The organism is Nocardioides nanhaiensis (assembly GCF_039542785.1).
GTDB classification, from domain to species: domain Bacteria; phylum Actinomycetota; class Actinomycetes; order Propionibacteriales; family Nocardioidaceae; genus Nocardioides; species Nocardioides nanhaiensis.
In genome coordinates, this window is record NZ_BAABIM010000001.1 from 449,387 (window position 1) to 505,214 (window position 55,828).

At 74.1% G+C, this 55,828-nt stretch carries 54 protein-coding genes (1 of these 54 only partly in view); 29 read left to right on the forward strand and 25 right to left on the reverse strand.

The annotated features are described in order from the left end of the window. Positions 1-848, reverse strand: partial view of a protein kinase domain-containing protein gene (locus ABD948_RS02150; RefSeq protein ID WP_345262402.1) — the 5' portion only. The gene continues 1,495 nt to the left of window position 1, outside the view; 848 of the gene's 2,343 nt are visible here — the first part of the coding sequence; its start codon is at positions 846-848; the stop codon falls past the left edge of the window. Between the two features lie 105 nt (positions 849-953). On the opposite strand from ABD948_RS02150, the gene purD reads away from it, so the two are divergent. After that, a complete protein-coding gene (gene purD, locus ABD948_RS02155; protein WP_345262403.1) occupies positions 954-2,231 on the forward strand; it encodes a phosphoribosylamine--glycine ligase in 1,278 nt (425 codons plus the stop codon). Between the two features lie 76 nt (positions 2,232-2,307). After that, positions 2,308-3,726, forward strand: a complete 1,419-nt coding sequence (gene purB, locus ABD948_RS02160) for an adenylosuccinate lyase (RefSeq protein ID WP_345262404.1) — start codon at positions 2,308-2,310, stop codon at positions 3,724-3,726. Positions 3,727-3,772: 46 nt separating this feature from the next. Here the strand turns inward: purB and ABD948_RS02165 are convergent, their stop codons facing one another. The 3 genes from ABD948_RS02165 to ABD948_RS02175 are packed head-to-tail and all read right to left on the reverse strand — an operon-like array spanning position 3,773 to position 5,840. Further along, on the reverse strand, positions 3,773-4,456 hold the full coding sequence (locus ABD948_RS02165) for a hypothetical protein (protein WP_345262405.1): 684 nt from the start codon (positions 4,454-4,456) through the stop codon (positions 3,773-3,775). Further along, the gene (locus ABD948_RS02170; protein ID WP_345262406.1) at positions 4,453-5,124 is read right to left on the reverse strand and encodes a hypothetical protein; all 672 of its coding nucleotides are present in this window, start codon (positions 5,122-5,124) and stop codon (positions 4,453-4,455) included. Before ABD948_RS02170 ends, ABD948_RS02165 begins: the two co-directional genes overlap by 4 nt. Further along, entirely contained in the window at positions 5,121-5,840 is a 720-nt protein-coding gene (locus tag ABD948_RS02175) for a hypothetical protein (RefSeq protein WP_345262407.1), read from the reverse strand. The genes ABD948_RS02170 and ABD948_RS02175 overlap by 4 nt, the downstream gene beginning before the upstream one ends. 83 nt (positions 5,841-5,923) lie before the next feature. Between ABD948_RS02175 and ABD948_RS02180 the strand changes: the two genes are divergently transcribed. Further along, positions 5,924-6,502 (forward strand): antibiotic biosynthesis monooxygenase, encoded by a 579-nt coding sequence (locus ABD948_RS02180; protein ID WP_345262408.1) that lies wholly within the window; start codon positions 5,924-5,926, stop codon positions 6,500-6,502. Here ABD948_RS02180 and ABD948_RS02185 read toward each other — a convergent pair. Both ABD948_RS02185 and ABD948_RS02190 read right to left on the reverse strand, forming a co-directional pair. Continuing rightward, positions 6,453-7,892: an MFS transporter gene (locus tag ABD948_RS02185; protein WP_345262409.1), complete on the reverse strand. Its 1,440-nt coding sequence runs from the start codon at positions 7,890-7,892 to the stop codon at positions 6,453-6,455. The genes ABD948_RS02180 and ABD948_RS02185 overlap by 50 nt on opposite strands. After that, positions 7,873-8,481 (reverse strand): HIT family protein, encoded by a 609-nt coding sequence (locus tag ABD948_RS02190; protein WP_345262410.1) that lies wholly within the window; start codon positions 8,479-8,481, stop codon positions 7,873-7,875. The genes ABD948_RS02185 and ABD948_RS02190 overlap by 20 nt, the downstream gene beginning before the upstream one ends. A 92-nt stretch (positions 8,482-8,573) precedes the next feature. Here ABD948_RS02190 and ABD948_RS02195 point away from each other — a divergent pair, with 92 nt between their 5' ends. Further along, the gene (locus tag ABD948_RS02195) at positions 8,574-9,470 is read left to right on the forward strand and encodes a hypothetical protein (protein ID WP_345262411.1); all 897 of its coding nucleotides are present in this window, start codon (positions 8,574-8,576) and stop codon (positions 9,468-9,470) included. A 20-nt stretch (positions 9,471-9,490) separates the two neighbouring features. On the opposite strand, the gene ABD948_RS02200 is transcribed toward ABD948_RS02195, so the two are convergent. Next, positions 9,491-10,459, reverse strand: a complete 969-nt coding sequence (locus tag ABD948_RS02200; RefSeq protein WP_345262412.1) for a sulfotransferase family protein — start codon at positions 10,457-10,459, stop codon at positions 9,491-9,493. 123 nt (positions 10,460-10,582) lie between these two features. On the opposite strand from ABD948_RS02200, the gene ABD948_RS02205 reads away from it, so the two are divergent. Continuing rightward, positions 10,583-11,437 (forward strand): phosphoribosylaminoimidazolesuccinocarboxamide synthase, encoded by an 855-nt coding sequence (locus ABD948_RS02205; RefSeq protein WP_345264441.1) that lies wholly within the window; start codon positions 10,583-10,585, stop codon positions 11,435-11,437. A gap of 40 nt (positions 11,438-11,477) precedes the next feature. Continuing rightward, the gene (locus ABD948_RS02210) at positions 11,478-11,897 is read left to right on the forward strand and encodes an SRPBCC family protein (RefSeq protein ID WP_345262413.1); all 420 of its coding nucleotides are present in this window, start codon (positions 11,478-11,480) and stop codon (positions 11,895-11,897) included. An 87-nt stretch (positions 11,898-11,984) separates the two neighbouring features. On the opposite strand, the gene ABD948_RS02215 is transcribed toward ABD948_RS02210, so the two are convergent. Next, positions 11,985-12,500 carry a MarR family winged helix-turn-helix transcriptional regulator gene (locus ABD948_RS02215; RefSeq protein WP_345262414.1) on the reverse strand — a complete coding sequence of 172 codons (516 nt, stop codon included), beginning with the start codon at positions 12,498-12,500 and terminating at the stop codon, positions 11,985-11,987. Between the two features lie 23 nt (positions 12,501-12,523). Between ABD948_RS02215 and ABD948_RS02220 the strand changes: the two genes are divergently transcribed. The 4 genes from ABD948_RS02220 to ABD948_RS02235 all read left to right on the forward strand — a co-directional run bounded on the left by ABD948_RS02220 (position 12,524) and on the right by ABD948_RS02235 (position 18,740). Further along, positions 12,524-14,587 carry an MMPL family transporter gene (locus tag ABD948_RS02220; RefSeq protein ID WP_345262415.1) on the forward strand — a complete coding sequence of 688 codons (2,064 nt, stop codon included), beginning with the start codon at positions 12,524-12,526 and terminating at the stop codon, positions 14,585-14,587. 88 nt (positions 14,588-14,675) lie between these two features. After that, the gene (locus ABD948_RS02225) at positions 14,676-16,253 is read left to right on the forward strand and encodes a long-chain-fatty-acid--CoA ligase (protein WP_345262416.1); all 1,578 of its coding nucleotides are present in this window, start codon (positions 14,676-14,678) and stop codon (positions 16,251-16,253) included. Next, entirely contained in the window at positions 16,250-16,444 is a 195-nt protein-coding gene (locus ABD948_RS02230; RefSeq protein ID WP_345262417.1) for a hypothetical protein, read from the forward strand. Before ABD948_RS02225 ends, ABD948_RS02230 begins: the two co-directional genes overlap by 4 nt. A 637-nt stretch (positions 16,445-17,081) precedes the next feature. Continuing rightward, a complete protein-coding gene (locus tag ABD948_RS02235; RefSeq protein ID WP_345262418.1) occupies positions 17,082-18,740 on the forward strand; it encodes a hypothetical protein in 1,659 nt (552 codons plus the stop codon). A 10-nt stretch (positions 18,741-18,750) separates the two neighbouring features. On the opposite strand, the gene ABD948_RS02240 is transcribed toward ABD948_RS02235, so the two are convergent. Both ABD948_RS02240 and ABD948_RS02245 read right to left on the reverse strand, forming a co-directional pair. Further along, positions 18,751-19,254, reverse strand: a complete 504-nt coding sequence (locus ABD948_RS02240; RefSeq protein ID WP_345262419.1) for a YflT domain-containing protein — start codon at positions 19,252-19,254, stop codon at positions 18,751-18,753. A gap of 81 nt (positions 19,255-19,335) precedes the next feature. Next, positions 19,336-20,013: a Crp/Fnr family transcriptional regulator gene (locus ABD948_RS02245; RefSeq protein ID WP_345262420.1), complete on the reverse strand. Its 678-nt coding sequence runs from the start codon at positions 20,011-20,013 to the stop codon at positions 19,336-19,338. A gap of 190 nt (positions 20,014-20,203) precedes the next feature. Here ABD948_RS02245 and nth point away from each other — a divergent pair, with 190 nt between their 5' ends. Genes nth through ABD948_RS02265 form a run of 4 tightly spaced genes read left to right on the forward strand, consistent with a single transcriptional unit; the run spans position 20,204 to position 23,440 of the window. Then, positions 20,204-20,860 (forward strand): endonuclease III, encoded by a 657-nt coding sequence (gene nth, locus ABD948_RS02250; RefSeq protein WP_345264443.1) that lies wholly within the window; start codon positions 20,204-20,206, stop codon positions 20,858-20,860. Then, positions 20,857-21,480 carry a TlpA family protein disulfide reductase gene (locus ABD948_RS02255; protein WP_345262421.1) on the forward strand — a complete coding sequence of 208 codons (624 nt, stop codon included), beginning with the start codon at positions 20,857-20,859 and terminating at the stop codon, positions 21,478-21,480. Before nth ends, ABD948_RS02255 begins: the two co-directional genes overlap by 4 nt. Next, a complete protein-coding gene (locus tag ABD948_RS02260; protein ID WP_345262422.1) occupies positions 21,477-22,268 on the forward strand; it encodes an NUDIX hydrolase in 792 nt (263 codons plus the stop codon). Before ABD948_RS02255 ends, ABD948_RS02260 begins: the two co-directional genes overlap by 4 nt. After that, positions 22,265-23,440, forward strand: coding sequence for a MarP family serine protease (locus ABD948_RS02265; RefSeq protein WP_345262423.1), 1,176 nt, complete (start codon positions 22,265-22,267; stop codon positions 23,438-23,440). Before ABD948_RS02260 ends, ABD948_RS02265 begins: the two co-directional genes overlap by 4 nt. An 18-nt stretch (positions 23,441-23,458) precedes the next feature. Here the strand turns inward: ABD948_RS02265 and ABD948_RS02270 are convergent, their stop codons facing one another. The 6 genes from ABD948_RS02270 to ABD948_RS02295 form a co-directional block, all read right to left on the reverse strand. Beyond that, complete coding sequence (locus ABD948_RS02270) at positions 23,459-23,869, reverse strand: phage holin family protein (RefSeq protein ID WP_345262424.1); 411 nt, start codon at positions 23,867-23,869, stop codon at positions 23,459-23,461. 91 nt (positions 23,870-23,960) lie between these two features. After that, entirely contained in the window at positions 23,961-25,343 is a 1,383-nt protein-coding gene (gene nhaA / locus ABD948_RS02275) for a Na+/H+ antiporter NhaA (protein WP_345262425.1), read from the reverse strand. A 62-nt stretch (positions 25,344-25,405) separates the two neighbouring features. Continuing rightward, positions 25,406-26,110, reverse strand: a complete 705-nt coding sequence (locus ABD948_RS02280; protein WP_345262426.1) for an aspartate/glutamate racemase family protein — start codon at positions 26,108-26,110, stop codon at positions 25,406-25,408. Beyond that, positions 26,091-28,070, reverse strand: a complete 1,980-nt coding sequence (acs, locus tag ABD948_RS02285; protein WP_345262427.1) for an acetate--CoA ligase — start codon at positions 28,068-28,070, stop codon at positions 26,091-26,093. Before acs ends, ABD948_RS02280 begins: the two co-directional genes overlap by 20 nt. 222 nt (positions 28,071-28,292) lie before the next feature. Further along, positions 28,293-29,900: a solute symporter family protein gene (locus ABD948_RS02290; protein WP_345262428.1), complete on the reverse strand. Its 1,608-nt coding sequence runs from the start codon at positions 29,898-29,900 to the stop codon at positions 28,293-28,295. Beyond that, positions 29,897-30,247, reverse strand: a complete 351-nt coding sequence (locus tag ABD948_RS02295) for a DUF485 domain-containing protein (RefSeq protein WP_345262429.1) — start codon at positions 30,245-30,247, stop codon at positions 29,897-29,899. The genes ABD948_RS02290 and ABD948_RS02295 overlap by 4 nt, the downstream gene beginning before the upstream one ends. Positions 30,248-30,458: 211 nt before the next feature. Here ABD948_RS02295 and ABD948_RS02300 point away from each other — a divergent pair, with 211 nt between their 5' ends. The 9 genes from ABD948_RS02300 (at position 30,459) to ABD948_RS02340 (ending at position 41,981) form a co-directional block, all read left to right on the forward strand. After that, entirely contained in the window at positions 30,459-31,298 is an 840-nt protein-coding gene (locus ABD948_RS02300) for a uroporphyrinogen-III synthase (RefSeq protein ID WP_345262430.1), read from the forward strand. Positions 31,299-31,480: 182 nt separating this feature from the next. After that, the gene (locus ABD948_RS02305; protein ID WP_345262431.1) at positions 31,481-33,010 is read left to right on the forward strand and encodes an MFS transporter; all 1,530 of its coding nucleotides are present in this window, start codon (positions 31,481-31,483) and stop codon (positions 33,008-33,010) included. A gap of 7 nt (positions 33,011-33,017) precedes the next feature. After that, positions 33,018-35,063, forward strand: a complete 2,046-nt coding sequence (locus ABD948_RS02310) for a molybdopterin oxidoreductase family protein (protein ID WP_345262432.1) — start codon at positions 33,018-33,020, stop codon at positions 35,061-35,063. Continuing rightward, positions 35,060-36,463: an FAD-dependent oxidoreductase gene (locus ABD948_RS02315; protein ID WP_345262433.1), complete on the forward strand. Its 1,404-nt coding sequence runs from the start codon at positions 35,060-35,062 to the stop codon at positions 36,461-36,463. The genes ABD948_RS02310 and ABD948_RS02315 overlap by 4 nt, the downstream gene beginning before the upstream one ends. A gap of 54 nt (positions 36,464-36,517) precedes the next feature. After that, positions 36,518-39,091 (forward strand): nitrite reductase large subunit NirB, encoded by a 2,574-nt coding sequence (nirB, locus tag ABD948_RS02320; RefSeq protein WP_345262434.1) that lies wholly within the window; start codon positions 36,518-36,520, stop codon positions 39,089-39,091. Continuing rightward, positions 39,088-39,465, forward strand: a complete 378-nt coding sequence (nirD, locus tag ABD948_RS02325; protein WP_345262435.1) for a nitrite reductase small subunit NirD — start codon at positions 39,088-39,090, stop codon at positions 39,463-39,465. Before nirB ends, nirD begins: the two co-directional genes overlap by 4 nt. Positions 39,466-39,469: 4 nt before the next feature. Further along, a complete protein-coding gene (locus ABD948_RS02330; RefSeq protein WP_345262436.1) occupies positions 39,470-40,612 on the forward strand; it encodes a uroporphyrinogen-III synthase in 1,143 nt (380 codons plus the stop codon). A gap of 23 nt (positions 40,613-40,635) precedes the next feature. Next, a complete protein-coding gene (locus ABD948_RS02335) occupies positions 40,636-41,340 on the forward strand; it encodes a sirohydrochlorin chelatase (protein ID WP_345262437.1) in 705 nt (234 codons plus the stop codon). Positions 41,341-41,426: 86 nt separating this feature from the next. After that, on the forward strand, positions 41,427-41,981 hold the full coding sequence (locus tag ABD948_RS02340) for a Uma2 family endonuclease (RefSeq protein WP_345262438.1): 555 nt from the start codon (positions 41,427-41,429) through the stop codon (positions 41,979-41,981). Between the two features lie 31 nt (positions 41,982-42,012). On the opposite strand, the gene ABD948_RS02345 is transcribed toward ABD948_RS02340, so the two are convergent. From ABD948_RS02345 to ABD948_RS02365, 5 genes are read right to left on the reverse strand one after another with little or no spacing between them, the layout of a single operon-like run. Next, entirely contained in the window at positions 42,013-43,527 is a 1,515-nt protein-coding gene (locus ABD948_RS02345) for a sodium/solute symporter (protein ID WP_345262439.1), read from the reverse strand. Further along, positions 43,524-43,910 carry a hypothetical protein gene (locus ABD948_RS02350; protein WP_345262440.1) on the reverse strand — a complete coding sequence of 129 codons (387 nt, stop codon included), beginning with the start codon at positions 43,908-43,910 and terminating at the stop codon, positions 43,524-43,526. The genes ABD948_RS02345 and ABD948_RS02350 overlap by 4 nt, the downstream gene beginning before the upstream one ends. A 1-nt stretch (position 43,911) precedes the next feature. After that, the gene (locus tag ABD948_RS02355) at positions 43,912-44,655 is read right to left on the reverse strand and encodes a LytR/AlgR family response regulator transcription factor (RefSeq protein WP_345262441.1); all 744 of its coding nucleotides are present in this window, start codon (positions 44,653-44,655) and stop codon (positions 43,912-43,914) included. Then, positions 44,652-45,773, reverse strand: coding sequence for a sensor histidine kinase (locus ABD948_RS02360; RefSeq protein WP_345262442.1), 1,122 nt, complete (start codon positions 45,771-45,773; stop codon positions 44,652-44,654). The genes ABD948_RS02355 and ABD948_RS02360 overlap by 4 nt, the downstream gene beginning before the upstream one ends. 12 nt (positions 45,774-45,785) lie before the next feature. Beyond that, positions 45,786-46,745 carry a class I SAM-dependent methyltransferase gene (locus tag ABD948_RS02365; protein ID WP_345262443.1) on the reverse strand — a complete coding sequence of 320 codons (960 nt, stop codon included), beginning with the start codon at positions 46,743-46,745 and terminating at the stop codon, positions 45,786-45,788. A 33-nt stretch (positions 46,746-46,778) separates the two neighbouring features. On the opposite strand from ABD948_RS02365, the gene ABD948_RS02370 reads away from it, so the two are divergent. Next, positions 46,779-47,507: a Fic family protein gene (locus ABD948_RS02370; RefSeq protein ID WP_345262444.1), complete on the forward strand. Its 729-nt coding sequence runs from the start codon at positions 46,779-46,781 to the stop codon at positions 47,505-47,507. Positions 47,508-48,122: 615 nt separating this feature from the next. Here the strand turns inward: ABD948_RS02370 and ABD948_RS02375 are convergent. From ABD948_RS02375 to ABD948_RS02385, 3 genes are read right to left on the reverse strand one after another with little or no spacing between them, the layout of a single operon-like run. Then, positions 48,123-48,509, reverse strand: a complete 387-nt coding sequence (locus ABD948_RS02375) for a hypothetical protein (protein ID WP_345262445.1) — start codon at positions 48,507-48,509, stop codon at positions 48,123-48,125. Between the two features lie 23 nt (positions 48,510-48,532). Next, positions 48,533-49,900, reverse strand: coding sequence for an alpha/beta hydrolase family protein (locus tag ABD948_RS02380; RefSeq protein ID WP_345262446.1), 1,368 nt, complete (start codon positions 49,898-49,900; stop codon positions 48,533-48,535). Beyond that, positions 49,897-50,433 (reverse strand): hypothetical protein, encoded by a 537-nt coding sequence (locus tag ABD948_RS02385; protein WP_345262447.1) that lies wholly within the window; start codon positions 50,431-50,433, stop codon positions 49,897-49,899. Before ABD948_RS02385 ends, ABD948_RS02380 begins: the two co-directional genes overlap by 4 nt. A gap of 124 nt (positions 50,434-50,557) precedes the next feature. Here ABD948_RS02385 and ABD948_RS02390 point away from each other — a divergent pair, with 124 nt between their 5' ends. Then, positions 50,558-50,998, forward strand: a complete 441-nt coding sequence (locus ABD948_RS02390; RefSeq protein WP_345262448.1) for a hypothetical protein — start codon at positions 50,558-50,560, stop codon at positions 50,996-50,998. A gap of 28 nt (positions 50,999-51,026) precedes the next feature. Here ABD948_RS02390 and ABD948_RS02395 read toward each other — a convergent pair whose 3' ends face one another. Beyond that, complete coding sequence (locus ABD948_RS02395) at positions 51,027-51,815, reverse strand: HAD family hydrolase (protein WP_345262449.1); 789 nt, start codon at positions 51,813-51,815, stop codon at positions 51,027-51,029. 163 nt (positions 51,816-51,978) lie between these two features. Between ABD948_RS02395 and ssd the strand changes: the two genes are divergently transcribed. The 4 genes from ssd to ABD948_RS02415 are packed head-to-tail and all read left to right on the forward strand — an operon-like array spanning position 51,979 to position 55,806. Beyond that, positions 51,979-53,061 carry a septum site-determining protein Ssd gene (ssd, locus tag ABD948_RS02400; RefSeq protein WP_345262450.1) on the forward strand — a complete coding sequence of 361 codons (1,083 nt, stop codon included), beginning with the start codon at positions 51,979-51,981 and terminating at the stop codon, positions 53,059-53,061. After that, positions 53,058-54,230 (forward strand): TadA family conjugal transfer-associated ATPase, encoded by a 1,173-nt coding sequence (locus ABD948_RS02405; RefSeq protein WP_345262451.1) that lies wholly within the window; start codon positions 53,058-53,060, stop codon positions 54,228-54,230. Before ssd ends, ABD948_RS02405 begins: the two co-directional genes overlap by 4 nt. Before the next feature lie 2 nt (positions 54,231-54,232). Then, positions 54,233-55,069 (forward strand): type II secretion system F family protein, encoded by an 837-nt coding sequence (locus tag ABD948_RS02410; RefSeq protein WP_345262452.1) that lies wholly within the window; start codon positions 54,233-54,235, stop codon positions 55,067-55,069. Continuing rightward, on the forward strand, positions 55,066-55,806 hold the full coding sequence (locus ABD948_RS02415) for a type II secretion system F family protein (protein ID WP_345262453.1): 741 nt from the start codon (positions 55,066-55,068) through the stop codon (positions 55,804-55,806). The genes ABD948_RS02410 and ABD948_RS02415 overlap by 4 nt, the downstream gene beginning before the upstream one ends. Positions 55,807-55,828: the final 22 nt, after the last annotated feature.

Genomic DNA, 55,828 nt, shown 5'->3' on the forward strand with positions numbered 1-55,828 from the left:
CGCAGCGTGCCGGCGTCGGGGAGGCGCTCGGCGGGGTCCTTGGCGAGCGTGGCCCGGAGCACGGCGTTGACCTGCTCGAGGAAGGGGTCGCCGGTGCCGCCGGCGCCACCGGTCTCCAGCTGGGGCACCGGCGCCCGCTGGTGGGCCACCGCCACCTCCACGTCGGTGCCCCGAAACGGCGGCTGGCCGGTGAGCGTGGCCCACAGCAGGCAGCCCACCGAGTACAGGTCGGAGGAGGGGGTGGCCGGGCGGCCCTGACCGCACTCCGGGGCCAGGTAGGTCCAGGTGCCGGAGACGGCGCCCGCCGCCGTGAGGCCGCCGTCGTCGGCGCTGCGGGCGATGCCGAAGTCGCACAGGTAGGCGTGCAGGTCCGGGTCGTCGGCGTCGCGGAGCAGCACGTTGGTGGGTTTGACGTCGCGGTGCACGACGCCGGCCGCGTGCGCGTCGGCCAGGGCGTCGGCCACCTGCGCGCAGACGGTCGCGGCGAGCACCGGCGGCATCGGCCCGCGGCGCGCGATCAGGGCGCCGAGGTCGCCGCCGCCCACGAGCTGGGTGGCGATGAACGGGCAGCCGTCGTGCTCGCCGGCCTCGAAGATGCCGATCACGTGCGGGCTGTCGAGGCGCGCCAGCAGGGCCGCCTCGCGCTCGAAGCGCTTGAGGAACTCCTCGTGGCCCGCGGTGCCCTCGGTGGCCGCCAGGCCCAGGTGCGCCGACATCACCTTGAGGGCGACGGGGCGGTCGAGCACCGTGTCGGTGGCTGCGTGCACCACACCCATGCCGCCCTCGCCCAGCTGGCGGTCGATGCGGTAGCGGCCGAAGGTCTCTCCGGCGCGGGGCAGCTGGGGCATGCTGGGTGGTGTTCCCCTCTGCGTCGGCGGCCAATCCTGCAGGCGGTGCCCGCGGGGCGATGGTACGGACCGGTGCGACGCCCGCACGCACTACGGTGGCTGCCCGTGACGACCCAGCCTGACCAGCCAGAGCAGCCCGCAGCCCTCTCCGTCCTGGTGCTCGGCCCCGGTGGCCGCGAGCACGCGCTGGCCCGTGCCCTGGCAGCCGACCCCGGCGTGGTCGAGGTGCACGTCGCGCCCGGCAACCCCGGTGCGGCCGGCGTCGCGGCCCTGCACCCCGTGGACGCCCTCGACGGCGCCGCGGTGGCCGAGCTGGCCTCGCGCCTCGGCGTCGGCCTGGTGGTCGTGGGCCCGGAGGCGCCGCTGGTGGCCGGCGTGGCCGACGCCGTGCGCGCCGTCGGCATCCCCGTGTTCGGTCCCTCGGCGCAGGCCGCGGTGCTCGAGGGCTCGAAGGCCTTCGCGAAGGAGGTGATGGCGGCCGCCGGCGTGCCCACCGCCCGCGCGTTCGTCTGCACCACGGCCGAGGAGGCCGAGGCGGCGCTCGACGAGCTCGGTGCGCCCCACGTGGTGAAGGACGACGGCCTGGCCGCGGGCAAGGGCGTCGTGGTGACCGAGGACCGCGCGGAGGCGCTGGCGCACGCCCTCGCGTGCGAGCGCGTCGTCATCGAGGAGTTCCTCGACGGCCCGGAGGTCTCGCTGTTCGCGATCACCGACGGCACGACGGTCCACCCGCTGCAACCGGCGCAGGACTTCAAGCGGATCGGCGACGGCGACGCCGGCCCCAACACCGGCGGCATGGGCGCCTACACGCCGCTGCCGTGGGCGCCCGAGGGCCTCGTGGAGGAGGTGCTCGCCACCGTGCTGCAGCCGACCGTCGACGAGATGGCGCGCCGCGGCACCCCGTTCTCCGGCCTGCTCTACGCCGGCCTGGCGCTGACCTCGCGCGGCGTGCGGGTCGTGGAGTTCAACGCCCGCTTCGGCGACCCCGAGACCCAGCCGCTGCTGGCGCTGCTGGAGTCGCCGCTCTCGCCGCTGCTGCTCGGCGCCGCCACCGGCACGCTCGCCGAGGTGCCCGCGCCCGTGTTCCGCGACGGCGCCGCGGTCGGCGTCGTCCTGGCCAGCGCGGGCTACCCGGAGAGCTCGTCGTCGGGCGACGTCATCACCGGGGTCGAGGCCGCCGAGCAGCAGTCGGGCGTGCACGTGGTGCAGGCCGGCACCGCGCTCGACGACGAGGGTCGGCTCGTCACCGCCGGCGGCCGGGTGCTCGCCGTCGTGGGTGTCGGCGGGTCGGTGGCCGACGCGCGCGAGGCCGCCTACCGCGGCGTCGGGGAGGTCGTGTTCGACGGCGCCCAGCACCGCACCGACATCGCCGCCGACGTCTGAGGGACGGCGGGCGTGGTCGTCACCGGGCGCCGGCGCCGACTTCGGCCCGGACGCCGTCGTGCGGGAGGATGACCCCGTGACCGTGCCCAACGTCCTGGCCACCCGCTACGCCGCCGCCGACCTCGCCGAGATCTGGTCGCCCGAGCACAAGATCCGCCTCGAGCGGCAGCTGTGGATCGCGGTGCTCGAGGCCCAGCGAGACCTCGGCGTCGACGTGCCCGACGGCGCGATCGAGGCCTACCGGGCCGTCGTCGACCGGGTCGACCTCGCCTCCATCGCCGCCCGCGAGCGGGTGACGCGGCACGACGTCAAGGCCCGCATCGAGGAGTTCAGCGCGCTGGCCGGGCACGAGCAGATCCACAAGGGCATGACCAGCCGCGACCTCACCGAGAACGTGGAGCAGCTGCAGGTGCGCCAGAGCCTCGAGCTGCTGCGCGACCGCGCCATGGCCACGCTCGCGCGCCTCGCGCGCCTGGCCGCCGAGCACGAGACCACCGTGATGGCGGGCCGCTCGCACAACGTCGCGGCCCAGGCCACGACGCTCGGCAAGCGGTTCGCGAGCGTCGCCGACGAGCTGCTGATCGGGGTCGAGCGCGTCGAGCAGCTGGTGGCCCGCTACCCGCTGCGCGGGATCAAGGGGCCGATGGGCACCTCCCAGGACATGCTCGACCTGCTCGACGGCGACGCCGGCCGCCTCGAGGAGCTCGAGCAGCGCGTGGCCCACCACCTGGGCTTCGAGCGGGTGCTGACCAGCGTCGGCCAGGTCTACCCGCGCTCGCTCGACTTCGACGTGGTCTCCGCGCTGGTGCAGCTGACCGCCGCGCCCTCCAACCTGGCCACCACCATCCGGCTGATGGCCGGCAACGAGCTGGTCACCGAGGGCTTCCAGGAGGGCCAGGTGGGCTCCTCGGCGATGCCGCACAAGATGAACACCCGCTCCTGCGAGCGGGTCAACGGCCTGGCCGTCGTCACCCGCGGCTACCTCTCGATGGTCGGCGAGCTGGCCGGCGACCAGTGGAACGAGGGCGACGTGTCGTGCTCGGTCGTGCGCCGCGTGGCGCTGCCCGACGCGTTCTTCGCCGTCGACGGGCTCTTCCAGACCTTCCTCACCGTGCTCGACGAGTTCGGCGCCTTCCCGGCTGTCATCCAGCGCGAGCTCGACCGCTACCTGCCGTTCCTGGCCACCACCAAGGTGCTGATGGCCGCGGTGCGCAACGGCGTGGGTCGCGAGAGCGCGCACGAGGCGATCAAGGAGGCCGCGGTGGGCACCGCGCTCGACATGCGCCGCGGCCAGGCGGAGAACGACGTCTTCGCGCGGCTGGCCGCCGACGAGCGGCTCGGGCTCACCCAGGAGCAGCTGGCGACCCTCGTGGCCGACCCGATCACCTTCACCGGCGCCGCCGTCGCCCAGACCCAGGCCGTGTGCCGGGCCGTCGCCGCGCTGGTGGAGCGGCACCCGGCCGCCGCGGCCTACCAGCCCGGCGCGATCCTCTGATCCAGGCCCGGCCTGCCCCGGCCGCTGCTGCCGAGCTGCGCCCGGTTCACCCGGTCCAGGACACCGAGCCTGAGCCCGCCTCGTACTCGGTGCCGCGCGCGCTGTAGGTGACGCCCGTGACCGGCACGCCGCTGAGGGAGAGCGCGCTGAAGCAGCCCTCGAGGACCTGCCCGTCGGCCGCGCCCTCGGGCACCTCGGCCTTCTCGCACGGCCCGACCGCCCCACCGGTGATCAGCAGGCCGGACGGCAGCCCGTCGGGCTGCTGGCCCAGCAGGTCGCTCGAGGGCGACCACCCGGCCAGGTCGGCCGCACCCGAGACGACGGTGGCCTCGTAGAAGACGTAGGCCGGCGCGGCGTCGGGCCCGTAGCTGGCGGCCTCCTCGCCGAGGTCGGCGCGGTCGCCGGGCCGGATCTCGGTGACGGTCAGCTCGACGACGCCCTCGCCGCCGCCGAGCGAGTCCACCACCGGCAGGGTGGCGGTCTCGCCGAGCGCCAGCTCGCTGCCCGGCGGGGTCAGGTCGCCTGTGGGGGCGCTGGGTTCCTCGGTGGGCTCGGGCGTGGCTCCCTCCTCGGGCGTGACCTCCTCGGGCGGGATGGTCGCGCTCTCGGCCTCGGCGGGGGGCTGGTCGTTGCCGCCCACGCGCAGGTCCCCGGAGCCTCCCCCGCAGGCGGCGAGCAGCAGGACGGCGAGCGCGGCGGGGGCCACGCGGCCGGAGCGACGGCGGGTCACGGGACGTCCACCGCCCAGGTGACCCGCTCGGGACCGGGGGCGGCGTCCCCACCGCCGAGGTAGGCCACCGCGACCAGCGGCGTGCGGGGCGGGGACTGGGCGATCGTGCAGCCGGTCAGCGGCTCCTCCTCGGTCCAGCCCGGCGGGATCTCCAGCCGGGGGCACGGTGCGACATAGCCCGGGACCGCGATGGCCCCCAGGTAGGCGCCCTCGGCGGTGACGCCGGCGAGGTCGGATCCGGGCGACCAGCCGACCAGCTGGTCGGCCCCCTCCAGCGCGACGACCTCGAAGTCCACGAACACCGCGTCCCTCCGGGTCTCGGGATCCAGCTCGCCCGGGGCCGGGCGAGCGACGTCGGTGATCGAGTACAGGACCACGCCCTGCCCGCCGCCGGGCCCCTGTGCCGGGACGACCGCAGGGTCCAGCACCCCCAGCTCCGCGTCCGGAGGGGTCAGGAGCTCAACCGTGCTCGACTCGGTGGGCTCGTCGGTGGGTGCCTCGCTCGGCTCGGGAGCGGTGGTGAGGTCCTCGGGACCGCTCGCCGAGGGCTCGGGGGCGGCTGTCTCGACGCCGCCCACCCGCAGGTCGTCCGAGCCGGCGCCGCACGCGGTGAGCAGCAGGCCGGCGAGCCCGACGGCGGCCGCGCTGCCGTTGTGACGCCGGGTCACGGGACGTCGACCGCCCACGTGACGGGGTCCTGCTCGAAGGCGGTGTCGCCCCCGCCGAGGTAGCTCAGTGCGACCATCGGGTTGCGGGGCGGTGACTGCACGATGGTGCACCCGCTCAGGGGGTCACCCTCGGCCCAGCCCGGCGGGACCTCGAGCTGCGGGCACGCGTCCGACCCCCCGACGACGGCGATCGCCCCGAGGAAGCTGCCCTCGGCGGTGACCCCTGCGAGGTCGACGCCGGGCGACCAGCCGCCCAGCTGGTCGCCGGCCTCGAGCGCCAGGACGTCGAAGAACACGTAGACAGCCTTGTCCCGGGTCGCCGCGTCCAGCTCCGGCCCCGGCCGCTCGACCCGGCTGACGGCCAGCGAGACGACTCCGCGACCACCGGTGCTGCTCTGAGCCGGCAGCACGGCGTTCTCGAGCAGCTGCAGCTCGGTGCCGGGCGGCGTCAGCGGCTGGGTGAACCCGGTGGGCAGCCCGGTGGGCTCCTGCGTGGGCTCCTCCGTCGGCAGCTCGGTGGGCTCCTCGGTCGGCATCTCGGGCGGCTCGGAGACCTCGGGGCTGCTGGCCGACGGCTCCTCGGCCGGCGTCTCGACGCCACCCACGCGCAGCTCGCCGGAGCCACCGCTGCAGGCGACGAGCAGCAGCGACGCGGTGAGGGCGGCACCGACCCGCAGGGCTGCCGGGACGCGGGGGGAGGGCGGGGTCGGGGGCATGGCGCAGTGGTGCCCGCCACGGGGACGCACCAAACCCGCCCGACCGGTGCCGACGCCGCGAGCGGCTGCGGCAGCATGGTGGGGTGTCCCAGCCCGTCACCGTCGCCATCACCCGCCAGCTGGCTCCCGGCCACGACGCCGAGATGATGAGCTGGCTCAACGCCGGCATCACCCTCGCCGAGCGGTTCCCCGGGTTCCTGGGAGCGGGGTGGGTGCGACCCGAGCCGGGGTCGGACACCTGGCACATGCTCTACCGCTTCGCCGACGGGGCCTCGCTGGAGCAGTGGGAGCACTCGCCGCAGCGCCAGTGGTGGCGCTCCTCCGCGCAGGGCCTGGGCGTCGTGGAGGGGCGGGTCGAGCGGCGCACGGGCATCGAGGGCTGGTTCGACGTCCCGGCCTCCACCGTGCTGGAGAGCGGCGCTCACGCACCCGCCGCCCCGGCTCCGCCGCGGTGGAAGCAGGCCTGCGTGATCTTCCTGGTGTTCTTCCCGCTCAGCCTGCTGGTCAACGCCCTCGCCGGGTGGCTGGTGCCCGACCTCTGGCTGCCGCTGCGGGTGCTGCTCTCGGTGTTGGTGATGACGCCGACGATGACCTACCTGGCGCTGCCGTGGATCACGCGCCGGATGGCGTGGTGGCTGCACGCGGAGCGGCCCGCCAGCTGACGACGGCGGCCACGAGCGCGAGCCCGATGACGCCGACGGCCACCAGCAGCGCGCTGCGCAGGCCGGCGAGCTGGTAGACGGTCACCAGCAGCGCGGCGCCGAGGGAGGCGCCGATCCGCTGCCCGGTCTGCAGCGCAGCACCTGCCGCCCCGCCCATCCGTGGCGGCACCTCGGCGAGCGTGAGGGTGAAGTTGGGGGAGACGACGGCGCCGCTGCCCAGGCCGGCCAGCAGCAGGCACGGCACCAGCACCCAGACCAGGCCCGGGCCGCTGCGGTCGGCCGCGAGCCACGCCGTCAGGGCGGTGCCGGTCATCATCACGACGAGCGCGATGACGGTGAGCGGTCGGCCCACGGTGGAGACCAGCCGCCCGGCCACCGGCGAGGTGACGGCGGCGCCGAGCGCGAACGGCGTCAGGAGCAGGCCGGTCTCGAGGGCGCTGAGCCCGAGGTCGTCCTGCAGGTGCACCGAGACCACCAGGAAGATGCCGGTGAAGCCACAGAAGTACAACGAGCCGATCGCCATCCCGATGCCGTAGCCGGGCAGGCTGCGCAGGAGGGCGACGTCGAGCAGCGGCGCGTGGCCGCGGGCCAGCACCCGGTGCTCCCATCGCACGAAGGCCCAGCCCAGCACGGGGGCGAGCAGCAGCAGCAGGAGCGGTAGGCGGGCGCCGTTCTCGGCCTGGACGACCGGGAAGAGCACGGCGAGCACGGCCGCGCCGAGCAGCACCGCGCCGACGCCGTCCAGGCGGGTGTCGCCCTGCTGCTCCTCGGCGGGGTGCGCGGGCACCAGTCGGGCGATCGCGACCAGTGCCACCAGGCCGAGCGGCACGTTGACCAGGAAGAGCCAGCGCCAGCCGTTCTCGGGGCCGGCGAGAGCGATGATCACACCGCCGATGACGGGCCCGGCCGCCGAGGCGATGGCGACCGTGAGACCGAACAACCCGAAGGCGCGGCCGCGTTCCGGGCCGCGGAACAGCTGCTGGATAAGGCCGGAGCTCTGGGGTGTGAGCAGGCCTGCCGAGGCCCCCTGGGCCAGTCGCGCCACGACCGCTAGCTCGATGGAGGGCGCGAAGCCGACGAGAGCACTGCTCACGATGAAGCCGGCGAGTCCGACCAGCATCAACCGGCGCCGGCCGTGCGCGTCGCCGAGCCGCCCACCCGAGACCAGCGTCAGGCCGAAGGCGAGTGCGTACCCCGAGACCACCCACTGCACGGAGCCCGTCGAGGCGTCGAGGCCCTCGCGCATGGTGGGCAGCGCGACGTTGACGATCGTGACGTCGAGCAGCGCCATGAAGCCGACGGCCAGGACGACCGCCAGCACCTGCCACCGGCGGGGGTCGGGCGTGAACTCCTCCGCCGCCGGGGCAGGCTCATGCGCGGGCGTCGCCACCCCAGTTGGCGAGCTTGGTGGCCACGGTGTGCAGGTCCTCGCGCCAGACGTCCTCCGGCGTCGGGGGGATCATGTCGTCCCACGTGAGGGCGGTGGAGCCCTTGACGCCGGCCAGTCCGGCGGTGCGAGCGAAGAACCAGACGTGGCAGCGGGCGCCGCCGTCGCCCCAGCGGTTGACGTGCACGCGGGCGACGTGGGGGAGGTTCTCGATGATGCGCACGAGCCGGTTGGTGATGCGACCCAGCTCCGAGGCCATCTCGTCGTCGAGCTCACCGAGGTCCTGCAGCTCGCGGGTGTGGAGCACCAGCACCAACGGCAGGCCGCTCGGCGCGCCGGGGTGGGTGAGCACCCAGCGCTCGTCCTCCCACACGACGTGCGCGGGGTCGTGGTCGCCGAGCTCGGGGCCACCGGGCTCGCCGCGTCGCGGCTGCTCCTCGGTGACGCCCGGCAGCACCTTGGGTGCCAGGGCGTCGTCGACGACCTCCCAGGGGAAGATGTCCCACTGCGCGGAGGCGGGGAGCGGCAGGCGGCCGCCCTCGCCGGCGGCGGCGACGATGCGGGCGTGGACCTGGTCGGCGGACTCCGGCATGGCACCAGCGTGCCCTACGGCGTCCGGGCTCCGACCACGACCCCTGGACCGGAGCCCCAAAGTCGATTCATTCAATCGACTATGCTGTCGCCATGCCTGACGCCACGCTGCCCGTCCCCACCACGGACGACGCGACCGTCGTCGTCCCGGCGCCGGGGCCCGGGCCCGGCAACTGGGCGGGAGCGGCGAGCGCGGTGCTCGTGGACGGCACGTTCTGGCTGACCTACCGGGTGCGCCGGCCGCTGACCGAGGGCCGCGGGGTGGCGGTCGTCGTCGCCCGGTCCGAGGACGGCCTGGCGTTCGAGGAGGTGGTGCAGGTGCAGCGCGAGGCGTTCGGGTGCGAGTCCTTCGAGCGGCCGGTGCTCGTGCCCGTCCCCGGCGTCGGCTGGCGCCTCTACCTCTCGTGCGCGACCTACGACTCCAAGCACTGGTGGGTCGACAGCCTCACCGCCGACTCGCCCGCCGAGCTCGCCTCGGGGCGGCGGCGGGTGGTGCTGCCCGGCGACGACCGGGTCGCCGTCAAGGACCCGGTCGTCACCCACCACCCGGGGGCCGGGGACGAGGCCTGGGTGATGTGGCTGTGCTGCCACCCGCTCACCGAGCCCGGCCACGAGGACCGGATGACCACCCGACGCCTCACCTCACCCGACGGGCTGGCGTGGCACGACCGCGGCGAGGTGCTCGCCGGTCGACCGGGGGAGTGGGACCAGCGCGGTGCGAGGGTCACTGCGGTGCTCGCCGAGGAACCCCTCACGGTGCTCTACGACGGGCGCCCCGACGCGGCGTCGAACTGGCACGAGACCACCGGGGTCGCCCGGTGGGAGGGGGACCGGCTGGTCGCCACCGAGGTCGAGCCGCTGGCCTCCCCACACTCCGACGGCGCGTGGCGGTACGCCGCTGCCGTGCCGCTGCCCGACGGGCGCACCCGCTTCTACGTGGAGGCGGCCCGCCCCGACGGCGCCCACGACCTCGTCACCCTCGTGCGCTGAGCCGGGCCCAGCCGCCGATCTCAGCCGGTGCGCTGCTCGCGCTGGAGGTAGGAGCCCCGGCTGTCGGTGGAGAGCCAGTCGTCGAAGTCCTCGCCCGTCACCTCGGCCAGCAGCTCGATGTCGTCGGCGAAGGCCGGCAGCAGTCGCGCGCGCTGCTCGGGTGTCAGGTGGGGACGGAAGGGCTGACCTCCCCCGGCGAGCAGCCCGGTGAGCGGCCTGCTGGCCCGGCGCCACCACTCGGGCGGGGCGAACTGCGCGAGCGCCGCGCTGGCGCGGACCGTGGGTCCCAGGAGGCGCGATCGCCAGCCCGGGGTGACGAAGGGCCGTGCGTTGTCGCGGGGGATCACCGGCACGAGCCCCGTCTCGAGACCGAGGAACCGGCATGCCCGGTCGACCGTGCCGCCCGGGTCGTCGACGACGTCGCGGTAGCGGATCACCAGCAGGCGAGCCGGGTCGACCAGCGTCCGCAGGTGGGCCAGCTGCTCGCCGTAGAGGCCGAGGTCGCGGTAGCGCCAGAACGGCGCGTAGCCACGCTCGACCCGCTCGTCCTGGAGGGCGAAGGCCTCCTCGAAGTCCGCGACCGGCTCGAGCCCGTCGGACCACAGGTGCATCCAGTTGCTGTAGGCCCGGTCCACCGGGTCGCGCACCAGCGCGATGAGCCGGACGCTCGGCAGCTCGGCGGCGATCCGGCGGTGGGCGCTGCGGCTCCACAGGTAGAACGGCGTGCTCTCGCCTCGCACCTGGCCGGGTGCGGCGTCGCGGAAGAGCGCCGCGTAGTCGGCGCGCCGCCAGATCCACTCCTGCTGGGAGTGGCGGTCGCCGGGACCGCACCAGTGCGGCGGCGGCGCGTCGTCGCAGAGCCAGAACTTCGGCTCCTTCGGCGTCGTGGTGAACACCTGGGGGTGCTGGGCCAGTGCCGCGTGCAGGGCGGTGGTGCCGGCCTTCGGAGCGCCCACGACCAGGAAGTCGGGCTGAGGAGCGCGCGCCATAAAAGTAGAGTAACTCACCTGAGTTAGACATGCCCAGGCCCCTGCAGCGCGCGGACGGCGTGCGGCCCCGTCTCCTACGCTGGCCGCGTGCTGAACATCCCCGACGCTCCCGCGCTGCCGGGCATGCGACACCTGCACTCGGGCAAGGTGCGCGACCTCTACGAGGTGGAGGCAGGCCCGTACGCGGGTCAGCTGCTGATGGTGGCCAGCGACCGGATCTCCGCGTTCGACCACGTGCTCGCCTCCACGATCCCCGACAAGGGCGAGATCCTCACCCGGATGTCGCTGTGGTGGTTCGAGCAGCTCGCCGACCTGGTGCCGGGGCACGTGCTCTCCGCCGAGGTGCCCGACGTCGTCCGCGGCCGCGCCGTGGTGTGCGAGCGGCTGGAGATGTACCCCGTGGAGTGCGTCGCGCGGGGTTACCTGACCGGCTCGGGCCTGCTGGACTACCGCGCCACCGGCGAGGTGTGCGGCGTCGCGCTGCCGGAGGGGCTCGAGGACGGCAGCAAGCTGCCCGAGCCGATCTTCACGCCCGCCACCAAGGCGGCGCTGGGCGACCACGACGAGAACGTCAGCTACGAGGCGGTCGCGGCCCAGGTGGGCGAGGAGGTGGCCGACCGACTGCGGGCCGTCACCATGCGGGTCTACGCCACCGCGGAGCGGATCGCGCGCGAGCGCGGCATCGTGCTGGCCGACACCAAGCTCGAGCTGGGTGCCCGCGCCGACGGCACCATGGTGCTCGCCGACGAGGTGCTCACGCCCGACTCCTCGCGATTCTGGCCCGCCGACCAGTGGCAGCCGGGTCGCGCCCAGCCCTCCTACGACAAGCAGATCGTCCGCAACTGGCTGCTCTCGCCGGAGTCGGGCTGGGACCGCTCCTCGGACGAGCCGCCGCCGCCCCTGCCCGCGGAGGTCGTGGAGCGCACCCGCGCCCGCTACCTGGAGGCGTACGAGCTGTTGACCGGAGAGACGTGGTGAGTGTCGTGGCGAGTGACCTGGCGAGGATGGTGGCAGAACGATGACGAAGCCCGTGCGGTTCGAGGTGCCGGCTCAGGTGGCCTTCGACTACCTGGCCGACCCCGTCAACCGGCCCGAGTGGCAGAGCTCGCTGAAGCGGGTGGAGGGGATCACCGGGCCCGTGGCGGTCGGCCAGCGGTGGATCGACGTCACGGTGCCGGGCCTGAAGCCGGCGATGGAGACCACCGAGCTGGACCGGCCGCACCGCTGGGCGGAGCGCGGCACGTGGCGGTTCATCTCCGCCACGCTCACCCTCACCTTCACCCCGGTCGGCGAGCGGGCCTGCGACGTCGGAGTCTCGTTCGTGCTGCGGGGCAAGGGTCTCGCCGCACCCGTCGGAGCAGTGCTCACGCTCGTCTCGCCGCCCGCCGTGCGCGCCGACCTGGTGCGTGCCGCGAGGCTGCTCGCCGAGCGCGCCTGACCCTCACCGCGACAGTCCGACGGAAAGTGGTCGTCGGCAGGCGCCGGCGACGACCGAGATCCGACGGGCTGCCGCGGTGGTGTGTGCTCAGCCCTCGGCGATGTCGCGGCGCGCCTCGTAGGTGGCAGCAGCGGCGTCCTCGAGGAACGCGGCGATGACGGCGAGCTCCTCCTCGGAGCGGGCCGCGAGCACGGGCCCCATCCGAGCGGCGACGCGGGCGAACATCTGCCCACCCACCTCCATCGCGTGGTCGGTGGCGACCACCTCGACCGAGCGGCGGTCGGTGGGGTGCGGTCGCCGCTCGACGTGGCCCAGGCGCTCGAGACGGTCGAGCATCGCGGAGGTGGCGGGGGCGCTGAGCTGCATCGAGGCGCTGAGACGGCCCGGCGTCACCGGGCCCTCGGGGTCGTGCTCGCCGTCCATCACCTGGGCCAGGCCGGTGAGGTCGGTGCGGTGCATGGCGGCCTCGCGGCCGGCGGCTGCGATGTAGGCCTCGGACTGGTTGGCCATCTCGCGCATGCCGCGCACGACGCGCTCGGCCACGGAGCGGGCGTCGCCGTGCTGCGGCGGGCGCCGCGAGGGGACAGGACTTGATGCAGGCACCCCTCTACCCTACTCTTTCCAGCGTGGAAAAGTTCGATGAGCGAAACAGTCGCCACCGCGCCCTGGTCGGCCCCCGCCTGAGCTGGTTGGTCGTCCTCGTCGCGATCGTGCTCTCCGGCGTCGCCCTGGGGGCCGGCATCCAGGCCGACGAGGACCCCAACGGCGTCGCGAACCTGCCGGCCGACGCGCCCTCGGCGCTGGCCGGCGACCTGGCCGAGCGGATCGGCGGTGACGAGGTGACGCCCGCCTTCGTGGTGCTCGACCGCGGGGGCGAGCAGCTCAGCGCCGAGGACCGCAGCGCCGTCGAGGAGCTGGTGGGGCGCCTGACGCCGTTCGCCGTCGAGGGCCAGCAGGTCTTCCCGGCCTTCTCCGACGACGGCGAGGCGGCCCTGATCGGCGTCCCGCTCTCGGGCACCGCCGACCAGGACCAGGTCGTCGAGACCGTCGAGGACCTGCGCGCCGAGGTCGACGAGGGGCTGTCGGAGGGTCTCGACGCCCAGGTGACCGGCGGGCCGGCCTTCCTGGTCGACCTCGCGGGCGTCTTCGACGGCGCCGACGTGACGCTGCTGGCCGCCACCGCCTCGATCGTGGCGCTGCTGCTGCTCATCACCTACCGCAGCCCGTGGCTGTGGCTGGTCCCGCTCGCCGTGGTCGGCGTCGCCGACCAGGTGGCCATCACCGTCGTGGCCATCGGCACCAAGATCCTGCCCTTCGCCACCGACGGCGCCTCCGTGGGCATCACCTCGGTGCTCGTCTTCGGTGCAGGCACCAACTACGCACTGCTGCTCATCGCCCGCTACCGCGAGGAGCTGCGCCGTCGCGAGGACCGCTTCGACGCCATGCGCCACGCGGTGGGCCGGGCCGCCCCGGCGATCCTGGCCAGCTCGGGCACCGTGGTGCTGGCGCTGCTGATGCTCGGGTTCGCCGACAGCCCCAACAGCCGCAACATCGGCCTCGGCGGCGCGCTGGGCATCGCCACCGCCGTCGTCTACGCCCTGGTGGTGCTGCCGGCCGCCATGACCGTGTGCGGCCGCTGGCTGTTCTGGCCCTTCGTGCCCCGCGTGGGCCAGGCCGAGCCCACGCGCACCGGCTTCTGGTCCAAGGTCGCCGGCGTGGTGACCGGACGCCCGGTCGTCGTCGCGGTGGCGAGCCTGGTGGTGCTCGTGCTGCTGGCGCTGCCGCTCCTGGGTCTGCGCACCGGCCTCTCCCAGACCGAGCAGTTCCGTGCCACGCCGGAGTCGGTGACCGGGCAGGAGGTGCTGGCCGAGCACTTCCCGGCCGGGTCCACGCAGCCCACCACCGTGATCACCCGCGAGGGTGACGCCGCGGCCATGGAGCAGGCCGTGGGGCGGATCGCGGGCGTGCAGCAGGTCATGCCCGGCGCCACCGGGGAGGGGTACGCGGTGCTCTCGCTGACCCTGGACGCCGACCCGGCCAGCGACGAGGCGTTCGCGACCATCGAGCAGGTGCGCGACGCCGCCGCCGAGGTCGACGCCGACGCGCTGGTGGGAGGGCCGGACGCCGAGGCGCTCGACTCCTCCGACGCCGCCGCCCGCGACCGGCTGCTGATCATCCCGCTGGTGCTGCTCGTGGTGCTCGCCGTGCTGCTCGTGCTGCTGCGCTCGGTGGTCGCCGCCGTCGTGCTGGTGATCACCGTGGTGGCCACCTACGTCGCCGCACTCGGCGCGGGCTGGTTGGTCTTCGACCTGCTCTTCGGCTTCCCGGCGCTGGACCTCACGGTGCCGCTGCTGAGCTTCCTGTTCCTGGTGGCGCTCGGCGTGGACTACAACATCTTCCTCTCCACGCGCGCCAAGGAGGAGGCGGAGGAGGGCGCCGACCCCCGCACCGCGATCTCGGTGGCGCTGGCCGTCACCGGCGGCGTCATCACCAGCGCCGGCGTGCTGCTGGCGGCGGTCTTCACGGTGCTGGGGGTGCTGCCGCTGATCACCCTCACCCAGATCGGCGTCATCGTCGGCATCGGCGTGCTGCTCGACACCCTGCTGGTGCGCAGCGTGCTGGTGCCCGCGCTGGTGACCCTCCTGGGCCGGCGGTTCTGGTGGCCCGGGCACCTCTCGCGCACGCCCTGACGAGCGGGTTGCCCGTGCGGCTAGGTTGACCTGGAGTGGACGTGGAGATGCACGTCACGTCGTCGTCGACCCTGGAGGCACCACGCACATGAGCACCACCTACAACCTGGCCAGCCTGCTCGAGGACAGCACCGAGAAGTACGGGGACCGGGAGGCGGTGGTCCTGGGCGACACGCGCCTGACCTACGCCCAGGTCAACGGCGCGGCCAACCAGGTGGCCAACCTGCTGGCCTCGCGCGGCATCGGCCACGGCGACAAGGTGGCGTTCTCGTGCGCCAACCTGCCCTACTTCACGATCGTCTACTTCGGCATCCTCAAGGCCGGCGGCACCGTTGTGCCCCTCAACGTGCTCCTCAAGGGCCGCGAGGTCGCCTACCACCTCGGTGACTCCGACGCGAAGGCCTACTTCTGCTTCGAGGGCACCGCCGAGCTGCCGATCGGCACCGAGGGCCACGCCGGCTTCGAGCAGGCCGAGGGCTGCGAGCACTTCTGGATGATCACCGTCGACCCGTCCGCCGACTCGCCCGTCGAGGGCACCGAGACGCTCGGCCAGGGCATGGCCCAGCAGCCGCCCACCTTCGAGACCGTGGCCACCGACGAGGACGACACCGCGGTGATCCTCTACACCTCCGGCACCACCGGCCAGCCCAAGGGCGCCGAGCTGCGCCACCGCAACATGCGCGACAACGCGTTCTCCGGCGAGCACCTCTTCGGCGCCGACGCCGACAAGCCCGACACCTACCTGTGCGTGCTGCCGCTCTTCCACTCCTTCGGCCAGACCGTGATCCAGAACGGCGCCTTCGCCTTCGGCGGCACCGTGGTGATGCTGCCGCGCTTCGAGGCCGACGCCGCGCTCAAGACGATGGCGGCGAACGAGGTCACCTTCTTCGCGGGCGTGCCCACCATGTACTGGGGCCTGCTCGGTGCCCTCGACGGCTCCGGAGTCGACGTCAAGCAGCTCGCCGCCAACCTGCGGGTGGCCGCGGCCGGCGGCTCCGCGCTGCCGGTGGAGGTGCACAAGGAGTTCGGCAAGCGGTTCGGCGTCACGATCCTCGAGGGCTACGGGCTCTCCGAGACCTCGCCGGTCGCCTCCTTCTCGGCCCTCGGCGAGGAGGTGCGCGTCGGCTCGATCGGCACGCCCATCCCCGGCGTCGAGATGAGGCTGCTCGAGCCCGAGTCGTGGGAGGAGGTCAACGCCGACAACTCCGACGACCAGGCCGTCGGCGAGATCGCCATCAAGGGCCACAACATCATGAAGGGCTACTACAACCGCCCCGAGGCCACCGACGAGGTGATCAAGGACGGCTGGTTCCGCTCCGGCGACCTGGGCCGCCGTGACTCCGACGGCTGGTACTACATCGTCGACCGCTCCAAGGACATGATCATCCGCGGCGGCTACAACGTGTACCCGCGCGAGATCGAGGAGCACCTGCTCACCCACCCGGCCGTCTCGCTGGCCGCCGTCATCGGCGTGCCGCACGAGAGCCACGGCGAGGAGATCAAGGCCGTCGTGATCCTCAAGGACGGCGCCGAGGCCACCGAGGACGAGCTGGTGGCCTGGGGCAAGGAGGAGATGGCCTCCTACAAGTACCCGCGCATCGTCCAGATCGTCGACGAGCTGCCCATGACGGCCACGGGCAAGATCCTCAAGCGCGAGCTCTCGTGACGCTCGGCCGCGCGGCCGGCCTCGGCCTGGCCGGTCTCATGGTGCTCGTGGGCGTCGTGTGGACCGGTCAGGGCCTCGGCTACTTCGAGGGCAGCGTGATGACCGGCGAGGAGCTGTGGGCGGTCCTCGGCCCGATCGTCGCCGGCCTCGGCGTCGCGCTGTTCATCGTGGTGGTCAAGCCGCGGCGGTGAAGTGCGGACGGGTCCCGTCCGGTCGGGGCATGATGTGCAGCCCCTAGCCGGAGGTCCTCGGTGTACCGGAACCTGCTCGTTCCCCTCTGCGCGCTGATCGCCGTGCTGGCGGTTCTGTCCGTCCCGGCGACCGCCGCGCGGTCCGCGCCGGCTGCCGTTGCCGATCCGTGCGCACAGCTGCAGCCCGACGACCTGCGCTACGACGCACCCGACCTCGTGGCGGTCGTCTTGGCGCAGCAGGGATCCTGCTTCGCGCTGCCCGATCCCGCGGGCACGGTCTACCAGCTCGAGCGCATCGGCACCGACGAGGTGGTCTTCCTCGACGCCGAGGGGCTTCCTGCCTGCTTGCCCTCACCCGAGAACACCGGTCGGTGCGAGCTGGACGGACGTGCCCCGTTCCGGATGGACGTGCCGGCGCAGCCATACCGGGGCGCACCGGTGCAGCTGCGGTTCGCCGTGTTCCGGCTGACCGGAGACACCGGTTGCCCGCGCCTGCCAGTGAGCGCGTACGGCCGGGCGCGGGAGGCCTCGTTCACGGGGCTCGACGGTGGCTGGCTGTGCCTGGACCTGCCGGCGTCCCCGACCCGGGTGCCACTCCTCAGCCAGGCTGCTGCGCCCTTCGTGCCCCCCCCTCGGTATGGAGCTGCTCGACGACGAGGGGCTCGCGGCGTGCCCGCAGCGCCTCTGCGCGCTCCCGGACGGAGGCAGCCTGCTCGCCGGGACCACGGCTGCTCGCTACACGGTGAGCCTGGTGGACCTGGCGTCCGACGAGGGCTGCTCCGCGACAAGCCCCGACATGCGGTGGACCGGCCGCCCGCTGCGCGCCTCGCTCGGCTCGGCCACCGAGTTCGACTGCGTGCTCACTGACCTGGAGGCGGGCGACTCGCCGCTCGCGGAGACCATGACGTCCGACGGGACGCTCAGAGGGGTCGGCCTGCAGATCGTCGACGCTGACGGCAACCAGACCTGCGTCCCCGTTGGGCCGTGCCAGGGGAGCGGTCCGTACCGGCTTCTCGTCGGCGGGGTCCGCCCCGCGACGGGTCCCTTCCGCGAGGTGGACTACCGGGCCGTGGTGCGTCTGCTGTCCGAGGAGGCCGGGTGCGCGCGGATCTCACCGCGCCCGTTCGGGACGGCAGCGGACGACAGGGCCCCCGGCAGTGGCTGCCGGGTGTTCACCGCCCTCACCGACCACCGCTACGAGGTCGACGTCGTCGAGGTGGCCACGGGGCAGAAGACCTCCGGCTCGCTCCTGGGTGCCGATGGGCAGGACGGCTGCGTCGGCTCGTTGGCGGTGGGGTGCACCCCCCGCCGGACCGGCGACCTCTTCGTCGTCCACTCGTTGTTCGGCGGGGACGTCGTGACGGGGGTCCACGATCTGTCCGACGAGCTCGGCTGCCGTCCCCAGGACCTCGGCACTCCCGCGGTCCTGGAGGCCCGTCTGGGTCCGGGCCAGCGCGACTGCGTGATCGTCGACGGCACGACTGGCCAGGGGCTGATCTCCCCCCTGGGGGAGGACCACGGCGATATCACGCTCGTGGCGTCCGACGGCATCGAGATCAGCTGCCTCACGTGCGTCGGACCGGAGCGCTTGCCGGTCAAAGCCGTGCTGGGGCGTGGGGACGCGCAGCAGGCGACCGTCCTGGTTCCGGGTGACTGGCGACGACGAGCCTGCGCCGCGCTGGGTGAGGCGCCGTCGGCTCGGGCGGTGCAGCTGACGCGAACCCGGCGCCTGGGCTGCCTGCGGTTGCCGTTCGCGACCGATGAACCCGACGCCCTCCACGTAAGGCGCGTCGCCGGAACAGGGTCGCCTGCCACGACGCTGGTTGCGGCGGACCGGGGCGTCGCGTGCCTGGGCTCGGGTCCGCAGTTCAGCTACCAGGCGCTCGGCTCCTGGACCTGTGACGCCAATGATCCCGGCGGGGCCTTCGACGTGCTGCTGCTCGGAGACGGCGGCGACCAGCGCGTCGTCGTCTCCCGGACCCCTGCCTTCGAGCCCGAGCGCCCGATCGCGGGGCTCACGCAGCCGCGCGCGCAGCGAGCCCCCTGGCTACCGAGCCGAGCCGTGGTAGGCCGGGCGTTGCGCGCGGGAACCGGCCGCTGGACACCGGCACCTCGCACGTACGCGTACCAGTGGCTCGTCGCGGGGCGTCCTGTCGAGGGAGCGACGCGCAGGACCTTCGTCCCACGTCCGCAGCACGTCGGACGCCGAGTACAAGTCCGCGTCACGGCACGGGCCCCCGGGCTCTTCGATGGAGCGGCGCTCTCGCGGTCCGTCGTCGTGAGACGCGGTCGGTGAGAGGATCGGGTCAGGCGAAGGGGTTCGGGGTGGCACCGGGGAGGCGAGCCAGCAGCTCGCGGGCCTGGGCCGCGACCTTGTGCTCCACGAGCACCTCGTACCGGGTGGCCACGACCTGGGTGACGGAGGAGAAGTCGCGGCGGCCCCGCGTCATCGCGTAGCCGACCATCGCCCAGATCAGGCCGAACAGCGCACCGAAGACGACGGTCGAGATGATCGTCTGGAACGTCTCGCCCTCGGTGAACAGGCTGAAGACCAGGCCCACGAAGAGGCCCAGCCACACGCCTGACGCGAGCCCGCCCGCGGCCACCTTGCCGGTGGTGAGGCGACCGGTGATGCGCTCGATCCGCTTGAGGTCGGTGCCGACGATCAGGCACTGCTCCACGGGGAACTTCTCGTCGGCCAGGAAGTCGACGGCCTTCTGGGCCGCCGCGTAGTCGTCGTAGACCGCCAGCGACTGCGGGAACTCGAGCTTCAGGGGAGAGGTGGGGTCGACGCGCGACGTGCTGCTCATGCCTCCAGTGTGCCTGGCGGTAGGCAGGGCACCACGATCTCCGCTAAGGGACGGCGAAGAAGTCGCTGAGAGCGGCCCTGCTCAGCGGGCGCGGCGCGCGAGCCGCTCGACGTCCATGATGACGACCGAGCGGGGCTCCAGGCGCAGCCAGCCGCGCGAGGCGAAGTCGGCCAGCGCCTTGTTGACCGTCTCGCGGGAGGCGCCGACCAGCTGCGCGAGCTCCTCCTGGGTGAGGTCGTGGTGCACGTGGACGCCGTCGTCTGCGGTGCGGCCGAAGCGGTCGGCGAGGTCGAGCAGCGCCTTGGCCACGCGGCCGGGCACGTCGGAGAACACCAGGTCGGCGACGACGTCGTTGGCCTTGCGCAGCCGGCCGGCCAGCTGGGTCAGCAGGCCGCGGGCCACGGTGGGCCGGCCCTCGAGCCAGCGCAGCAGGTCCTCGTGGGAGAGCGAGGCGAAGCTGGAGTCGGTGACGGCGGTGACCGTGGCCGAGCGCGGGCCGGGGTCGAAGAGCGAGAGCTCGCCGAACATCTGGCCGGGGCCCAGGATGGCGAGCAGGTTCTCGCGGCCGTCGGAGGAGGTGCGGCCGAGCTTCACCTTGCCGTCGAGCACGATGTAGAGCTTGTCGCCGGCGTCGCCCTCGTGGAACAGCACGTCGCCGCGGCGCAGGCGGCTCTCGGACATGGAGGCGCGCAGCGCGGTGGCGGCCTCGTCGTCGAGCGCGCTGAACAGCGGGGCCTGACGCAGCACGTCGTTGTCCACTGGGACCTCCTCGGTAAGTGGTGGTGCGATCCTAGCCAGTGGCTCACCTCACAGAGAAACCAAACCCCCACGTCGCGCGGCGTGTCACGCACCGGCAGGGGTGTCGGTGCCGCGCCGTAGGCTCTGGGGCGTGCCACCCGCGACGCCTGCTGCCGAGACGCCCACGGGCCTGGTGCGGCGCGCCCGCAAGATGCACCGGGTGCTGGCCGAGACCTACCCCGAGGCGCACTGCGAGCTCGACTTCGCCAACGCCTTCGAGCTGCTGGTGGTCACCGTGCTCTCCGCCCAGACCACCGACCGGCGGGTCAACGCGGTGCGTCCCACGCTCTTCGCCGCCTACCCGACGCCCGAGGCCATGGCGCAGGCCGACCGCGAGGTGCTCGAGGGGATCCTCGGTCCGCTCGGCTTCTTCCGCGCCAAGACCGAGTCGCTGCTCAAGCTCTCCGCCGCCCTGGTCGAGCGGTACGACGGCGAGGTGCCGCCGCGTCTGGCCGACCTGGTGACCCTTCCCGGCGTCGGCCGCAAGACCGCCAACGTGGTGCTGGGCAACGCCTTCGACGTCCCCGGCATCACCGTCGACACGCACTTCGGCCGGCTGGCGCGCCGGTTCGGCTGGACCGAGGAGACCGACCCGGTCAAGGTCGAGCACGCCGTGGGTGCGCTGTTCGCGAAGAAGGACTGGACGATGCTCAGCCACCGGCTGATCTGGCACGGCCGCCGCCGCTGCCACGCCCGCAACCCCGCGTGCGGCGCCTGCCCGGTGGCCCGCTGGTGCCCTGCGTTCGGCGAGGGTCCCACCGAGCCCGAGGTCGCCGAGAAGCTGGTCAAGACCGAGGCGCGTCGGTGAGGCGAGCGGGTCGGGGGCTGCTCGCTGCCCTGGGGGCGAGCCTGGTGCTCTCGTCGTGCTCGAGTGGCATCGAGGAGCCCGACTTCAACTTCCCCGACCAGCAGGCCGACGTCGAGGTCGACAGCCCGCGGCTGCGCGAGCTCAAGGCAGAGCTCGGCGTCGAGGACTGCCAGCCGGGCGCGGAGCCGGGCGTCAACGACCTGCCCGCCGTCACCGTGCCGTGCTTCGGCGGCGGCCCGGACGTCGACCTCAGCAGCCTGCCCGGCCCCTTCGTGCTGAACCTGTGGGCAGGCTGGTGCGGCCCCTGCCGCGACGAGATGCCGGTGCTCGAGGAGTTCCACCAGGCCTACGGCGAGCAGGTGCCGGTCATCGGGATGAACGTGCGCGACCCGAACAGCATCTCCGCCTTCGAGGTCGTCCGTGAGACCGGCGTGACCTACCCGCTCGTCACCGACCCCGACGACCGCACCCGCGCGCAGGGTCCGTTCCCCGCCACGCCTCCGGTGCCCTCGCTCTACTTCGTCGCGGAGGACGGCACGGTCTCGGTCGAGCTCGGTGGCGTCGACACCGTCGAGGAGCTGGTCGGCCTGGTCGACGAGCAGCTGGGGGTGCAGCTGTGAGCAACCCCGCCGACCAGCCGCCGGCGCCCCAGGTGCCCGACTGGCTGCGGCCGGTCACCGAGGCGATCGCCTCCATCACCGTGCACGACCTGACCCGGTTCCAGCCGCCACCCGACGCCGACCCGCGCCGCGGCGCGGTGCTCATGCTCTTCGGGGAGGGCGAGGCCGGGCCCGACCTGCTGCTCACCGAGCGCGCGCACCACATGCGCTCGCACCCCGGCCAGGTCTCCTTCCCCGGCGGCCGGATCGACCCCGGTGAGACCCCCGAGCAGACGGCGCTGCGCGAGGCGCAGGAGGAGACCGGCCTCGACCCCGACGGCGTCGAGCTGGTGGGCCGGCTGCCCGAGCTGTGGCTGCCGCCCAGCAACTTCGCCGTCACCCCGCTGGTGGGCTGGTGGCGCGACCCCAGCCGGGTGCACGCGGCCTCGCCCGACGAGGTGCACGCCGTCTACCGGGTCCCGCTCGCGGAGCTGGCCGACCCCACGCACCGGATCGCCGTCCAGCACCCCAGCGGCTGGCTGGGTCCGGGCTTCCTGATCGGCGAGCAGCACGACGTCATCCTCTGGGGCTTCACCGCCGGCATCGTCTCGCGGCTCTTCGACTACGTGGGATGGACGACGCCGCTCGACGACCCGCCCGTGCACGACCTGCCCGACTACATGCTCGCCGCCGACCCGCGCCAGCCCGTGCAGGTGCGCCCCAACACCGAGTTCCGTGCCCGCGCCCCCTGGGAGCAGGAGGCCGAGCAGCAGGCCGAGCGCGACTGGCTCGGGAGGGCCGACGTGTGAACCTGCTCGACTGGCTGCTGGTGGTGCTGGTGCTCGCCTACGCCCTCTCCGGCTACTGGCAGGGCTTCATCACCGGCGCCTTCGCCACCGTCGGGCTGCTGGCCGGCGGCCTTCTCGGCGTCTGGGTGGCGCCGATCCTGCTGGGCGACGCCGCCCCCTCGCTCCTGGTCTCGCTGGGTGCGCTGTTCATCGTCATCCTCACCGCCTCGCTGGGTCAGGCGGTGCTGCAGCTGGCCGGCAGCCGGATCCGCTCCCGGATCCGCTGGCAGCCGGTGCGTGCGCTCGACGCCGTCGGCGGAGCAGCGCTCTCGGCGGCCGCCGTGCTGGTGGTGGCGTGGGCGCTGGGCGTCGCCGTCTCCGGCTCGCGGCTGGGGTCGGTCACACCCCTGGTGCGCGGCTCTGCGGTGCTGGCCCAGGTCAACTCGGTGCTGCCCGCCTCCGCGCCGGGCGTGCTGCAGGCGTTCAACGACGTGGTCGGCACCACCTTCTTCCCCCGCTACCTCGAGCCCTTCGCCCCTGAGCGCATCGTCCGGGTCGCCCCGGGCGACCAGCGCCTGCTGACCGATCCCGACGTCGAGCGCGTGCAGCCGGCGGTGCTCAAGATCCGCGGCGTCAACGCCTGCGGCCGCGGCATCGAGGGCACGGGCTTCGTCTACGCGCGCGACCGGCTGATGACCAACGCCCACGTGGTGGCCTCCGTCGACGACCCCCAGGTCGAGATCGACGGCACGACCGAGCAAGCGCAGGTGGTGCACTACGACCCCGACCTCGACGTGGCGGTGCTGGCGCTCGACACCGGCCGGATCGCACCACTGCCCTTCGACGAGGAGGCCGAGCGCGACACCAGCGTGGCGATCGTCGGCTACCCCCAGGACGGCCCCTACGACGTCCAGGTGGGCCGGGTGCGCGACCGCCAGACGCTGCGCTCGCCCGACATCTACGGCGAGGGCACGGTGCTGCGCGAGGTGTTCTCGCTGCGCGGCCTGGTGCGCCCGGGCAACTCGGGCGGTCCGATCGTCGACTCGCAGGGCGAGGTGGCGGGCGTCGTGTTCGCCGCGTCGGTCACCGACGCCGACACCGGCTACGCGCTGACCGCCACCCAGGTGGCCGGCTCGGCCGAGGCGGGTCGCTCGTCGGGCTCGGCCGTCGGCACCGGCGACTGCGCAGGCTGAGCCGGTCTGCTCAGGCGGTCAGGCCTGGCCCTTGAGCGCGCGCGGGATCTCCTTGCCCTGCTCGATGGCGCGCTCGGGCGCCTTGACCTGCTTGATCTTCTTGACGCCGAGGAAGGCGAGCAGGCCCGCGACGAGCAGGTAGAAGGCGAAGACGATCAGGAAGGCCCAGTGCAGGTCCAGGCCGTCGCCGTTCCAGTTGATCAGGTAGGCGATGGCCACCGAGAGCATGATGATCGCGAGCACGGCCACGAAGCCGGCGGCGGCGAACAGGCCGATGCTCAGGCCGCCCGCCCGCACGCTCACCTTGAGCTCGGACTTGGCGAGCTGGATCTCCTTGGAGATCAGCGAGGAGATGTCCTTGCTGGCGTCGTGGACCAACCGGCCGATCGTGGGCTCCTCGCCCTCGGGTCGGGTCATCTGCGTTGCCATGGAGCTCCTCGAGTTTCCTCGGACGGGGTGTACCTGCGGGCCCGACCCTACCGACAGCCGGCCGTGCGCCGGTGATCGCGCCGGACGAGCGCTAGCCGCCGGTACCCAGATCGCCGCGAGCGGCTCCCCGCTCGTGGCGCTGGTAGACGTCGGGCACGCCGTCCTGGTCGTCGTCGCGCTGCTCCTCGTCGTAGAGCCGGCGGTAGACCCGGTTGCGCAGGCGCAGCACCGCGGTGGCCAGCGCGACGGCCAGGAGGGAGCCGACCAGGACCCCCACCTTGACGTGGTCATCGCGCTCGCTGCCCTGGCCGAAGGCGAGCTCGCCGATGAGCAGCGAGACGGTGAAGCCGATCCCGGCCAGCAGCGAGAGGCCGACCACGTCGGTCCAGGAGAGCTCGTCGTCGAGGTCCGCGCGGGTGAACCTGGCCAGCAGGTAGGTGGAGCCGGTGATGCCGACCGCCTTGCCCACCACGAGCCCGCACACGATGCCGAGAGCCACGGGGTCGCGCAGCGAGTCCACGAGGCCGGAGAAGCCGCCGACGGTGACGCCGGCGGCGAAGAACGCGAAGACCGGCACGGCGACCCCGGCTGAGATCGGCCGCACGAGGTGCTCGAGGTGCTCGGCGAGCCCCGGCCCGTCGCCGCCGTCACGGCGCAGCACCGGGACGGTGAATCCGAGCAGGACGCCGGCCACCGTCGCGTGCACGCCGGACTCGTGGACCAGCACCCAGGCCACCACGGCGATGGGGATCAGCAGCCAGCCGCGGTGGATGCGCCGCTGCACCAGCACGGCGAACAGACCGATGGGCAGGGCTGCGAGCAGCAGGTAGGTGGGGCGCAGCTCGGCGGTGTAGAAGATCGCGATGACGGTGATGGCGAGCAGGTCGTCGACCACCGCCAGGGTGAGCAGGAAGGTGCGCAGGCCCGAGGGCAGGTGGGTGCTGATGACCGCGAGGATCGCCACCGCGAAGGCGATGTCGGTGGCGGTGGGGATCGCCCAGCCGCGCAGGCCGCCGTCGGGGCCGAGATTCCACGCCACGAAGATCAGGGCCGGCACCACCATGCCGCCCACGGCCGCCACGATCGGCAGGGCCGCCCGCCGCGGGTCGCGGAGGTCGCCCGCGACGAACTCGCGCTTGAGCTCGAGTCCGACCACGAAGAAGAAGATCGCCAGCAGCCCGTCGGCCGCCCAGGTGCCGAGCGAAAGGTCCAGGTGCAGCGCGGAGGGGCCGACGACGGTGTCGCGCAGCGCCTCGTAGGTGCCGGCCCAGGCGGTGTTGGCCCACACGATCGCGACCAGGGCGCCGACGATGAGCAGGATGCCACCGGTGGTCTCGGCGCGCAGCACCTCGGCGATGCGCGAGGTCTCGCGCCAGGAACCGCGGGAGAACAGCCGGTAGCCGGACGCGTCGGAGGTATCGCTCGAGCGGGTCGCCGGCTCCGGCTGCTGGGGGGCGTCGTGCGGCTCGCTCATGGTGCTCCTCGGGGTCGCGGGCAGAGTTGCCGACCAGACTTCCCGGCGCACCAGTACCGACCCTATCGGGCGGGACCCACTCCCAGTACCCGGGCGAGCTGGCGGACAGCACGGACCGGACTGGACAGCACCGGGCACCCGAGGTCGGTGAGCAGGTCCGCGGCCCCGGCGGCGCTGGCCTGGGCCAGGACGACGACCGCCGGGTCGTGCCGCTCGACCGCCCCTCGGGTGGCCGCAGCCACCGTCGCCAGGTAGCCGCTGCGATCGCCGCTCTCGAACAGCGGCCAGGCGTCGTCCACCAGCTCGTGGACGACCACGAGGGGCGCGGACGAGACCGAGCGCAGGAGGCGCTCGGTGGGGCCCAGCGTGGCCGCCAGCGCCGCGACCACCAGGACCGGTCGGCCCTGGGTCGCGGCGCGTCGCGCGGCCTCCTGCGCCATCGGCCGGTCGACCCGGAGCACCGGCACGCCGGCCTCCTCGGCCAGGGCCTCGGCGAGTCCGCCGAGGGTCGAGCAGGTGACCAGCACGTGGTCGGCGCCGGCTGCGTCCAGGTCGCGCAGCCGACGGAGCAGGCCGTCCCGCACGGCGTCGAGGCCGTCCCGGCGGGCCCGGGCGAGGAGCCCGGGCTCCACGACGTGGAGGTCGGGGAGCCCGGGTGCCACCTCCCGCACCAGCGCGGCGAAGGTGGCGCAGTGCTCCTCGGCGGTGTGCAGCAGGCCGAGCACCGGCCCGCTGCCGCCGGTCAGGTCACTCGTCGCCGCCGCCACCGCTCTGCTTGCTGGAGATCAGGTCCATGACCGAGGAGTCGGCCAGCGTGGTCACGTCGCCCACCTCGCGGTTCTCGGCGACGTCGCGCAGCAGCCGGCGCATGATCTTGCCCGAGCGGGTCTTGGGCAGCTCGGGCACGACCATGATCTGGCGCGGGGTCGCGATGGGGCCGATCTCCTTGCGCACGTGGGTGCGCAGCTCGGCCACGATGTCCTCGCCGCCGTCGCCGGCCTCGTCGCGCAGGATCACGAACGCGCACACCGCCTGACCGGTGTCCTCGTCCTTGGCGCCCACCACGGCCGCCTCGGCCACCTTGGGGTGGGAGACCAGGGCCGACTCGATCTCGGTGGTGGAGAGCCGGTGGCCCGAGACGTTCATGACGTCGTCGACGCGGCCGAGCACCCACAGGTCCCCGTCGTCGTCCTTCTTGGCGCCGTCGCCGGCGAAGTAGAAGCCCTGCTTGGCGTAGCGCGACCAGTAGGTCTCCTTGAACCGGTTGTCGTCACCCCAGATGGTGCGCAGCATCGAGGGCCACGGCTCGGTGAGCACCAGGTAGCCGCCGGAGCCGTTGGGCACGGCCTCGCCCTCCTCGGTGACGACCTCGGCCTCCACACCCGGGATCGGGATCATCGCCGAGCCCGGCTTGCCGTGCGTGACGCCGGGCAGCGGGCTGATCATGATCGAGCCGGTCTCGGTCTGCCACCAGGTGTCGACCACCGGTGCCTTGTCCTTGCCGATGACGTGGCGGTACCAGACGTAGGCCTCGGGGTTGATCGGCTCGCCGACCGACCCGAGCACCCGCAGGCTCGACATGTCGAACTGGTCGGGGATCTCCTGGCCCTGCTTCATGAACGAGCGGATCGCGGTGGGGGCGGTGTAGAAGATCGAGACCTTCAGGTCCTGGATGATCTTCCACCAGCGGCCGCGCTCGGGGCTGTCGGGCGTGCCCTCGTAGAGCACCTGGGTGACGCCGTTGGCCAGCGGCCCGTAGACGATGTAGCTGTGCCCGGTGATCCAGCCGATGTCGGCGGTGCACCAGTACACGTCGGTCTCGGGCTTGAGGTCGAAGACCGCCCAGTGCGTGTACGCCGAGCCGGTCAGGTAGCCGCCGGTGGTGTGCAGGATCCCCTTGGGCTTGCCGGTGGTGCCGGAGGTGTACATGACGAAGAGCGGGTGCTCGGAGTCGAACGCCTCGGGGGTGTGCTCGGTCGAGGCCTGCCCCACCGACTCGTGCCACCACACGTCGACGTCGGCGTCCCACTCGACGTCCTGGCCGGTGCGCTGCACGACGAGCACCTTGGCCACGTCGTGGCCCTGCGAGGAGGCCTTGGCACGGGCCTCGTCGACGGCGGGCTTGAGCGCGGAGGGCGCGCCGCGGCGGTAGCCGCCGTCGGCGGTGATGACCGCCTTGGCCTCGCAGTCCACCAGCCGGGAGGCCAGCGCGTCGGAGGAGAACCCGCCGAAGACGACCGTGTGCGGGGCGCCGATGCGCGCGCAGGCCAGCATCGCGACGACGGCCTCGGGGATCATCGGCATGTAGATGGCGACCCGGTCGCCCGTCTGGACGCCGAGCTCTGTCAGCGTGTTGGCGGCCTGGCTGACCTCGTCCTGCAGCTGCTGGTAGGTGAGGTCGCGGGCGTCGTCGACCGGCTCGCCGACCCAGTGGATGGCGACCTGGTCGCCGCGGCCGGCCTCGACGTGCCGGTCGACGCAGTTGTAGGCGGCGTTGAGGCGCCCGCCCACGAACCACTTGGCGAACGGCGGGTCGTCCCAGTCGAGCACCCGGTCCCAGGGCTGCTCCCACGAGAGCCGCTCGGCCTGCTCGGCCCAGAACGCCTCGCGGTCGCCGCGCGCCCGCTCGTAGGCCTCCTCCTTGAGGTTGGCGTCCGCCGCCAGGTCGGCCGGCGGCTCGAAGCGCCGGTCCTCCTTGAGCAGGTTCGACAGGGTCTGGTCGCTCACGGTGTCTCCTCGTGGTCGGGTCGTCGTCGGGCGCGTCGGCCCAGGTCTGCTGTCCGCAGTCAAACGGATCGGGGTTGTCGTGCGGTTGCTGCTCGGTTGCTGCCCGCTGCGTGCCCACCGGGTACCCCCGGCGGACGAGCAGCAGCGGGCCGGCCTCCCCCCAGGCGACCGGCCCGCTGCTCGTCTTCTCTCGTGCGCCAGCTGTCCAGCGGCGCTGCCGGCTCAGTGCTGGCTGGCCTGCTCGGCACCCGCGCCGGTGAGCGCGCGCACCTCCAGCTCGGTGAAGCGGTCCTCGGCGGCCGGCTCGCGGGCGCTGATCGTGCCGAGGAAGCCGAGCAGGAAGCCCAGCGGGATCGACACGATGCCCGGGTTGTTGAGCGGGAAGATCGCGAAGTCCGAGCCGGGGAACAGCGAGGTCTCCGCGCCCGAGGTGACCGGGGAGAGGAGCACCAGGCCCACGGCGGAGACCAGGCCGCCGTAGATGCTCCACGTGGCACCCCGGGTGTTGAAGCGCCGCCAGAACATGTTGTAGAGGATCGCGGGCAGGTTGGCCGAGGCGGCGACGGCGAAGGCCAGCGCCACCAGGAACGCGATGTTGAGCCGCTGGGCCGGGATGGCCAGCACGATCGCGACCGCGCCGATCACGAAGGCCGCGATGCGGGCGACCCGCACCTCGTCCTTCTCGCTGACGGGCTGGTCCTTCTTGATGACGCCCTTGTAGAGGTCGTGCGCCACCGAGCTGGAGGAGGCCAGCGTGAGGCCGGCGACCACGGCGAGGATCGTCGCGAAGGCCACCGCGGCGATCAGCGCCAGCAGCACCGCACCACCCGTGGATCCCTCGCCGCCGCCCACGACCTCGGCCAGGAGAGGCGAGGCCAGGTTCTGCTGACCGCCCGCGGCCGGGTCGACGGCGTCACGGTCCAGCAGTGCCGCGGCACCGAAGCCGAGCACGAGGGTCATCAGGTAGAACGCGCCGATCAGGCCGATCGCCCAGAGCACCGACTTGCGGGCGTCGCGCGCCGTGGGGACGGTGTAGAAGCGGATCAGGATGTGCGGCAGGCCGGCGGTGCCGAGCACCAGGGCCAGTCCGAGGGAGAGGAAGTCGACCTGCGCGGTGAGCGTGGAGCCGTACTGCAGGCCGGGCTGCAGGAACGACTCGCCCTTGCCGGAGTTCTCGGCCGCTGCACCCAGCAGGGAGGACAGGTTGAAGTTGAACTCGGCCAGCACCAGCACCACGATCAGCGCGGAGCCGATCATCAGCAGGACCGCCTTGACGATCTGCACGTAGGTGGTGCCCTTCATGCCGCCGACGACGACGTAGAAGATCATCAGCAGGCCGACGCCCACGATGGTGATGTTCTGGACCGCCTGGCTGTCGACGCCGAGCAGCAGCGCCACGAGCGTGCCCGCACCCACCATCTGGGCCAGCAGGTAGAAGATCGAGACCACGACGGTCGAGACCGAGGCCGCGGTGCGCACCTGGCGCTGACGCATCCGGAAGGCCAGCTGGTCGGCCATCGTGTAGCGGCCGGCGTTGCGCAGCATCTCGGCCACCAGCAGGAGCGCGACGAGCCACGCCACCAGGAAGCCGATGGAGTAGAGGAAGCCGTCGTAGCCGTACACGGCGATGGCGCCGGAGATGCCCAGGAACGAGGCGGCCGACATGTAGTCGCCGCCGATCGCCAGGCCGTTCTGGAAGCCCGAGAACGAGCGGCCGCCGGAGTAGAAGTCGGCGGCGGTCTTGGTCTGCCGGCTCGCCCACAGGGTGATGCCCACCGTGAGCGCCACGACGAGCAGGAACAGCGTGGTGGTGAGGAACTGGGTGCTCATCCGCGGGCACGCCCCTTCTCGTAGTCCTTCTCGAGCTGGGTGGCCAGCGGGTCGAGCTTGCTGCCCGAGTAGCGGGCGTAGACGAAGGCCAGGCCGAAGGTCGTCACGAACTGGAGCAGGCCGAAGACCAGCGCCACGTTGATGTTGCCCACCACGGTGGTGGCCATGAAGCCGCCCGCCCAGTTGGAGAGCACCACGTAGAGCAGGTACCAGGCCAGGAAGGCCAGGGACGCGGGGAGCACGAAGCTCCGGTAGCGGCGGCGGAGCTCGGTGAACTCCGGGGTCGCGTGCAGCGTGTCGTACACGGGGTCGTGTCGCGCTGCCTGGTCGGGCTGGGCCTCGGTCACCGGGACCACCTTCCTCGGGTGTGTGGGTCGGGGCGTGCGTGCGGGCTCCTGTGAGCGCCGTCACCCGACGCTAGGGAGTGACCGCCGTCACGCGACAGGTGCGACCGTGCCCGGGTCGCTGGGCGGGGAGGGGCCTGCGACGAGCGGTCGGTCGGGCGCGACGAGCGGTCGGGGACCCCTGGTGCGTGGTGGGGTGCGCCAGGATGGGGGTGTGCCTGCGACGACGCCCGACGACGCCCCGCTGGCCGGACGCCGGGTGGGGGTGACGGCCGCCCGCAAGGTCGAGGAGCAGCGCGCACTGCTCGAGCGCCGCGGGGCCGAGGTGGTGTGGGCGCCCGTCCTGGGCCCCGCGCCCTACGAGGTCGACGACGACGCGCTGCAGGCGCGCACCCGCGAGGTGCTCGCCGGGCCCGTCGACGTCGTGGTAGCGACCACCGGCATCGGCGTCCGCACGTGGCTCACCCGGGCCGAGGCGTGGGGGCTGCAGGAGCAGGTGGTGGCGGCGCTGCGCCGCGCCGAGGTGCTGGCCCGCGGCCCCAAGACCGTCGGGGCGCTGCGCAGGTTCGGCGTCGAGGAGGCGTTCGTGGCCCCGCGGGAGGACGTCGCCGGCCTGCGCGAGCGGCTGCTGGCGACCGACCTGCGCGGGCGGCGCGTGGTGGTGCAGGAGCACGCCGTGACGCTGGAGGGGCTGGCCGCCGAGCTGCGCGCGGCGGGCGCCGTCGTCGAGCTGGTGACGGTCTACCGGATCGGCACGCCCGAGGACCCGGGCTCGGTGGCCGCGCTGCTGGACGAGGTGGCCGCGCACCGGCTCGACGCCGTCACGTTCACCTCGGCGCTCTCGGTGGAGGCGTTCGTGGAGGCCGCCGACGAGCACGGGGTGCGGACCCAGGTGCTGACCGCGCTGCGCGACGGCGTGCTGCCGGTGTGCGTGGGGCACGTGACGTCGGCGGCGCTGGCGGCCCACGGGGTCGAGGGTCGGCACCCCGAGCGGGCCCGGCTCACCGCGATGGTGCGGCTGCTCGAGGACGAGCTGCTCGCCCGCCGCCCCTGAGCGCCTGAGCACCGGTGCGTCGGCCGTCGCCGGCCGTGAGGTCGTGAGGCCCGTGAGGTTGTGAGCAGACGGTGACGCCGGTTTCCCCGACGCTCGCCGGTGCCCGAAACCTCCGCGCCGTCTGATGGGACCCGTCCCGCACACCCGGGGCACCCGGACGGCTCAGGCGAGAGGCACCCACCATGACGATGACCGCAGGCAGCGGTACCGAGACCTCAGAGGCATCGGGGGCGGCGGGGGGCGGAACGGGACGGATCCGTCGCACCCGGCGCTGGATCGAGGACTGGCGTCCCGAGGACGAGCGGTTCTGGGCGGAGACCGGTCACCGGGTGGCGCGCCGCAACCTGGCGTGGTCGATCTTCGCCGAGCACCTGGGCTTCTCGGTCTGGCTGATCTGGAGCGTGAGCTCGGCCTTCCTGGTCTCCCTCGGCTTCGACTACAGCCCTCAGCAGCTGTTCCTCCTCGTGGCGCTGCCCAACCTGGTGGGCTCGCTGCTGCGCCTGCCCTACACCTTCGCCGTCCCGGCCTTCGGCGGTCGCAACTGGACCATGGCCAGCGCCGCGCTGCTCCTGGTGCCGACCCTCGGCTTCGCCGTGCTGGTGCAACGCCCGGAGACGCCGTTCTGGGTCTTCTGCCTGGTGGCGGCCACAGCCGGCCTGGGCGGGGGGAACTTCGCCAGCTCGATGGCCAACATCAACTTCTTCTACCCCTCCGCCAAGAAGGGGGCCGCGCTGGGCCTGAACGCCGCCGGTGGCAACCTGGGCGTGGCGCTGATCCAGTTCCTGCTCCCCGTGATCGTGGGTGGAGCCGGCGTCTTCGGCATGGTGAAGGCCAGCGAGGGCGGCATCCACCTGGAGCGCGCGGCCTACGTGTACGCCGGGCTCGCCGTGGTCGCGACCGTGGCCGCCTGGCTGTTCATGGACAACCTCGCCACCGCGACCTCCCGCCCCCGCGAGCAGCTGCGGGTGGTGCGGCACCGCCAGACCTGGGTGATGTCGTTCCTCTACATCGGCACGTTCGGCTCGTTCATCGGCTACTCCGCCGCCATGCCGCTGCTCATCAAGCTCAACTTCTGGGTGCCGGAGCCGGCTCCGCTGGGCACGGGGATCTACTTCGCCTACTTCGCGTTCCTCGGGGCGCTCGTGGGCTCGGCGACCCGCCCGCTGGGCGGATGGCTGGCCGACCGGCTGGGTGGGGCGCGGGTCACGCTCGCGGCCTTCGGCGGGCTCGCCGTGGGCACCGTGGGTGTGCTGTGGACCCTGGGCCGGTTGAGCCCGAACCCCGGCGCGGATCCCGCCGTGGCGAGCGCCAACCAGTCCTGGTTCCCGGTCTTCCTCGCCTTCTTCCTGGTCGTCTTCGCCGCCTCGGGCATCGGCAACGGCTCGACCTACAAGATGATCCCCGCAATCTGGCGGACCGAGGCCGAGCGGGCCACCGAGCCGGGCACCCCCGCCCGGGCGACGGCGCTGCTCGCCGCCACCCGGCAGGCCTCGGCCGCGATCGGCGTGATCGGCGCCGTGGGGGCCGTGGGCGGCTTCCTGATCCCGCTGGCCTTCAGCGCTCCCTGGGTGGAGGACCCCCGGACCGCGGCCCAGGGCGCGTTCGCGGTCTTCACCGCCTTCTACCTCGTGTGCGCCCTCGTCACCTGGGCCGTCTACCTGCGGCGCCCGAGCCGTGCCCGCGCCACCAGCCTCGCCGGCGCGGGCATCTGAGACGCCGGTGACCGACACCCACTGCCCCTACTGCAGCCTGCAGTGCGGCATGCGGCTCGTGCGGCGCGGCCGCGACCTGGAGGTGGAGGCGCGCCCGGACTTCGAGGTCAACGAGGGCGCCCTGTGCCGCAAGGGCTGGACGGCGACGGGCCTGCGCGGGCACCGCGAGCGGCTCACCAGCCCGCTGGTGCGCGACCGGGCCACGGGTGAGCTGCGCACCGCCTCGTGGGAGGAGGCGCTCGACCTGGTGGCCTCGCGGATGACCGCCGTGCAGGAGGAGCACGGCCGGGACGCCGTCGCGGTGTTCGGGGGCGGCGGGCTCACCAACGAGAAGGCCTATGCGCTGGGCAAGTTCGCGCGGGTGGCGCTGGGCACCTCGCAGGTGGACTACAACGGCCGGTGGTGCATGTCCTCGGCGGCCTCGGCGGCAAACCAGGCGCTCGGGCTCGACCGCGGCCTGCCCTTCCCGCTCGCCGACGTCGAGCAGACCGACCTGCTGGTGCTGGTGGGCTCCAACCTGGCCGAGACCATGCCGCCCGCGGCCCGTCACCTCGACCGCCTGCGCGCCCGCGGCGGTCACGTGGTGGTGGTCGACCCGCGCCGCACCGCGACGGCGGAGCGCGCCGACACCGTGCTGCAGCCCGTCCCCGGGACCGACCTCGCGCTGGCGCTGGGACTGCTGCACCTGGTGGTGGCCGCCGGCGCGGTGGACGAGGAGTACCTGGCGGCGCGCACCACCGGCTTCGAGGCCGTCCGGCGCGAGGTCGCGGCGTGGTGGCCCGAGCGGGTCGAGCGCGTCACCGGCGTGGCCGCCGAGGAGCTGCGAGCCCTCGCCGGCCGGTTGGCCACCGCGCCGCGCGTGATGGTGCTGACCGCCCGCGGTGCCGAGCAGCACAGCCAGGGCACCGCCACGGTGCTGGCCTGGATCAACCTCGCCCTCGCGTTGGGCATGCCCGGCACGGCGCACGCGGGCTGGGGCTGCCTCACGGGCCAGGGCAACGGCCAGGGCGGGCGGGAGCACGGGCAGAAGGCGGACCAGCTGCCCGGCTACCGGATGATCGACGACCCGTCGGCCCGCGCCCACGTGGCAGCGGTCTGGGGTGTCGACCCCGACGACCTGCCGGGTCCGGGTCGCTCGGCCTTCGAGCTGCTCGAGCGGCTCGGCACCGACGACGGGTCGAGAGCACTGCTCGTCATGGGCAGCAACATCGTCGTCTCCGCCCCCGACGCCACCCGCATCACCGCGCGCCTGGAGGCGCTCGACCTCCTGGTGGTGGCCGACGTCGTGATGTCCGAGACCGCGGCCCTCGCCGACGTCGTGCTGCCGGTGACGCAGTGGGCGGAGGAGACCGGCACCATGACCAACCTCGAGGGTCGGGTGCTGCTGCGCGAGCAGGCGGTCGCCCCGCCGCCCGGGGTGCGCAGCGACCTCGAGGTCCTCGCCGGGCTCGCCGCGCGGCTCGGGTCGCCGTCGCACTTCGCCACCGACCCCGCGGAGGTGTTCGCCGAGCTGGGCCGTGCCTCCGCGGGAGGCCGCGCCGACTACGCCGGCATCACGCACGAGCGAATCCGCGGCGGGCAGGGGGTGTTCTGGCCGTGCCCCTCGCGCGAGCACCCGGGCACCCCGCGAATGTTCGCCGAGGAGTTCGCGACGCCGGACGGCCGTGCACGCTGCGTCGCCGTCACCCACCGGGGCGCCGCCGAGCAGCCGTGCGCGGACTACCCGCTGCACCTGACGACGGGCCGAGTGCTCGCCCAGTACCAGTCCGGCGCGCAGACGCGCCGCATCCGCGACCTGCCCGACACGGGGCCCTTCGTGGAGCTGCACCCGATGCTCGCCACGCGGCTCGGGGCCCACGACGGCGACCGGGTGGTCGTGGCGACGCGTCGCGGCGAGCTCGAGGCGCCGGCCCGGATCACCGACGCCATCCGACCCGACACCGTCTTCGTGCCCTTCCACTGGGTGGGCGCCAACCGGTTGACGAACGCGGCGCTGGACCCCGACTCGCGGATGCCCGAGTTCAAGGTGTGCGCCGCGGCGGTGCGCACGTGAGCAGCGGTGAGCGTCTGGTGGTGGTGGGCAGCGGCATGGCCACCACCCGCCTCGTCGAGCAGCTGGTGGCGCACGGCGTCGCGCGGCGCTCCCGGGTCACGGTGCTCGGGGACGAGCCGCACGCCCCGTACAACCGGATCCTGCTCTCGGCCGTCCTGGAGGGCACGCACCCCGAGCAGGCGCTCACCCTGCGCGACCCCGGGTGGTACGCGGGGGCAGGCGTCGCGCTGCGCCTGGGCACGCGGGTGCTCAGCCTCGACACCGCGCGCCGCGACGTGATGCTCGTCGACGGCGAGGTGGTGCCCTACGACCGGCTCGTGCTGGCCACGGGAGCCCTGCCGACGCTGCCACCGATCCGCGGTCTCGTGCGACCTGACGGCCGGCTGCACCCGCGGGTGCACGCCTTCCGCGGTCTCGACGACTGCCGGCGGCTCCTGGCAGCCCTGCCCGGCGCGCGCCGCGCGGTGGTCGTGGGCGGGGGGCTGCTGGGCCTGCAGGTCACCCGTGCCCTCGCGGTCCGAGGACTCGAGACCGAGCTGGTCGAGGGTGGCGAGCACCTCCTGCGCAGCCAGGTGGGGGCTCCCGCCGGTGCGGTGCTGGCGCGGGCGCTGCGTCGCCTGGGCACCACCGTCTACACGGGCACCCGCGCCACCCGCCTGACCGACGAGGGGCTGCGGCTCGACACCGGCTACACGCTCGAGACCGACCTGGTGGTGCTGACCGCCGGGGGCCGGCCCTCGACGGCGCTGGCGCGGGCGGCCGGACTGGAGGTGCGGCGCGGCGTCGTCGTCGACGAGCACCTGCGCACCAGCGACCCGCACGTGCACGCCGTCGGCGACTGCGCGCAGCACGGCGAGGTGGCCAGCGGCCTGGTGCCCCCGGCGTGGGAGCAGGCCGAGGCGCTCGCCGCCCACCTGGCCGGCACCGGGGCCACCTACACCGGCAGCCGCAGCGTGGCCCGCCTGCGCGCCACCGGGCTCGACGTCGCCGTGCTGGGCGACCCGGAGCGGGCTGCGGGCGAGGGCGGCGAGGTCGTGGAGGTGACCAACCCGGTGGCGGGCACCCACCGCCGGCTGGTGGTGCGCGACGGGGTCGTCGTGGCGGCGGCGTTCGTGGGCGACCTGACCCGCATCGGGCTGGTGACCCAGTACTTCGACCGGTCCGTGCGGCTGGCCGCGCACGAGCCCGGCGCCCTGCTGGTGGGCGAGCGGACCGCACCGCCGGCCCGGCTCGCGGACACGACCGAGATCTGCGCCTGCGCGGGCGTGAGCGCCGGCGCCGTCCGCGGGTGCTCCTCGCTCGAGGAGGTGCGGGCCACCACCCGGGCCACCACCGGTTGCGGTGGCTGCGCGCCGGCGGTGCGCGAGCTGCTGGCCAGCAGACCCGCCCTGACCCCCTGACCACCCGTAACTGACCTGCAGCACGACGAGCGGAACCGGACGAAGGAGAACGACATGACCGAGCGGGCACCGCACCGGCGCAAGCAGCTGGTGGTCCTCGGCCACGGCATGGTGGGCCACCGGCTCGTGCAGGCCGCCGTCGAGCGCGGGCTGACGGAGACCTACGACGTGGTGGTGGTGGGGGAGGAGCACCGTGCCGCCTACGACCGGGTGGCGCTGACGTCGTTCTTCGAGGTGGGGGCGGAGGCGCTGAGCCTGTTGCCCGCCGGTGCCTACGAGGACCCCCGGGTGCGCCTGCTGCTGGGCCGCACCGCCGAGGGCTTCGACCCCACGACCCGCACCGTGCTGCTCGACGACGGCACGGTGCTCGAGTACGACGAGCTCGTGCTCGCGACCGGTGCCGCACCCTTCGTGCCACCGGTGCCCGGTCACGACCTGCCGGGCTGCTTCGTCTACCGCACCATCGAGGACCTCGAGGCCATCCGCGACGCGGCCGCGACGGCCACCAGCGGCGTCGTCGTCGGAGGTGGGCTGCTGGGGCTCGAGGCCGCCAACGCGCTGGCCGGGCTGGGTCTGCGCACCGCGGTGGTCGAGATGGCGCCCCGGCTGATGGCGGTCCAGGTCGACGACGCCGGGGGCGCGATGCTGACCCGCCACGTCGAGAAGCTGGGGCTCTCGGTGCACACCGGGGCCACCACCACGGGTGTCGTCGAGCGCGAGGGTCGCGTCCGGGGGCTCTCGCTCGCGGACGGGACCGTGCTGGACGCCGACGTGGTGGTCTTCTCGGCCGGCATCCGCCCGCGCGACGGGCTGGCCCGCGCGGCCGCGCTCGACGTCGCCGAGCGTGGCGGCGTGCTGGTCGACGAGCAGTGCCGCACCAGTGACCCGCACGTGTGGGCGGTGGGGGAGTGCGCGGCACCCGGCGGCCGCATGTACGGGCTGGTGGCACCCGGCTACACGATGGCGGAGGTGGTCGTCGACGCCCTGCTGGGTGGCCCCGGCGCCTTCACCGGCGCCGACATGTCCACCAAGCTCAAGCTGCTCGGCGTCGACGTCGCCAGCTTCGGCGACGCGTTCGCCACCACCGAGGGTGCGCTCGAGCTGGTCTACGCCGACGCCGTGGCCGGGCACTACAAGAAGCTCGTCGTCAGCGACGACGGCACCCGGCTGCTCGGCGGCATCCTCGTGGGCGACGCCTCGGCCTACGGCATGCTGCGGCCGATGGTGGCCGTCGACGGCGTGGGGGGCATTCCGCTGCCCGAGAACCCGGAGGACCTGATCCTGCCCGCCAGCCGGGGGGTCGCCGAGGTGGGACTGCCGGACGAGGCCGTGGTGTGCTCGTGCAACACCGTGACCAAGGGGCAGATCGTCCAGGCCGTCGCGCAGGAGGAGGACCCGTGCGCGGACGCCACCTGCGTCACCCGCTGCACCTCGGCGGGCAGCACCTGCGGGTCGTGCAAGCCGACGGTCAAGAAGATCGTGGAGGACTGGTTCGCCGAGCAGGGCCGGGAGGTGGACCGCAGCCTGTGCGAGCACTTCTCGCTGACCCGCGCCGAGCTGTTCGACGTCGTCGCCGTGCACGGGCACACCCGCTTCGACCAGGTGCTCGCCGCCCACGGACGTGGGCACGGCTGCGAGATCTGCAAGCCGGCCGTGGCGTCGATCCTGGCCAGCCAGCTGGGCGAGCACGTGCTCGAGCCGGCGCACCGCACGCTGCAGGACACCAACGACGCCTACCTGGCCAACATCCAGCGCAACGGCACCTACTCGGTGGTTCCCCGGATCCCGGGCGGGGAGGTGACGCCGGAGGGGCTGATCGTGATCGGCGAGGTGGCCCGCGACTTCGGTCTGTACACCAAGATCACCGGTGGTCAGCGCATCGACCTGTTCGGGGCGCGCATGGAGCAGCTGCCGGCCATCTGGGCGCGACTGGTGGACGCCGGGTTCGAGTCGGGCCACGCCTACGGCAAGTCGTTGCGCACGGTGAAGTCCTGCGTGGGCTCGACCTGGTGCCGCTACGGGGTCCAGGACTCGGTGGGGATGGCGATCGCCCTCGAGCTGCGCTACCGCGGTCTGCGCTCACCCCACAAGCTCAAGGGCGGCGTGAGCGGGTGCGCCCGCGAGTGCGCCGAGGCACGCGGTAAGGACTTCGGCATCATCGCCACGGAGAAGGGCTGGAACCTCTACGTGGGTGGCAACGGGGGTGCGACGCCGGTGCACGCACGCCTGCTGGCCGGCGACCTCGACGACCAGACGCTGGTGCGCTACCTCGACCGCTTCCTCATGTACTACGTGCGCACCGCCGACCGGCTGCAGCGCACCGCACCCTGGATCGACCAGCTCGACGGCGGGCTCGACCGCGTGCGCGAGGTGGTGGTGGACGACGTGCTCGGGCTGGGCAGCGAGCTGGAGGCGGCGATGGCCCGGCACGTGGAGGGCTACGAGGACGAGTGGGCGGCCACCCTGCGCGACCCCGAGAAGCTGGAGCGGTTCGTCTCGTTCGTCAACGCCCCCGACGTGCCCGACCCGCACATCGGCTTCACCACCGAGCGGGACCAGTCGGTGCCGGCCGACTCCGCCGGGCCGGTGTCGCTCGGCGCCAGCATCCCGGTGGGGGTGCCGCAGTGACAGCCCAGCCGACGACCCAGCCGACGACCGACGGGACCACCGTGGTGTGCCGCTTGGCGCAGGTGCCGCGCGAGGGCGGTGTCACCGCGCTGGTGCGCGGCGAGGCGGTGGCGGTCTTCCGCACCCGCGACGACGGGCTCTTCGCGCTCGGCAACTACGACCCGATCGGCCGCGCCTCGGTGCTGGCCCGCGGTCTCCTGGGCAGCACGGAGGTCGAGGGCGAGCTCGTGCCCTACGTGGCCAGCCCGCTGCACAAGCAGCGCTACGACCTGCGCACGGGGCGTTGCCTGGACGACCCCGCCGTGCGGGTGCCCACCTGGCGCGTCCACGTGACCGGCGACGGCGAGGTGGTGGTGGGTGAGCGGCGAGAATGAGGCCATGAGCCCGCCCGCCGTCGTCGAGCCCGGGGCGCCCCTCGCCGGCTTCACCATCGGTGTGACCGCGGCCCGCAAGGTGACCGAGCAGGTGGCGCTGCTGGAGCGTCGCGGTGCCCGCGTGGTGTGGGCGCCGGCGCTCTCGCTGCACCCCAACACCGTCGACGACGCCTCGCTGCGCGCCGCCACCGAGGAGGTGCTGGCCCGCCAGGTCGACCTGTTCCTGGCCACCACGGGAGTGGGGATGCGCACCTGGTTCGAGGCCGCCGAGCAGTGGGGCCTGCTGGAGGACCTGCTCACCACGCTGCGCGGCTCCGAGATCCTGGCGCGCGGCCCCAAGAGCGTGGGCGCCCTGCGACGCCGGGGCCTGCAGGAGCTGTGGTCGCCCGAGTCCGAGGCGTTCGAGGACGTGCTGCGCCACCTGCGCGGGCGCGACCTGACCGGGTGCAGGATCGTGGTGCAGGAGCACGGGCAGTCGCTCTCCATGGCGGCGCACGCGCTGCGCCGGCTCGGCGCCGAGGTCACCACCGTCACCGTCTACCGGGTGGCCGGGGCCGAGGATCCCGAGCCGATGTTCCGGATGGTCGAGCAGGTGGCCGACCGGGCCCTGGACGCCGTCACCTTCACCTCGGCGCCGGCGGTGGCCGCCTTCATGGAGGCCGCCGGCTCCACCGGTCGTCGCGACGACCTGGTCGGCGCCTTCCAGGCCGACGTGCTGGCCGCCTGCGTGGGGCCCGTGACGGCCGCCGCCTTCGAGATGTGGGGCGTGCCCTCGATCTACCCCGACCGCTCGCGGCTGGCGGCGATGGTCAAGCAGCTCGAGTCCGAGCTCCCGTCGCGGTCCAGCGGACTCTCCTTCACGGTGGCGGGCGGCACGGTGCTGATCGTCCCGGTCGACTCCCAGGGCACGGTGGTGGTCGACGGCGTCGAGGCGCGCCTCTCGCCGGCTCCGTTCGCGGTGCTGCAGACCCTCATGGTCAACCCCGGGCACGTGGTCTCGCGCCGTCAGCTGCTGGCCGCGCTGCCCTCCGGCACCGCCGTCTCCGAGCACGCGGTCGAGATGGCCGTGGCCCGTCTCCGCTCGGCGCTGGGCACCCGCGTCGTGCAGACCGTCGTCAAGCGCGGCTACCGGCTCGCGGTGTGCTGAGGGCCCTCGGGGAGACTGGGCGCGTGGACGCAGTGGCTTCGACGGCGAGACTGGTGACGGTGGCGCACGGCACCCGACAGGTGGCGGGCAACGAGGTGGCCCGCGAGCTGACGTCGCTCGCCGGCGAGGTGCTGGGCGTGCCGGCCACCGCCAGCTACGTGGAGCTGAGCGAGCCGCTGTTCGCCTCGGTGGTGGCCGGGCTGGCCGAGCCCGCCGTCGCGGTGCCGCTGCTGCTCTCCACCGGCTTCCACATGCGCCAGGACCTCCCCGAGGCCGTCGAGGGCGCCGGGGCGCCGGTACGGCTCGGTCGTCCGCTGGGCCCCGACCCGCTCCTGGCCGCCGCCCAGGCCGACCGGCTGCGCGAGGCCGGCGCCGAGCCTGGCTGCCCCGTCACCATGGTGGCGGCCGGCTCCTCCGACGCCGAGGCACTGCCCCAGCTGGCCGAGGCCGCCGAGCTGCTGGCCGCGGAGTGGGGCGGGCCGGTGCGGGTCTCGACGCTGACCGCGCTGGGGGAGCGACCCGCCCAGGTGGTGCAGCCCGGCGACGCCGTCTCGCCCTACCTCCTGTCCGGGGGCTACTTCGCCGACCGCGCGCGCCGCGAGTCGCTGGAGGCCGGCGCCGCGGTGGTGGCCGGGGTGATCGGACCGCACCCGCGCGTGGTCGAGCTGGTCGTCGCCCGGGCCCGGACCCTGTGGACGACGAGCACGGAGCGCGACGCGTCCGTGTGACGGTTGCACCCTGCCCCGCCCGGGGCGACCATGGAGGGGGAACGGATGTGCCCGGACGTGTGCCCGGAGACGTGTCAGGAGGACTCGTGCCGATCGCGGAGCCCGCGCTGCAACGCCTGCGGATGTCGTGGGAGGAGTACCTCGAGCTCCCCGAGCGGCCGAGGGCGGAGTGGGTCGCCGGCGAGGTGGTCGTGAGCCCGCCGGTCGGCCCCGACCACGGGTTCGCGGCCGTCAGCCTGGCCGCGGAGCTGAGGAGGCACCTTCCCGACGGCGTGGTCTTCACCGAGGTGGGTCTGCGGCTGCCCGGGGACCGGCTCAGAGCTCCCGACGTGATGGTGACCGACCGGTGGCCGGAGGGTGCGTGGGTGGTGGACCCGCCCGTGCTCGTGGCGGAGGTGCTCTCACCGAGCACCCGCAGCGAGGACACCGTGGGCAAGAGCGCGGAGTACGCGGCCGGCGGGGTGGGTCAGTACTGGATCCTCGACCCCGAGCAGCGTTGGCTCGAGGTCCTCCAGGCCGACCGCGGCGGTTGGACCCCGCTGCTGCGGCTCGACGACGAGACCCCCCGCGGTCAGGTCGTCGTCCCCGGCCACGGCGTCGTCCACCTCGACCTCACCACCCTGCTGCGCCCCGCGCCCTGACGCCGACCCGACTCGTCGGTCAGGCTCGGGATCAGCCCCGGTCGAGCTCGAGCACCTCGGGGGTGTGCAGGCGCACCATGAACCGGCGCGCGTGGGCAGGCACGCGGTGCGGGGTGAGCCGTGAGACCAGCACCATGACGGCGAACGCGAGCGGCACCGACCACGCCGCAGGTTGCGAGAGCAGCGCTCCCAACCACCCGGAGGCGCTGCCGTCGGCCAGCACCCAGACCACGGCCGAGCCGGACCCCAGGCCACCCGCCACCACGCCCGCCATCGCGCCGACGTCGGTGAGGCCGCGCCACCAGATCCCCAGCACCAGCAGGGGGCAGAAGGTCGAGGCCGCCACCGCGAAGGCGAGCCCGACGGCGCGGGCCACCCCCACGTTGGGCATCGCGAGGGCCAGCGCCAGCGGCACGGCGACGGCGAGCACCGCGCCCAGCCGGAAGGCGGTGACGCCACCGAGGCGGCGGGCGCCCCAGGCGCGGCCGGTGACGTCCTGGCTGAGCACGCCGGCCACGGCGATGGAGAGTCCCGACGAGGTGGAGAGGAAGGCCGCGAAGGCGCCGGCGGTCACGAGGGCCGAGAGCAGCTCCCCGCCCACGCCGTCGACCATCAACCGGGGGAGCTCCAGCGCCAGCACGTCGGCCTCGCCGGTGGCTGCCAGGTCGGCGGCGTAGACACTGCCCAGGGCACCGTAGACCGGCGGCAGCAGGTAGAAGAGGCCCAGCAGCACGAGCACCACGAGCGTCGTGCGGCGCGCCGCCCGGCCGTCGGGGTTGGTGTAGAAGCGCACCACCACGTGCGGCAGGCCCATGGTCCCGAGGAACGTCGCCACCATCAGCGAGTAGGTGGTGTAGAGCCCCGGCCCGCCGCCGGTGGCCAGTGGCAGCGACCAGTCCGAGCCGGCCTCCGCGAGCCGTGAGCCCGGGCTGCCGTCGCTCATCCAGACGCCGATCAGCACGACCGCCGGCACCAGCAGCGCCGTCAGCTTGAGCCAGTACTGGAAGGCCTGCACGAAGGTGATCGAGCGCATGCCGCCGGAGGACACGTTGGCCACCACGACGGCCCCGACGACGACGGGTCCGACCCAGGTGGGTGCGTCGATCGCCGCCGCCAGCGTGATGCCGGCGCCCTGGAACTGCGGCAGCAGGTAGAGCCAGCCGACGGCCACCACGAGCACCGAGCAGGCGGCACGGGCACGCCGCGAGCCGAGTCGCGCCTCGGCGAAGTCCGGCAGCGTGTAGGCACCCGAGCGACGTAGCGGGGCCGCCACCAGCACCAGCAGCAGCAGGTAGCCCGCCGTCCACCCGATCGGGTACCAGAGCATCTCGACGCCGAAGGTCAGCACCAGCCCGGCGACGCCGAGGAAGCTGGCGGCCGAGAGGTACTCCCCGCCGATGGCCGAGGCGTTGAGCCCCGGGCGCACCGAGCGGGAGGCGACGAAGAAGTCGCTGGTGGTGCGGCTGAACCGGAGACCCCAGGTGCCGATCAGCAGCGTCGCCAGCGTGACCAGGACGACGGCGACGACGCCGGGCGCGCCGCTCACGCCTCGCCCTCGGCGCGCACCTCGGAGAGCAGGTCGGCGAAGTCGCGCTCGTTGCGCTCGGCACGCCGCACGTAGCGCCACCCGAGCAGGACCAGCAGCGGGTAGACCAGCACCCCGAGCAGCAGCCAGGGCAGCGGGAGGCCCACCACCTGCACGCGTGCCAGCCCCGGGAAGAGGTGGAAGAGCAGCGGCAGCGAGCCGAGCGTCAGCGCCAGCAGCCCGATGGCGCGGGCGGCGAGACCCAGCTGTGCGCGCAGCAGCGATCCCAGGTAGACGCCGCCGAGCTCGGTCTCCTCGTCGATCTCGCGGGTGCGCGGCCGGGGGGTGACCCGGCGCGGCGGGCCCGTGACCCGCACCCGCGGCGGCGGGGCGCCGTCGGGCACCTCACGCCCCCGCGGGGGAGGTGCCGCGGCGCACGAGCAGCTCCCGCAGCTCGCGGGTGTGGCGCCGGCTCACCGCGAGCTCGACCTCGCCCACCATCACGGTGCAACGCCCGGCCTCCATGCGCACCTCGGTGACGTGGGCCAGCGCCACCAGCAGCGAGCGGTGGATGCGCACGAAGCCCGCCGGGCCCCACTCCTCCTCGAGGGTGGAGAGCGGGGTGCGCAGCAGGTGGGCGTCGTCGGCGGTGTGCAGCCGCGCGTAGTCGCCGTGCGCCTCCACGTGGGTGATGTCGCCGCGGTCGAGGAAGCGGGTGACGCCGCCGCGCTCCACCGCCACCTGGGTGTCGTGCTGGGGGCTCTGCCGGTCGCCGCCGTCGACCACGCGCCGCACCGCCTCGGCCAGCCGCTCGGCTCGCACCGGCTTGAGCACGTAGTCGACCGCCTGCAGGTCGAAGGCCTCCACCGCGTGGCTCTCGTGCGCCGTCACGAACACGATGGGGGGCGGCTCGCGGAAGCGCCCGAGCACCGCGGCCAGCTCGAGGCCGGTCAGGCCGGGCATCTGCACGTCGAGGAACACGCAGTCCACCTCGGCCTCGCGCAGGATGCGCAACCCCTCGGTGGCCGAGTCGGAGGTGAGCACCTCGCCGATGCGCGGGTCGCGCCCCAGCAGCCAGCTCAGCTCGTCGAGCGCCGGGCGCTCGTCGTCGACGACGAGCACGGTGAGTCCACCCGGCCGGGGCGTCACGCCTGCACCCCCGGGGCGAACTTGGGAGCACGCACCACCACGCGCGTGCCCGCCCCCGGTGCCGTCTCCACGACCAGACCGTAGTCGTCGCCGAAGGCGTTGCGCAGCCGCGCGTCCACGTTGCCCAGGCCGATGGAGTCGAGCGCGGCGTCACCGGCCAGCGCGCGACGCACCCGCTCGGGGTCCTCGCCCGCGCCGTTGTCCTCGACCTCGATCACGCAGTCGCGCCCCTGGTCGTGGGCCCGGATGGTGATCAGGCCGCCGTGCTCGGGGGATCCCTCGATGCCGTGCCGCACCGCGTTCTCGACCAGCGGCTGGATGCACAGGAAGGGCACCGCCACGGGCAGCACCTCGGGGGCGATGCGCAGCGTCACCTGCAAGCGCTCCCCGAAGCGGGCCTGCTCCAGCAGCAGGTAGCGCTCCACCGAGCGCAGCTCCTCGGCCAGCGTCGTGTAGTCGCCGTGGCGGCGGAAGGAGTAGCGGGTGAAGTCGGCGAACTCCAGCAGCAGCTCGCGGGCGCGCTCGGGGTCGGTGCGCACGAAGCTCGCGATGGCGCCGAGGCTGTTGTAGATGAAGTGCGGGCTGATCTGGGCGCGCAGCGCCCGCACCTCCGCCTCCATCAGTCGGGTGCGGCTGGCGTCGAGCTCGGCCAGCTCCAGCTGCCCGGAGACCCACCGTGCCACCTCGTCGCCGGCGCGGGCCAGGCCCGCCGTCGGGACCGGTGCGAAGGCCTGCAGGGTGCCGACCACGCGCTCCTCCACCACCAGCGGGCTGACGACGGCCGAGCGCACCGGGCAGCCCGGCTCCCCGCAGGTCAACGGTCCGCCGCGGTCGACGCTGCGCGCCCGGCCCCGCTCGACGGTGTCGGCGATCAGCGCCTGCGCCTGCTCGCGGTGGTGCTCGCCGTCGCCGTCCCAGGCCAGCACGCCCACGGTGTCGGTGAGGGCCAGCGCCGGCGTGCCCAGCAGGCCCCGCAGGTGGTGGACGGCGCGCTGCGCGGACCGCTCGGTGAGCCCCTCGCGCAGCGCCGGCGAGGCCAGCGAGGCGCGGTGCAGCGTGCGGAAGGTGGTGCGGTCCTCCTCGGTGCCCAGGTGCGTGCGCCGCCAGGCGCGGACCATCGCCGGCTCCCGCTACCGCAGGTGGATGAGCAGCGTGCCGTCGTCCGGCGGCTGCGCGGCCGCGCCGGCGTCGGTGACGGTGCGGGTGTCGGGGCCGCCGGACGGGAACGTCGAGCCGTCGACCCGTGGGCGCTCGGCGGTGGTCTCGGTGTCGCCGGGGGTGTCGCGGGAGGCGTCGACGGCGGGGGCCGGCGGGCGCGGGGGCGCGGGGCTCTTGACGACGCGCGAGCGGTAGCAGTGCACGTCGTAGGGCAGCTGCATGCCGTCCATGCCGCGGCCGTAGGAGTCGTAGAGCTCGAGCACCTCGGCCAGCTTCTGCTCCCGCTCGTGCTCAGGCAGCACCGCCACGTTCGAGCGGGAGGCGACCAGGTCGAGGATCGAGCGGCGGTCGACGCGCTGCCACTGCGAGAAGGTGGTGTGCTCGACGATGATGAACTTCAGCGAGGCGTCGAGCACCTCGCTGGGGTCGGTGCCCTGCTCCTGGGTGCCGATCAGGCGGCCGAGCTTGCGGACCCACGGCACCCGCTCGTCGCGGGTGTTCCACACCATCGAGTAGCGCCCGCGCGGCTTGAGCACGCGGCGCACCTCGTCGACGGCGCGCGTGTGGTCGAACCAGTGCCAGCTCTGCCCGGCCACCACGACGTCGATGCTGCTGTCGGGGGCGGGGATCTCCTCCGCGGTGCCCACGGCCGTCATGACGTCGGGCAGACGACGGCGCAGCACCGCCAGCATCTGCTCGTCGGGGTCGGTGGCGTGCACCTCGTGGCCGGCGGCCACCAGCTGCTCGGTGAGCTTGCCGGTGCCGGCACCGAGCTCCAGCACCGTCAGCTGCTGGTCCGCGGCGGGGTTGCCGAGCAGCCACGCGACGGCCTCGGCCGGGTAGCCGGGGCGGCCGCGGTCGTAGGCCTCGGCGACGCCACCGAAGGAGCGCGCCGGGTCACGCGGGCTGCTGGTCGTGGCGTCCTGGCTCATCAGCGCGAGGGTACCGCCGGATAGCCTGCGCGGGTGGCTGCTGACCCCCTCGCCTGGCTGGTGTCGCTCGAGGGTGTCCCCTCCGCCTACGCGGCGACCCGCGACGGCATCGACGTGATGCTCCGTGACCGGGGGCTGCGGCGCACCACCCCCGAGCACACCGGCGAGTCGCTGCTGCGCGGAGCGCACGCCAGCGCCGTGCTCGACGGCTCGACCTCCACGCTCGCGCAGGTGCGTGCCGGCGAGGGCGACGAGGTGGCCGCCGACGCCGTCCGCGTCTCGGTCGAGCTGCTCGCGCTGGTACCGGTGCTGCAGCGCTCACCGCTCCAGGCCCTGGCCCGCATCCACGCCCTGGCGGGCCGCGGTGCCCTGCCCGACGAGCGGCTCGGCCGCCCCCGCGACGCCGAGTCCGCGGCCCGGCTGCGCGACATCGCCGCCGTCATCACCGCCGAGACCACCGCGCCCGCGCTGCTGGTCGCCGGCGCCGTGCACGGCGAGCTCGCCACCGCCGCCCCCTTCGCCTCCCACAACGGCATCGTGGCCCGCGCCGTCGAGCGGCTGGTGCTCGTGGCCCGCGGCGTCGACGAGAAGTCGCTCGTCGTCCCCGAGGCCGGCCACCTGGCCCTGCGCCCGCAGTACGAGTCCAACCTGCGCGGCTACGCCACCGGCGGGGCCGCCGGCATGCACTCCTGGCTGCTCTACTGCGCCGAGGCCTTCGCCGCCGGTGCGGAGGCGAGCCCGTTGCGCCGCGACGCGGAGTAGTCACCGCCGCTGGTTGAGCCGTGAGGAGCGCCAGCGACGAGCGTGTCGAAACCACCGCAGGCCGCTCGCCCCCCCGTCGCCACTGCTGGTTGAGCCGTGAGGAGCGCCAGCGACGAGCGTGTCGAAACCTCAGACGGCCGAGCGCCCTCCCTGCATCACGCTGAGTCGGCAGGGGCTGGGCTCCGCTCCGCTCCGCACGGGTTCGTTCCTCACCCGTGCCTCGCTCCGCTGGTGCACGGACCGTGAGTCGAGGGGTCTCGATGCGCCCGTCGCGGGTTCGCAGGCTCACCCGCGGGGCTTACTCGACCTTCGCGCCCGACGCCAGTCAGCGACTTCGTCGCTGACTGGCTGGGCGCTCGCAGGTGGCGCCCAGGTCCTCGAAGGTCCTGGGCGCCACCGCTGACACGAGACCACTGGCTACCAAGCGTGCATCATCAATTGCTGCCGCGGGAGTCCCGCCGGATCAGCGCCCTGTTGTGAAGGGTGGATCGCCGCGTGGGTACCCCGGTCACGTGTTGCTCTTCAGTTGGGCCCGGCGGGTGTCTCGCCGGGAGGTTGGACGGCCACCGTGGGGGCTGGCCGTGGGGTTGTTTCTACGCCTCCCCGGGCACGGGTTCAAGGCTTGACATCGGGCCCCTCGGCGTCGCGGCGGGCCAGCCAGCGCACCAGCTCCCGGGCCAGGGGAGGCTGGCTCAGGCCGAGGTCGCCCGGCACCACCGTCTCGCCGTCCGGTAATCGGCCGGCGAGGTAGACGGTGACCCGCTGCGCGTCGTCGCCCAGACACTCCTGCAACCGGCGTGTCGCGGCCACCAGCACCTGCGAGAACGTCCAGGCGTCCGGCACCTCGACGGTGCCGGTGAGCGCACCCTGGCGGTACTGCTGGTGGTTGTAGGCGACGTCGTGCGAGGTCACCCCGGCCACTGCCGAGACCGCCTCGGCGAGCCGGCGCGAGACGTCCTGCTCCTCGGGCCGACGGCGCAGCACACGGTCGAGGATCCCCATGCTCATCCCTCCCCGGGTCGAGGTCACGGCTGGTCGACGCGGCGGCTGACCGGCACGTCGACGGCGGAGGCACTGCCGCCGGGTCCCACGAGGAAGCTGCCCAACGAGGCCTGGTACTCGCTCAGGCTACGACCCTCGGCGCCCCCCGCCGCCATGGCCTCACGCACCGAGGACTGGTACTCCGCGTAGCTGTGGTTCGTGCCGAGCTCCCAGAAGTTGCCGGGACTCTCGAGCGTCACGGTGGGCTGCGCCTGCGGGAACCCGCCGGCGCCCAACCCGCCGAGGTCGAGCCGGGGCACCAGATCCGCGCCGTGCTGCATCTGCAGCACCTGGACCCGCGGGTCCAGGGCCATGTGGTCGATGGGGGCGCCGTAGGTCATCACGTGCGAGACGCCGAAGCGCTCCATGAAGGCGGGGTCGGAGGCCAGCGCGCCGGCGATGATGCCGCCCTGGCTGTGGCCCACCAGCATGACCGGGGCGCCGGGAGGGATGCCGGCGGCCTCCATGGCCCGCTGCACCGACTCCGCGGCCGCCGTCGGGTTGCCGGCCACCAGGTTGACGTTGGCGGAGAGGTCGCGTGGCTGGGCGCCGGCGGACGGCGACCAGTTCTCGGTGCCGGGGATGGCCACCACGTAGCCCGGGGTGCCGCTCCCGTTGTCGACGCGGGTGATGCGGACGTCGCCGGTGCTCCCAGGCTCCGAGCCGACCTGGTAGCCGTCCGCGACCCCTTGCATGAGCGATGCCAGGTCGGTGGGCGGGGTCAGCGCCGGGCGGTACTGGCTGGCCTGGGCGGCGTCGGTGGGCACGGCGTCGGGCGTGCCGGCCACCCCGGCGCCCTCGCCGAACCAGCGGCCGTCCTCGCCGGTCACCAGTCCCGTCCAGGCACCGGCCTCGGCGCCGACGCCGGCGATGGCGCTGGCGGCGATCTCCGCCACCGACCAGTCCTCGCGGCCGGTGAGGACGTCGCCGACCTTGCCCCAGAAGTCCGCCCGGTGGCCCATCGAGCGGGCCAGCCCGGCGGCGAAGGCCCCCACGCGGTCGCCGATCCAGGAGCCGACCCGGCTCAGCCAGCCTCCGGCACCCGCCGCGGGTGCCGCGGCGACGGCGGCGCCGCCGCCCGCACCCGAGTCCGAGGCGCCGTCCTGCGCCTCGGCCTCGGCGCGCAGCAGGGCGGCCAGGCCGGAGAGGTGGCCGGCGGCGGCGTCGAGGTCGGGACGCTCCTGCACCTGCCAGGTCTCGCGCACGCGCTCGGCGTCGCTGCCCGTCCAGTCGAAGGAGTGCAGCAGGGCGTCCAGCCGCCCGGCCAGCTCGCGGATCTCCTGGGCGCCGGTGTCGAGCTGCTGCCCCGCGACCCGACCGGCCGCGGTGTCCATCCCGTGCGTCACGGTCACGAGGTGGCCTCCAGACCGCGCACCAGTGCCTCCATGGCGGCGCTCACGTCCCACACCAGGTGGTCGGCCAGGGCGCCCTCGGGCGCCGAGAGCACCCGGGTGCCCCCCTCCGCCGTCGGAGTGACGGACCAGAGCCCGGTCTCCGTGGCCAGCCAGGAGCGCAGCGCCACCTCCGTGGCGGCCACGGGCTCCGGGCCGGTGGCCACCAGGGTGGCGAGCGAGACGTGCGCGCGGCAGTCGGCCACGAACGTCGGGCCGGGCTCCGCGGCGTCGTGCAGCAACCTTCCGCGCGGAGCGGCACGCAGCGCGTCCAGCGGGGGCAGCTCCTCGCGCAGCACCGGCCAGAGCCGCTCGGTGGAGAACAGGGTCTGCTCCCCGCCCTCCAGCAGCGCCGAGGTCTGACCCTGGACGACGACGTCGAGGCGGCGGGTGCGGTCCTCGTGCGTGGTGACCAGGCGCAGCGCGACGCGGGGACCGGTCGCCGGGTCGGCGAGGCGGGCCGCGGGCGGTGCGGGGACGGAGCCGGGAGTCATGGGCGCGACGCTAGGCGCGCGGCCGCCGCCTGGGCAGGTGGAAACTTCCGGCTTGCCGTCACTGCGTCCGGCTCGACGTCGCCGGTCCAGCCGTCGCTTGTGCAGGGGGTCGTAGCCTCGCCCCATGAGCTACGCGCTGAGCCGCCTGATGAGTGCCGCGACCGCCTCCTACGCCGGGTACTGCTTCTACGACCCGGGCCACCTGGGGCGCGCCCTGGGCGCGGACAGCGACGAGCAGGCCGGGTACGACCTGCTGGCCGAGGTGTTCGGCGTGCGCGACCTGGCCATCAGCACCTTCGGCGTGCTCGGCCGCTCCGACCGCACCGTGCGCACCGCCATGTGGATCCGCATCGCCTGCGACGTGGGCGACGGCCTGGTGCTGGCCTCGCGCACCGACGACGACGCGGTGCGCGGCAAGGTTCTGGCCACCACCATGACGTGGGGCGCGCTCAACTACCTCGCGTTGCGGGCCGACAAGCGTCGCGCCCGCAAGGTCGCCGCTGCCAAGACGGTCGCCGGTACCGCCGCGGGTGCGGTGGGCGCCGTCGTCGACAAGGTGACCTGAGCCCCGACCGGGTCGCCTGCGCTCGTCGTCAGGCCCGACGCCGTCGCGCGCTGCTCCACACCAGACCGCCGGCCGCCACGGCACCGCCGACCGCGAGGGCGGCCAGCGTCGGCCGGGCGGGCGGCAGCGGCACGCGGGGGCGCAGCGCCACCGGCCTGCTGAACACCAGGATCGGCCAGCCGCGCGCGGCCGCGATCCGGCGCAGCTCGCGGTCGGGGTTGACGGCATGCGGGTGGCCGACCGCCTCGAGCATGGGCACGTCGGTGACGGAGTCGGAGTAGGCGTAGCACCGCGCCAGGTCGTAGCCGACCTGCTCGGCCATCGCCCTGATCGCCCGCGCCTTCTCCTCGGCGTAGGCGTAGTACTCGATCCCCCCGGTGTAGCGGCCCTCGGCCACCTCCATCCGGGTGGCGACCACACGGTCGGCGCCCAGCATCTCGCCGATCGGCTCCACGACCTCGCTGCCCGAGGTGGAGACGATCACGATGTCGCGGCCCGCGGTGCTGTGCTCCTCGATCAGGCCGACGGCCTCGTCGTAGACCAGCGGGTCGACGATCGAGTGCAGCGTCTCGGCCACGATCTCGCGGACCGTGGCGACGTCCCAGCCGGCACAGAGCTGGGACATGAAGGCGCGCATCTTCTCCATCTGGTCGTGGTCGGCACCTCCGGTCACGAACACCAGCTGGGCGTAGGCCGAGCGCAGCACGGCGCGGCGCGAGATCAGGCCGCCCGCCTGGAAGGGCTTGCTGAAGGCCATCGCGCTCGACTTGGCGATGATCGTCTTGTCGAGGTCGAAGAAGGCCGCGGTGCGCGCCATGTCCTCAGCGTAGGCGCTCGGTCGTCGTGGATCAGCCACGCGCGATCGCCCGGGGTGGCGATCCGGACCGGTGGGCGTCCACAGGCGGGGGTCGGGACACGCTCCTCCACAGGCGGTCGGTCGGCTGCTGTCGGATGTCGTCGCCGCCGCCGAGGCTCGGCGCATGACCTCATCGATCAGCTCGCCCCTCGTCGTCACCGCCGACCCGACCCTGCGCGACCAGCTGCTGCGGCTGTGTGCCGCCGCCGGCGTCACGCCGGAGCTGGCCGACGACGCCGTCGGGTGCCTGCGCTCCTGGATCGCCGCTCCGCTGGTGCTCCTGGGCGCCGACCTCGCGCCCGCGGTGGCCGACCTGCAGCCGGTGCGGCGCGCCGCGGTGCACGTGGTGGCACCCGGTCGTGCCCCCGACGGGCTCTTCCGCGACGCGGTGCGCATCGGTGCCGCGGGCCTGGTGGAGCTGCCCCGCTCCGAGGCGTGGCTGGTCGAGACGCTCACCGACCTCGACGAGCCGCGCCCCGGGGGCCTGGTGCTGGGCGTCACCGGTGGCTCGGGCGGGGCGGGTGCCACCACGTTCGCCTGCGCGCTGGGGCAGGTGGCCGCCGGCGAGGGGGACGCCGTCGTCATCGACTGCGACCCGCTGGGGCCCGGCGTGGACCGGGTGCTCGGCCTGGAGCACCACGAGGGGTTCCGGTGGGACGCGCTGTGCCAGACCACCGGGCGGCTCAGCGCGCGAGCGTTGCGCGAGGCGCTGCCGCGCGCAGGCGGCCTGGGCGTGCTCTCGTGGTACGCCGGTGGGCGCGCCAGCGCGCTGCAGGCCTTCGCTGCACGGGAGGCGCTCTCCGCCTCCCGTCGCGGGCACGCGACCGTGGTGCTCGACCTGCCGCGCGGCGCCGACCCGCTGGTGGAGGAGCTGGCGGCGCGCTGCGACCTGGTGCTCGTGATGGCGGTGCCGAGCGTGGCCGGGGTGGCGGCCGCGGCGCGCACCTGCGCGCGCTTCACCGAGGTGGCGGGCGCCAACCTCGTGCTGCGCGGCACCGGGGTGCCGCCCGAGGAGGTCGCCCGCGCCACCGGGGTGCCGGTGCTGGCCCAGATGCAGGACCAACGGGCACTCGCCGAGAGCATCGATCTCGGTCTGGGGCCGGTGCGTCACCCGCGCGGGCGCCTGGGGCGGGCCGCGGCCCAGGTCCTCGCCGCGGCCCGTGCCGGCCAGGGCGGGAGCGGCGCCGGCCGGGCGCGCGCCGCGTGAGCGTCGACGGCGCCACGGGCGCGGACCCAGGCCTCGGCCATCTGCTCGAGCTGGTGCGTGAGCGGTTGGCCCGCGAGCCCGGCGAGATCACACCGCACCGCGTCGCGACCGCGCTGCGCGAGGCGGGGCGCCCGGTGGGTGACGCGACGGTCCTGGCCGTGCACGAGGCGTTGCGCCACGAGGTGGTGGGGGCCGGCCCGCTCGAGCCGCTGCTGCGGCTGCCCGGCGTCACCGACGTGCTGGTCAACGGGCCCGAGCAGGTGTTCCTCGACCGCGGTCGAGGCCTCGAACCCGCCGGGGTCACCTTCGCCGACGAGTCCGCCGTGCGCCGGCTCGCGCAGCGGCTCGCCGGGTTCGGAGGGCGCCGGCTCGACGACGCCACCCCCTGGGTCGACCTGCGCCTGGCCGGAGGAGCCCGGTTGCACGCCGTGCTCGCGCCGATCGCCCGGCCGGGCACCTCGATCTCGTTGCGGGTGCCGCGCAGTGGCGGCTTCCCGCTCGAGCAGCTGGTCGGGGGCGAGGTGCTGCGTCTGGTGCGGCGCGTCGTCGCCGCCCGGTTGGCCTTCCTCGTCAGCGGGGGCACGGGCTCGGGCAAGACCACGCTGCTCGCCGCCATGCTCGGCGAGGTCGACCCCGCCGAGCGCCTGGTGCTCGTGGAGGACTCCACCGAGCTGCGGCCGGCGCACCCGCACGTGGTGGGTCTCGAGGCGCGTCCGCCCAACCTGGAGGGTGCGGGCGGCGTCGAGGTGCGCACGCTGGTGCGGCAAGCGCTGCGGATGCGACCGGACCGGCTGGTGGTGGGCGAGGTGCGCGGCGCCGAGGTGGTGGAGCTGCTGGCGGCGCTCAACACCGGCCACGAGGGCGGGTGCGGCACGTTGCACGCCAACTCGGCGCTCGACGTGCCCGCACGCGTGGAGGCCCTGGCACTGGCGGCAGGGCTCGACCGGCATGCAGCCCACAGCCAGCTGGCCTCCGCGGTCGAGGTGGTGCTCCATCTTCACCGCGGGCGCGACGGCGACCGTCGACTGGCCGAAGTGGCGTTGCCGACCCGTGACGACGAGGGCTTGGTGCGGATGGAGCCTGCCGTGGTCGTCGGGGCCGACGGGCAGGTGCACACCGGGCCGGCCGCCGCGCGGCTGGGTGAGCTGCTGGCCCGCCGGGCAGCCTGACCGTGCTGCCGCACGTGATCCCGGCCGTGCTCGCCGGCCTGTCGGCCGCCGGGGTGCTGCTGCTCGTGCTGCCGGCCGCGCCGCGGTTCCCGGACCCGGGCGGCGACGTCGGTGACCGTCGGCCTGGGTGGCTCGGCCTCTCCCTCGCTGCCGCGGCGGTCGGACTGGCCCTGCTGCTGCTCGACGGCTCCTCCCTGGTGCTGGTGCTGCTCGGGGCCGGGGTGCTGCTGGCGGCGCGCCGACTGGTGGCGGCCCGACGCCGCTCCGTGCGCGCGGAGGAGGTGTCCGCCCGGGTGCTCGACCTGTGCGAGCAGCTGGCGGCGGAGCTGACAGCCGGTCAGCCCCCGGCAGCGGCGCTCGACCGGGCGGCCGGCGACTGGCCGCTGGTCGCACCGGTGGCCGAGACCTTCCGCGTGGGCGGCGACGTCCCGGGTGCCCTGCGGGGGCTGGCCGGTGGCCCCGGGGCCGGTCAGCTGCGGGTGGTGGCTGCGGCCTGGCAGGTGGCCCACGGCTCGGGCGGCGGCTTGGCCGAGGCCGTCCAACGCGTCGCGTCCGACCTGCGGGCCGACCGGGCCACCGCGCGGGTCGTCGACGGCGAGCTGGCCTCGGCGCGGGCGACGGCGCGTCTGGTGGCGTGCCTGCCGGTGGTGGCGCTGCTGATGGGGTCGGGCGTCGGGGGTGACCCGTGGGCCTTCCTGCTGGGGCACCCGGTCGGCCTGGCCTGCTTGGCGTCGGGGCTGGCGCTCGGCCTGGCCGGGCTCGCGTGGATCGAGGCGCTGGCCCGGGCGGTCACGGCCACGCCCCCGGGTCTGGTCCCCGCCTCGGGGGAGTCGTCGTGAGCGAGGGGCTGCTGGGTCTGCTCGCCGGCGCGGGTGCCGCGGCCGCCCTGCTGCTGGCGTGGCCGGCGCCGGTGCGGTGGCCGCCCGCGGGCAGCCCCGGCGCCGGTGTCGTCGGGCGGGAGGACCGGCCGCTGGGCTGGACGGCCCCGCGCCGTCGCGTGGTCGCCGTGCTGGCCGGGTGCGCGGTACCGGTGCTCGTGCCCGGGCCGCTCGGCCTGGGTCTCGCGGTACCGGCGGCGGTGGTGGCCGCCACGGTGCTGGCGCGGGTGGAACCGGTGGCGGTGCGTCATCGCCGCGAGGCGCTGCGGCACGACCTGCCCCACGTGGTGTCGCTGCTGGCGGCGGCCCTGCGGGCAGGGGCGGCCACCGAGCAGGCGCTGCGCGTGGTGGCGCGCGCCCTGCCCGGCCCGGCGGCGGAGCGGCTGGCGGGCGTCGCGGCACGTCTCGAGCTGGGCGCCGGCCCGGAGGCCGCCTGGGCCGAGGCCGCCGTGCGTGACCCGGCCCTCGCGCCGCTGGCCCGTGGCCTCGCGCGCGCCCATCGCAGCGGTGCCTCGGTGGCCACGGCGGTGGAGCGGCTGGCCGACGAGCTGGCCGCCGAGGCGCGGGCCCAGGTGGAGGACCGGGCGCGGGCGGTCGGCGTCAAGGCCGCGGTGCCGCTGGGTCTCTGCCTGCTGCCCGCCTTCGTGCTCGTGGGCATCGTGCCGCTGGTGGCGGGTCTGATGGTGACGGTGCTGTGACCGTCCGAGGCCGGTTCCGGCC

What these genes read in the sequence shown, in the direction of transcription:
- ssd (WP_345262450.1), top strand. Translation starts at nt 51,979, where the DNA reads ATGACCTCATCGATCAGCTCGCCCCTCGTCGTCACCGCCGACCCGACC.
- ABD948_RS02235 (WP_345262418.1), top strand. Translation starts at nt 17,082, where the DNA reads ATGGAGCTGCTCGACGACGAGGGGCTCGCGGCGTGCCCGCAGCGCCTC.
- ABD948_RS02365 (WP_345262443.1), bottom strand. Translation starts at nt 46,745, where the DNA reads ATGAGCCAGGACGCCACGACCAGCAGCCCGCGTGACCCGGCGCGCTCC.
- ABD948_RS02190 (WP_345262410.1), bottom strand. Translation starts at nt 8,481, where the DNA reads ATGCCGGAGTCCGCCGACCAGGTCCACGCCCGCATCGTCGCCGCCGCC.
- nth (WP_345264443.1), top strand. Translation starts at nt 20,204, where the DNA reads ATGCACCGGGTGCTGGCCGAGACCTACCCCGAGGCGCACTGCGAGCTC.
- ABD948_RS02225 (WP_345262416.1), top strand. Translation starts at nt 14,676, where the DNA reads ATGAGCACCACCTACAACCTGGCCAGCCTGCTCGAGGACAGCACCGAG.
- ABD948_RS02290 (WP_345262428.1), bottom strand. Translation starts at nt 29,900, where the DNA reads ATGAGCACCCAGTTCCTCACCACCACGCTGTTCCTGCTCGTCGTGGCG.
- ABD948_RS02195 (WP_345262411.1), top strand. Translation starts at nt 8,574, where the DNA reads ATGCCTGACGCCACGCTGCCCGTCCCCACCACGGACGACGCGACCGTC.
- ABD948_RS02205 (WP_345264441.1), top strand. Translation starts at nt 10,583, where the DNA reads ATGCGACACCTGCACTCGGGCAAGGTGCGCGACCTCTACGAGGTGGAG.
- ABD948_RS02375 (WP_345262445.1), bottom strand. Translation starts at nt 48,509, where the DNA reads ATGGGGATCCTCGACCGTGTGCTGCGCCGTCGGCCCGAGGAGCAGGAC.
- ABD948_RS02240 (WP_345262419.1), bottom strand. Translation starts at nt 19,254, where the DNA reads ATGAGCAGCACGTCGCGCGTCGACCCCACCTCTCCCCTGAAGCTCGAG.
- ABD948_RS02200 (WP_345262412.1), bottom strand. Translation starts at nt 10,459, where the DNA reads ATGGCGCGCGCTCCTCAGCCCGACTTCCTGGTCGTGGGCGCTCCGAAG.
- nhaA (WP_345262425.1), bottom strand. Translation starts at nt 25,343, where the DNA reads ATGAGCGAGCCGCACGACGCCCCCCAGCAGCCGGAGCCGGCGACCCGC.
- ABD948_RS02210 (WP_345262413.1), top strand. Translation starts at nt 11,478, where the DNA reads ATGACGAAGCCCGTGCGGTTCGAGGTGCCGGCTCAGGTGGCCTTCGAC.
- ABD948_RS02390 (WP_345262448.1), top strand. Translation starts at nt 50,558, where the DNA reads ATGAGCTACGCGCTGAGCCGCCTGATGAGTGCCGCGACCGCCTCCTAC.
- ABD948_RS02330 (WP_345262436.1), top strand. Translation starts at nt 39,470, where the DNA reads ATGAGCCCGCCCGCCGTCGTCGAGCCCGGGGCGCCCCTCGCCGGCTTC.
- nirB (WP_345262434.1), top strand. Translation starts at nt 36,518, where the DNA reads ATGACCGAGCGGGCACCGCACCGGCGCAAGCAGCTGGTGGTCCTCGGC.
- ABD948_RS02175 (WP_345262407.1), bottom strand. Translation starts at nt 5,840, where the DNA reads ATGCCCCCGACCCCGCCCTCCCCCCGCGTCCCGGCAGCCCTGCGGGTC.
- ABD948_RS02270 (WP_345262424.1), bottom strand. Translation starts at nt 23,869, where the DNA reads ATGGCAACGCAGATGACCCGACCCGAGGGCGAGGAGCCCACGATCGGC.
- ABD948_RS02305 (WP_345262431.1), top strand. Translation starts at nt 31,481, where the DNA reads ATGACGATGACCGCAGGCAGCGGTACCGAGACCTCAGAGGCATCGGGG.
- ABD948_RS02395 (WP_345262449.1), bottom strand. Translation starts at nt 51,815, where the DNA reads ATGGCGCGCACCGCGGCCTTCTTCGACCTCGACAAGACGATCATCGCC.
- ABD948_RS02385 (WP_345262447.1), bottom strand. Translation starts at nt 50,433, where the DNA reads ATGACTCCCGGCTCCGTCCCCGCACCGCCCGCGGCCCGCCTCGCCGAC.
- ABD948_RS02360 (WP_345262442.1), bottom strand. Translation starts at nt 45,773, where the DNA reads ATGGTCCGCGCCTGGCGGCGCACGCACCTGGGCACCGAGGAGGACCGC.